Genomic DNA, 57,671 nt, shown 5'->3' on the forward strand with positions numbered 1-57,671 from the left:
CATTCCGCTGGTCAGACTGGTCGACTGGTGGATTTCCCGAGTCGCTACCGGGATTTTGCGGAGTCATTCAACCGCGCGGCGCGCCGCCGGGATCTTCCTCAATAACGCCGGCGTGCTGACGGTCATTCTTGCCACGGGCATCTGGACTCCCCTTGCGGCCGCCGGCACCTTCCTCCTGGGCACGCACCTTGGGATTGGATTTCAGATCATCGGAAAACGCGTTTCCCAGCGCGAGGATAGTCAAACCCCGCCTGATCGCGGGAATGGCTTGCGGCTGACACTCGGCATGGTCTTGAACATGCTGGAACCTCCGGCGATCGTATTAACGCTGGCATTGGCGTTGGCTTGGCGAAACTTGCCGCTCAGCGCAGCGGATGTCTGGGTGCTCTACGCAACCCTGTCGCTTCCCGGGTTGCTGCTGGCCGCCATCGGTGAGGGTCTCTGGACGGGTGTCGTTCCTGTGCAAATTCAGGAGAGCGGGCCCTCGGACGAAGCGCAACATTCAAGTGGGGACGACGAACATTGACCGTCGCGCTCGCTGGCGAACAGCGCACCGAGAAAAAAAGTGGCCCGGTGGGGTGGCCCGGGCCTTGGGGAACCGCCCAATGGGGGATTGGACGGCGAGTGAACAGAATCGGCCTCCGCCAAAATCGCGCGGAGGCGGTAACTCAGGATTGTAGCAAATCTCACCGGCGCGTTAAAGAGACAACAGTACAGAATCCCCATTCCGACCGAATTCGAGCGCTTGTCGTACTATCGGACGTTCGCATGCCGTTAGTACTTTGCTGGACACCTATCCTCTTTGCCAACGGCGTCCGCGCGACTGATCTCTGGCGTGGGAATTGTCATCGATCAGGCTTGGAAAAGCGGCGTCCCCGGAAATCCGTGGAGCGATCAGCTCACCGAGCGCAGCGGCCGCCGCCTTCAGCGGTCGAGACGTGAGCGCTGCCTTTCAGCCCAGTCGGCGCGACAACCGCTGTTGGTTTGACACGTCTTGACTGCCTTCTATACTGCGACCCGCAATGCGATCGGGCGCTCTCACGGCGCGGTTGACAGCGCCCGACGCCGAGTATTTTCCCTCTTCCCGCGGGGCGGTTGCTGCATGCCTCGAAGGCGCGAGCTTTTCGGCACTCTCTGGCTTCTGCTTATCGCGCCCCTGGCCGTCGCCCAATCTCCAGTCCCACTGGATGGCGGGACGGACGAACCTCTGCTCCCCGCCTCCATCGCCCATCTGCCTGTGCTGATTGATGGGAAGATCGCGTACCTGGCCGAAGATGAGGACGGCACGAGCATCGCCCACGTCATCGGCAATGCGTTTCTGCGGATTGGTGAGCCTGGACGGGGACAGGAGCTTCGGGCGGAAGAAGCCCTGATCTGGCTGAACACCGAAACGGCCGACGGTACGCCGTATGTGCGACTGGAGATCGCCCTCTGGAAGGACGCGGAGGTCCGCGAGTGGGCGGGCACGGTGACATTCGGCCCGGTTCTCATGGTCACCGCCGCAACGACCGGCCCGATTCGGATCGAGATCGACGAGGTCAGCTTCGATCGTCCGACGTTCAGCCCGCTTTATGAGCGTGGGCGCGTACTACGCGAAGAGATGCACCGGGACGATACGCCACATGCCATGCGCGTGCAGAGCGTTACCCAAGCCGGTGGGGAAGAGGGTGTCCCGGCCGGCCCGCCTCCGGTCATCCAGTTTCGCGCACAGGGGGAATTGCACGGCCCGTTTGCCACCCATGGGCGGCGCGTCCTCACCGTCACCGGCGGGACGTTTCTGTCGCGCGGGGAACCCGGCTCGGGAACGCTGCTGGAGATCCGAGCTGACAACGTCGTGGTCTTCCTTCCGCCGAGTGCTTCCGCCCCTTCGGGGGATCAGGGCCCGGCCGATGCGCTCGGCGGCGTACCCGTGGCCACGAGGGAAGGCGAGATGCCAGCAGCGGAAGGCGGCGAATCGCCCGGCGACATGGGAACATCTCCGGAGAGTCGCACGACCGGGTGGGCCGACGCGCCGCAGCTCGCCACGGGGTTCGGCGATATCGACGTGGAGGCGGTCTACCTGGAAGGCGACGTGGTGATGTCCCAGGGCCCGAACCTGATCCGCGCTTCCCGGCTGTATTACGATTTCGTTCGCGACCGGGCGATGATTCTTGACGCTGTCGTGCGTTCCCCGATTCCCGAACGCGGTGTGCCTATTTACGTGCGGGCGGAGGAGATCCGCCAGCTTTCCTTCAACCGGTTTTCCGCGACACATGCCGTTCTAACTACCGACGAGTTTCATACGCCGCATTACTCGATTGGCGCCGGTTATCTGGAGTTGGTAAGCCGGCCCGGTTTCGAGTCCGTCGGCGCCCCCGGGGCGCCGGGCACCGGCGAGTATCGGATTCGGGATGCCACCTTCAACGTCGGGGGGCTGACCGTGGGGTACTGGCCCGCCCTCCGGGGACGCGTGGACACCAGCGAAACCGCCCTCCGCAGCGTTCGAACGGGCAACAGCGACGAATTCGGGGTCGAGCTCGAAACCGACTGGAATCTCTTCCAGTTGCTCGATCTGGAAACACCAAGAGGATTCGATGCGGAGTTCTCGCTCGATTTCTATTCGGAACGCGGACCCGCCGCCGGCATCGACGGCACCTACGAACGCGACAAGTACATGGGGCTGTTCCGCAGCTACGTGATGACCGACAACCAGCGGGATTTCCTCGGTCGCGAGCGCGAGGAGCAGCCGGTGCGCAGCACCCGCGGGCGGATCCTGTTGCGCCACCGCCAATACCTGGAAGATGACTGGCAATTGACGCTGGAAGCGTCCTACATTTCCGACAAGGGATTCCTGGAAGAATTCTTCGAAGATGAGTTCGACAACGAGAAGGACCAGGAGACCCTGCTGTACTTGAAGAAGCAGCGCGACAACTGGGCGTTTACCATCCTCCTCCAGGCGCGCCTGCTGGACTTCTACACGCAGACCGAGAGGCTCCCCGAATTCGGCTACTTCCGTATCGGACAGCCTCTCGGGGACAGCGTGGTCTGGCACAGCGCCAACCGGCTGGGATTCGTCCGCTACCGCCCAATGGACCAGTCGTTCCAGGAATTGCTGCGGGACGGCCGGCTTGTGGGATCGGGTTCGGTGGTGCGAACGGACAGTCGTCAGGAACTGGAAGCCCCCCTGGACATCGGACCACTGCGATTAGTGCCGTTCGGCTCCATCCGGCAGACCTCGTGGGACGACACCCCCGACGACGGCGGTGTGCAGCGCATCTTCGGTACGTACGGCGTTCGCGGCAGCATGTATGCCTGGAAGACGTACCCCCAGTTGACCTCCGCGCTGTGGGACATCGACGGACTGCGGCACGTGATCAAAACGGACATCACCGCGTGGGCCGCCCACACCAACCGTGATTCGCACGAACTCTATGCGTTTGATGAGAACGTGGAGGGTATTGACGAAATTGACGGTGTGCAGGTCGGCGTGCGGCAGCGCTGGCAAACCTATCGCGGCCGGGGCGAGACGCGCAGGAAAGTTGATGTGCTCACGCTGGACCTGGAAACGGGCTTCTTCAACGACGCGACGGGCGAATACAAGACCAACGGTTTTACGTCGTATTCCCGTCCTGAGGAGAGCATCGCCCGCAACTACGTGAACTCGAATACGATCTGGAGGCTCAACGATCGCACGGCCCTGCTCAGCGAAATGAACTACGACGTCAATGATGCCGAATTGGACATTCTCAACGTTTCCGTGGCCGTGGAGCGTTCGCCGCGGTTGCGGTACGTCATCGGCTACCGATTCATCGATGAAAGCCATTCCGACCTCCTGGGGATGGACCTGAGTTACGCCCTGACGGACAAGCACAGCCTGGCCGTCCGGGAGCGTTTCGATCTTCGCCGCGGACGAACACTGGATTTCACCGTGGCCCTGATCCGCCGATTCCCGCGCTGGTTCAGCGCGTTGAGCTTTGCGCTGGACGAGCCCGAAGACGACTTCGGCGTGAATCTGAGCATCTGGCCGGAGGGGCTGCCCGATGCCATCATCGGGTCGCGGAGACTGACGGGCCTGGTTCGGCCTGCGTGGGTGGCGGAGCCCTGAACCGCCCGGCCGGCCGGGAGATGAGCGATTACCTTCCTTCGGTAGCCGTTACTTTGATTTCTTGCGTCGCGCAGTGGACTTGGCTGCGGATTTCTTGGGCGTCACCTTCCTGGACGCCGTCTTCTTCTTGACGGTCTTCTTCGGCTTGGCGCTTTTGGTTGCCGCGCTGGAAGCGGTTTTCGTGGTCTTGCGGCGCGAGGCCGTCTTCTTCCTGGCCGGGGGCGGGGCTTCCTCCGCCTTGGGCTTCTCCGGTGCGCTTTTCATGGGCGGCGGCTCTTTCGGCTTGGGAGGCTGCTCGGTCTTGAATTCCGCCTCGACAATGCGGAGGTCGGTATAGTAACCCTCGCGGAGAGCCCGCTCGTGCTGGGCTTCCACGTCCTCACGCTCGACGGCCTTGAAGAGGGTCACTACGGCATCCCCGCTGCGGCCGATGACCTTCCAGCGAAACGGGATGACTTCCTTGACACCCAGAGACTTTCGGCCGGTTGGCGCAGCGGGTGCTTCCGGCTCGGTTTCACCCGAATCCTCGGACGCAACTTCCTCCTCAGCCTCTTCGACCTCTTCGACTTCTTCCTCGACTTCGGTCTCGGCGGATTCCGCTACGTTGTCCTTAACAGGTTCGACCTTCGCAGACTTCTTCTTCCTGGCCACGAATCGCTATTCCTGAGGGGTTCGCCTCGGCAACCTTCTCGCCGCTTGTCCAGTATGCTCCGCAAGCCGCTTCCGGGAAAGACTCGCTCGCGGTTTGAACGGGCTGGGCAACTTATCCGACCACGGCACGTCTGGCAAGCGCATGCCGGCGTATGGCCGGGCCGACACCGGCGCGTATAATGGCGGCCGCCGTATGGCTGGAAGACCGCCGTAAGGTCGGCCCGCCGCAGCGCCCGTAGCTCAATCGGATAGAGTGGCTGGCTTCGAACCAGTAGGTTGGAGGTTCGAGTCCTCCCGGGCGCATGTTGATATTGCTGTCCGCCTTCTCTTTCACCCGCCAATCCCCCGCGCGGCGTGGTTGTCCTCTAACTCCGCCACACCGGGAACCGGATGAGAATCTCTGCCCAACGGTGAGGCGGCCTGGCGCATCAGCGGCGTCAGCCCACCCAGTTCGGGCAATGCCAGGACCGAGGCGATTTCCGCCAGGAGCGAGGACGCACCGGACTCGTCCAGGCACGCCCGGCGGTAGGTCAGGGAGAGTTCAACGCGATTGCCTCGGATCGTCGGGGCCAGCACCAGCGGCAGCGCCGGGCCCGTAGGACAGGATCGCACGACTCGGAGAACGCGGTCGGTGACGCCGCCGTACCAGCGGTCATCCACCACCACCGTGCTCACGCCCGCGCACAGAGGATAATACTTGCGGTAGCCGGCGCGATCATCCCGTATGCGCAGCATCGGCCAGATCCTTCGAACGGCAAACGCCTCGAACGATGAACAGGCCTTGCGCCGGGCCTTGAGCTTGCTGGTGCACTGCATGACCTCGTTGAGCACAGCCCTCGGCTCGGCGTCGGGGCGACGAATGAGCACGGTTGCATTGGAGAGAAGACAGGTAAAGTCTACGGTGGCGCCGGGTTGAATGCGCTCCCGCAAGCTGATGATCGTTCCCAGGCCCAGCGCCCGTCGCTGGCGATGCGTACGACGCTGAGGCGTAAGTCGTGCGAGGGCTACGGCCGTGGCGGCGAGGAACAGATCGTTCCAGCCCGGCACACCCCGGTGGTTTCTCCCGCCAATGAATCCGGCGCGATCGGCAGACAGCGAATGGGTAACCACGCCCGTGTCCAGGCCACCGCTTCGTGCTTCGTGCATGCGGTGTGCGTACCGCAGACTCAGGTAGCCTCGCATCGTCCTGGCACCGGCGCGGATTATCGAAATCGGCCCATTGTCTGAGCGCGCCACATGCCCTCTCTGATCGGGCACGTGCGTAGTCAGCGCCGAAGCGGACGAAGCGCCTTCCACACCCACGTACTTCTGAAGCACCCCGGCGACCAGCGCCTGCACGGCAAACGCATCGGCCACGACATGATCGTAGCAGAGAATGAGCAGGTGCTGATCCCGGTCGAGGGACTCGCAAACCGTCCAGCGTAACGGATGCCCGCCGGTAGCGGCAAAGGCGCGATTCAGTTCGTCCGCAAGAATGCCCCTTAGCGCGGCGAGTGGGTCCAGGCACTTCGCGCGAATCTGGATCGGCGGATCGTCATCCAGCCGATCCCAGGCGATGCGCTGCTGCGAGGGATCGAGGTGGAATAGACCAATGCCCGCTTGCCGGCAGACGGCGCTCACCGCGACGCGCAATCGATTGACGTCCGCGGGGCCGCGCAGGAGCAGGGAATGCGCCGCGTTGTACGGGTGATTCGAGCGCCACAGCAGCATGAGCCGCTGAAACGGTTCGAGCGGCGTCCACTCCGGACCACGGTTTGGTTCGTCGGTGATCATTCCCCTGCATTCCCCGACGCGCGAGCGTTATGGATCGCGCGCGGGCTCGAGACGCTGAACCATGCGGAATCGCGGCACGAATCGCCCGGTTCGCCTGCGGTAATTCTCATACAAATCGCCGTGCAAGGCCAGCAGGAACCGCTCTTCGACTCGGACCTTGAGATGAATGAGCGTGAAATGGGCCACGGCCACCGCAAACATGGCCGGCGCCGGGACCGCAACAACGGTGCACACCATCAGGGCCAGACCCAACGAATAAATCGGATGACGCGACCATCGGAAAGGGCCTTCCGTCAGCAGCACTTTCTGCGAAGTATCCACGCCAAGCCGCCACGACCGCCCCATGTATCGCCAGCAGTAAATCGACAAGCTCAGGATGACCACGGCCAGAATGGCCGCCAGCCAGCGCAGCAGCTCCGCCAGCAGGGGCGCCGCCGATAGATCAATCATGGCCAGCCAGAATCGCCGTTCGGTATGCTGGTTGGGAATGACGAAGGGCAAAGCGATCCAGCACAGAATCGTGGGGATCCAGAGGGTCCACAGTCCCTGTTCCAACGATTGCCTGGGAACGAAAACGCGCGCAACCGATTTCCCCTTCCGTGCCGCGCGGAAGATCTTCACGACCACGCATCCCCAATAGCCCAGGACGACGCACCCGACGATGTAAGCGGGCAGGGGACTCACGATCCGCTTCGCTCCTCCACCGGCGCGGCGACATCATCCGGTTTGTGCGGTCCCTGCGTCGCCCGGCTCGACCGCAGAACGCATATCGCCATGATCTCGTGCTCGCAGGCACGATGAATCGCAGGTGCCGCATCGACGTTGAAGTGGCCGACTCCCACGGCATCCGCTCCGAGCGTCTCGCGGGAGATGACCGTATTCAACAGCACGGTACGTTCGTTTCCCGCGGCGAGCACCACGGGATTGCCCGCGAAACAAATGGGACAGGCCGCGCCCAACACTGTTGGCTTGTAATAATGCACGCAGCGAATCACGTTGTCGGGAATCGGCGGCGGAGCGGTGGCGTCAAGCAGCAGGAGCAGATCCACGTCGATCCCCGCCTTTTTCAGCCGCCACGCGAGCCGGACGGCGTTGTCGGCACCATAACTGTGCCCCACCAAGACGATCGGCTCCTCCGGTTCCCCGTTCGCGGCTTCCGCCTCGAGTTCGACGGCCAGTGACCGCCACCGCGAACCACTCATGTCCGCCGCCCGGACTCCCTCTTTACGCAGCTCCCGGGCGAGATCGTTCAATCCCAGAGAGAAAACATCCATCAGGCCCCGCAGGCAATAGACGCGTCCGATGCGCGGCGCGTTCCCCGAGGGCATGTGCGGTCCCGCACAACCTCCCAGGACAAGAAGCAGCATGCCCAGGAGAACGCTTTGAACAGCCGCCCGGCGATCCATCGCTTGACCCGAAACTCCCCGAAATTGCAGACCTGCTCTCGATCCGCTTTCCAAACCGCCCTGCGTGGCCATTTCTCCACGGTCGCGATAGCATACCAACATCGGCGCTGCCACGCATGCGTAACAACACGTTTACCTGGACCGACCCGCGGGGAGCGCGTCGGCGGATCAGCCCCATGCTTCAGCAGGATATTGCCCGCCTATTGTCGGAAACGGCCGATCTCCTCGAGATCGACGGCGCGGAGACTTTTCGCATCAGCTCCTTTCGCCGGGCATCGCGTAGCCTGGATGACTTCACAGGCGACCTGCAGGCCTGGGCGGACGAGGGGAAGCTCACCTCGATTCCGGGAATCGGCAAGGGCATGGCCGCACGCATTCAGGAGTATCTCGACACGGGCCGCCTCGAGGAGCACGATTCGCTCAAATCGAAGTTTCCGCCCGGCCTGCTCACGCTGCTGGACGTTCCCGGCATGGGACCCAAGAAGGTGAGCGTTATCCATCGGAGCCTGGGCGTGGGAAATCTGACCGAACTCCGGCGGGTGATCGAATCGGGGGAACTGGCCGAATTGCCCGGCTTCGGGGCTGCTTCCGTCCGCAAGATCGCCGAAGGAATCACTTTCCTGGAGAGCAGCGCGGCACGGACACCGCTGGGTGTCGCCCTTCCATTGGCCGAGACCGTGCTCGATCGTGTTCGTCTGATCGACGGCGTTGTCCGGGCCGAAATTGCCGGGTCGCTGCGTCGTGGATGCGAGACCATCGGTGACGTGGACATCGTGTGCGAGACGACCGAAGGCCGGGCTCGGGACATTGTGCGGACCTTTACGGAGTTGCAAGGCGTGCAACGTGTCCTGGCCTCGGGTGATACCAAGGGCTCCATCACCATCGAGCTCGAGCAGGGGCGCCCGCTTCAGATTGATCTTCGCGTCGTACCGGGCGAATCCTACGGCGCCGCCCTCCAGTACTTCACCGGCTCCAAGGAACACAACGTGAGGGTGCGGGAATTCGCCGTTCGAAAGGGATGGCGACTCAATGAGTACGGGCTCTTTGATGGCGAATCCAGCATCGCGGGCCGCACGGAAGCGGACATTTATGCCCGGCTCGGCCTGCCCATGGCTCCGCCGGAACAACGCGAGGACCGCGGGGAACTGGAGCTCGACGAGAAGGCGTTGCAACTGGTCGAACTGGCCGACATCCGCGGCGACCTGCACATGCACACCATGGCCAGCGACGGCAGGAACACCATTGAAGAGATGGCCCTCGCGGCCAAGGAGAGGGGCTACGACTATATCGCCATCTGTGACCACTCGAAGAGCTCGGTCATCGCCAACGGATTGTCCATCGAGCGCATGTGGCAGCACATTGAGGATGTCCGCGCTGTGGACAAGAAAATCAAAGGCATCGCCGTGCTCGCCGGGTGCGAATGCGACATCCTGGCTGACGGATCACTCGACTACCCGGACGACATCCTTGCCGCCTGTGACTGGGTCGTCGCCAGTGTCCATTCCGGCATGAGTGCGGCGAAATCCGGGAAGGACGGTCCGACGCAGCGGACGCTGGCGGCCATGGAGAATCCGTTCGTCTGCGCCATCGGCCATCCGACCGGACGGCTGATCAACAGGCGCCCCGCGATGGAACTCGACATGGAGCGCGTCGTGCAGGCGGCGGCCGAGTCGCGCACCATGCTGGAGATCAACGCCAGTTGGCAGCGGTTGGATCTGAAAGATATTCACGTGCGCCAGGCTCGTGCGGCCGGGGTCACCCTGGTCATCAACACCGATGCGCACAGCACGGATCAACTGGACCAGATGCGTTTCGGCGTCATCACCGCCCGCCGCGGCGGAGCAAGAAAGGACGATGTGGCCAACACGGGAACGCTTGCCAACTTGCGAAAACTCATTCAAGAAAAGCGGTGCAAGAAGTAGATCGCCCAAACGGCGGACAACCACAGGCCGGAGGGGGCTAAGTCAATGGACGGTACGATTCTCAGTTTTGCGTTGCTTGCCTTGGGCCTGACCCTGCTCCCGGGGGCCGATACCGCTCTGGTTACGCGCAGCACGCTTCGCGGCGGCAGAACAGCCGGCTGGTACACGACAATGGGCATTGTCCTCGGCTGCTCAATCCATGCGGTGCTCTCGTCGATGGGACTTTCGGCGATTCTGGCTCGATCCGCTGAGGCGTTCCAATTCGTAAAAATAATTGGCGCCGTCTACCTCGTGTGGCTTGGCGCCAAGACATTGTGGCAGGCTTGGAAAGACGGCCGGGTTGGGCCGACCGCAACCGCATCGGAGCATCGACCCCCGATCACGATTCGGAGCGGATTTCTCGAAGGCCTGCTGACAAACCTACTCAATCCGAAGGTCGCCGTCTTCTATTTGATGGTGTTGCCGCAATTCGTCCGCCCCAATGACCCCGTGTTCTTGCGCTCACTACTGCTGGCCAGCATCCATATCGCATTCGGCCTGATCTGGCTCAGCGTCTACGCCAGCCTGTTGGAAGTGCTCCGCTCATTCCTGAGCCGCCCGAAGGTTCGAAGCGCCATCGAGACCGTGACCGGCATCGGGCTGGTGTTGTTTGGATTGCAGCTTGCCCGAAGCCGACACGAGTAGCGCACTTCTTTGTCACCGTGTCGCCAAAAGACGCAGCGGGCCGAAGGGCGAACCCTCGACCCGCTACCGCCCCCCGACAAGAGCAGTCCCCCCCTAGACCGCTCCTGAACGTGTCCCTGATGGCAATCCTGGAGGTACGGATCCGGATTGCACGCTTATTGAGGTCGTTCGGCTTGGCTCAGCGAGCCTTACCGATCGGTTACGGCGGAAGCTCCGAGGCCAGTCCGCCGACCGCGACCCCCATTTTCTAGAGCAGCGACAGAATCTGTGCCGCTTGCTGATTCACGACACCCAGCAGGCTGATGCCCGACTGGATAAGAACCTGCTGCTTGTTCAAGTTCGACGTGGCCACCGCGAAGTCGGCATCGCCGATGACGCTCTCGGCCTCGGAAAGTCCGACTTGAGAAGCCTGCAGTGAATTGATGGCGCTACCGACCTGGAATTTCTGGAATCCGCCGATTCGGCCGCGGATACTGGCCACCTGGCTGACCGCATCGCGGATGGACAGCAGCGCCCCCGCAGCGTCGGTTGCCAACGCCGCGGCGGAACCGGATCGCAGCTCGGAGAGGCGTACGGTCCCGTTTCCACCACCGAGTTGGAAGGTGGACAACGAGTCGATGCCGATCGTCTGGCGCGTGTCCGTCGTCGTACCCAATTGGAAGGTCGCGCCGCCGGACGCCTGGACCGTGAAGCTCGTCGTCGTGTTGGCCGTGTTGCCCTTGCCGAAGTCATCACCGAGCGTAAACGACAGGCTCAGGCCGTTGGCACTGTATACAACGTCCAGACCATCCGTGCCGGCCGTCTGTCCGTTGATTTGAATGTTCGCGTCTGTTCCGGAGGTCTTGGCAACGTTCTGCACGTCATTGGCCGTGCTGCTGTCCGTCGTCGCCGTTCCGTAGCTGCTGTTCACGTACCCCCCGGAAAGCACCTGCACGCTGACGAACGCATCCTCGCCATACGTCGTCGAGTTCAGCCCGATGTTGGCCGCGTTCTGAATCGCAGAAACACCGGTCTGGTCCTTGGCGGCGTTGATGGCGGTGACGACTTCCGCCTGCGTCAGGCTGCTGGCAATGGTCAGCGTCGCGGCGCCGAGCGTTCCCTGGATGGTCACCTGGGTCGTACCCGATGACCGCGTCGTCGACGCTCCACCGAATGTGGCAAAGGTCGACGTGGCAAGCTGGGCCGATGCCACCCGCGTCACCGTGAGCGACGTGTCCGACGTCGACTGGCTTCGCGAATAGACGCGCAGGTTGGAAAGGTTGCTGTTGCCTGCAACGCCCGTGGTCTGAACGCTGAACGTACCGTCCAGCAGCTTCTTCCCGTTGAAGTTCGTGGTGCTCACGATTCGATCGATCGCCGTCAGGGCGTCGTCGATCTGCGACTGGTTCGCGGCGATCTCCGCATCGGTGAGATTGGCCGACGACGTCGACGACGTCACCAGGGTCTCAATCTCGTTCAGCAGGTTGGAGATCTCGCCGAAGGCGGAGTCCGCCACGGAAAGAATCGCGTCCGTCCGCTGGTTGTTGGTCAGCGAGGACTCGACGGCGATGCGTTCCGCCTGAAGGAGCGACAGGGCGATCAGACCGGCCGGGTCGTCCTTTCCGCTGTTGATGCGTTTTCCCGTCGTGAGTTGGGAAATGGTCTTTTCCTGCGCCGCGGTGTTGCGGTTCAGAATACTCAGCAGTTGAATCGTGTTCGTGTTGGTGACGGTCAAGGCCATGTCTGTAACCCCCTTTGGACTCGGAAGCCTCTGCGGACGTTTCGCCCTCCGAGCAGTCAACTGGAGGCTAAGATATAACTAGGGCCTGCAAGGACTTGACTAATCCCCGCGCAGCTTTCCCGCGTTCGCGCCATCGAGAAACGCGAATTTCGTCAACTTTTTTTTCTTACGGATTGGGTCCGCTTTCGTGAGCTCGCTTCGGACGTCATGCGAAGTTGAAGTGAATCGCACCGATTCCCGGGCACGCTCAGGATCTCAGCGACATCGATTGGTGACGAATTCGGACTACGCGCCGCTGCCCGCATCATCCGCCGGCGGGTTGTCCGCGCGATAACGAAGTACCTTTGCCGCTTCGAGCGTGACCAGACCTTCCCGGACCATCTCGTCGATGTGCGGCAGAAACGCCTCGATCCGCTCCCGCTGGTCGATAATCTCGATGACCATGGGCAGATCCTCCGAGAGTCGCAGCACCTTTGTCGTATGCAGGCGCGAATGTGCCCCGAACCCCATGACGCCCCGCAGCACCGTCGCCCCGGCCAGGTGCATCTCTCGCGCTTTTAGCACGATGGCCTCATACAGCGGCCGGCCCTGCCATTTGTCGCTTTCCCCGATGAATATTCGCAGCAGGTGACCCTCTTCGGGAATCTTCACGGACCTACCCTCCGGCAAGCAGAACACTCGTCCGATAGCCCGCCCACGCCGCACCCAGCCCGACAATCGTACTCAACGCCACGTTGGCCAGCGCTCGCCCGAATTGCCCTTCGCCCACGAACGCCAACGTCTCCCACGCATACGTGGAATACGTCGTAAAGCCCCCGAGCACGCCGATGAGCAGCGCCGCGCGATGCTCCTCGCGCACCAGCGACTGCTCGGCCAGCAGGTGCGCGAGCAGCCCGATCAGGAAGCAGCCGCAGACATTGACAACCAGCGTTCCCCAGGGAAACGTCCCTTTCGTCCCCTGCTGCACCCAACCCGAGACCAGATAGCGCAGCACCGAGCCCGTCGCCCCACCGGCCGCGATCCACAACAGCTTCACCATACCTCGCTCCGGCAACGCATCGTCGGCTCCTGGGATGTCAACGGATGGGTTCAGCCTACGCACCGGCAACGTGATCCGCAAGTTGCAGTATGCCGGTGACGCCCGCACGGCCCCACGTTACGATGAGCACCATGTCCGGCCCGCAGCGCATCGTCTGCCTCACCGAAGAAACCACCGAAACGCTCTACAGCCTGGGCGAGCAGGATCGCATCGTCGGCATCAGCGCCTTCACCGTCCGCCCGCCTGAAGCGCGCCGCGACAAGCCCGTCGTGTCGCAGTACATCCGCGCCGACGTGGAAAGAATCCTCGCAGTGAAGCCCGACCTCGTGCTGGCCTTCTCCGACCTCCAGGCCGACATCTGCGCCGATCTCATCCGCCGCGGACTCGCCGTGCACTGCTTCAACCAGCGAAACGTCGAGAGCATTCTGGAGATGATCCGCACGCTGTCGCGTATGGTGGACGCGGCCGACGAGGGCGAGCGCTTGTGCAATGAACTCGAAGGCAACCTGGCGCGCGCTCGCGAGGCCGCCGCCCGACTCCCCTATCACCCGCGCGTCTACTTCGAGGAGTGGCCTGACCCGATCATCACCGGCATCACCTGGGTATCCGAACTGATCGAGATCGCCGGCGGAATCGACTGCTTCGCCGACAATCGCGGCATTGGGTCCGCGAAGGACCGCGTCGTCTCGCCGGAAGAAGTGCTCCGCCGCGAGCCCGATCTCTATCTGGCTTCGTGGTGCGGGAAGAAGTTCAACCTCAACGCCGCCAAGGCTCGGCCCGGATTCGCCGACGCCCCGTTTCTGCGCGAAGGGCGCTTTGCGGAAATCGACTCCTCGATCATACTTCAACCCGGCCCGGCCGCGCTCAGTGACGGCCTCGCTGCGCTGGAGCGCGAGATCGCCCGCGTGGCGGAGATTGTAGGGTGCGTCCCCTGACGCACCACTCTTGAACAACGTAGGGTCCGCCGTGCGGACCATCTTCTGAGACATCGCAGGGACGGCCCTTCACGCACCGGATGCGAACCGTTCGCCTTGTTCTTGACCAGTGTTCTTAGAGGCGAGGACCTTCGATGAACAACCCATCTCACGACTTCACCAGCCAGCGCGCCCCGGAACCCGTCGGCGCCTTCCCCCACGCCAAGCGCGTCGGTTCGCTGCTCTTTCTCTCCGGCATCGGCCCGCGAAAGCGCGGCAGCAAGGAAATTCCCGGCGTGACCCTCGATGACCGGGGCAAGATCACCGCCTACGACATCGAGACACAGTGCCGCGCCGTTTTCGAAAACGTCCGCACCGTCCTGGAAGACGCCGGCTCAAAGTGGGAGGACATCGTCGACGTGACCGTATTTCTCACCGATATGAAGAACGACTTCCCCGTGTTCAACCGGCTCTACGCCGAGCATTTCGCCGGTCCGGGCAAGCCCAATCCCACGCGAACCACCATCGAAATCAACTGCCTGCCCACGCCCATCGCCGTGGAACTGAAGGTCATCGCCGCGGTTACCTGATTGACCAACGTCTACGCCGACTGCAACGGTGCCGGCTCCTGGGCGGGCAAGCTCTCCGAACTGCTTTCGTCCGCCTTCGGCTCCTCCAGCACGCGGCTCAGCCCCCCGCCCTCCCGCTTCCACCAGATCAACCGCAGCGCCCCCGACTCGTCCTCCACCAGCGCCGTGCAGTTCTCCACCCAATCCCCCGTGTTGATGTAGAGCACGCCCTCGACCTCGCGCATGCCCGGCTGGTGGATGTGCCCGCAGATCACCCCTTCCACGTCCTGCCGCTTGCCTTCCTTGGTCAGCAGCTCCTCGAAGCGGGTCATGAACTTCACCGCCTGCTTCACCCGCCGCTTGATCGCCCCCGACAGGCTCCAATACGGCCAGCCGAACCACCGCCGCACCGCATTCACCATCCGGTTGATCACCACGAGGTAGGCGTAGATGGAGCTTCCCAGGTGCGAGAGCCACCCATGGTACTGCACGACCGTATCGAACTCGTCCCCATGGAGCACGAGGAACCGCCGGTTGTCCGCGGTCACGTGCACCGTGTTCTGCACCACCTCCACGTCGCCGAACTGGTATCCGATAAAGTCGCGGAAGAAGTCGTCGTGGTTGCCGGGGATAAAGATGATCTTGGCGCCCTTGCGGGAACGCTTCAGCAGCTTGTGGATGACATCGTTGTACTGCGCGGGCCAGTACCACTTCTTCCGCAGGGCCCAGATATCCACGATATCGCCCACGAGGTAGAGATAGTCGCAGTGCAGCGAGTCCAGGAAATCATACAGCGCCTCCGACTGGCAGTCGCGCGTGCAGAGGTGAACGTCGGAAATCCAGACGCTGCGGTAAAAAGTCTTCATGACGGCGTGTTCCGTACGTCGGCCGGACGGGCGGCGCAAAGCTCACCCGCAAAGCACTCGATCGCCTCCAACGCCTCCAGCTCACCGTCGCGCCGATCCCGCTTCACGTTGCGAAGGAACTTTTCCTCGTCGGCCAGGAACTCGCGAATCACCGTCGCCGATACGTGACGGCGCTTCACCTGTCGGCCGATGCCCAGCTTGTCAATCTGGTGCGCGTTGAGCCGCTGCTCGATGCAGTTGATGGGCATACCCAGAATGGGCTTGCCGAAGTAGAGCACTTCACCCATGAGCTGGTTGCCCGTGGTCGCGAAGACCGCCCGGCAACCGGCCAGGTCCTCGATGAACGGCAGATTGGCCAGTGGCTTGAACTGGATGTTGCCCTGCAATCCGCGCCGCGGCGTGCCGTAAACCTTGACGGGAACATCCAAACCAAGCAGCGCCTTTTCCACCCGCGGCGTGAACTCGGCCGACCCCGTACTCAGGTAGACCAGAAGATAGTCCCCGCGCGTCGGCTCCGTCTGCCGCACTTCCGTACGTATCACCGGACCCACCACGCAGACCCCCGGACGACGCGCCGGCGCCGTGAAGAAACTCGACACGATCACCCGCTCGCTGGTCCCGAAAAGCATGCGATACGCGGCCGCGTTGGTCCGGCAGCGGAGCCGGTCCATCGGCGAAAGATCAAGCCGGCAATGAACCAGCAACCCGAAGTGATCGAAGCTGATGCGCGGAACGCCCATCCGCCGCGCCGCCCAGAGGGTCAGCGCCTCGGAATCCGAAATCACCACGTCGGCGCGGAAGTCGCGGAGGATGTCCTGCACCATGTCCGTCGCCGGTCCGTGGAGCCAGAAATCAAACACCGCCGGCGCGTTGCGCGTCACCGTCAGGTAGGGTGAAAGCTCCCCGCCGACCGTGTAACGATGTTGCAGCGTGGGGATGCGTACCGGTGAAAAATCCGGCCAGAGAGCCTCGTAGGCATTGCCGCCCGCCAGAATGAGCAGCTCATGGCGAGCGGCCAGATGCGGCAGCACCGCCCGAGCCCGCATGGCGTGGCCGCGCCCGTATCCGTGAATCCCGTAGGCGATTCTCATACGCTTCTCGAACTATCGCCCTCGGCCCGAAGAACGTCAAGCAAACACAAACTTCATACAACCCGACCTGCTCTGCCTTGTTTCGCGCCCTGCGATCGCTCCGCTACACTGCCCCCGACCCTGAACCGACTTGAGAGGTTTCCGTGCTTCGCGAATTCATCCGACTTCCCCGCTCCGTGCACATTCTGTGCCTGGGCACGCTGATCAACCGTGCGGGGACCTTCTTGCTGCCCTTCCTCGCGATCTACCTGAAGCAGCACGGATTGAGCGAAATCTTCGCCACGTTCGCCATGGGGCTCTATGGCTTGGGCTGGTTCGTGGCGTCCATGGTTGGCGGACACCTCGCCGACCACGTGGGACGCAAGCGCATCATGATGATCAGCCTGCTGGGATCTGCCTCCGTTCTACTCGTATTCCCGCTTCTGACCGGCCCTGTCACGATCCTTGCCGCCCTTTTCGTCCTCGCATTGCTCGCCGAGATGTACCGGCCGGCCGCCTCCGCCATGATCGCCGACATCACCCCGCCGGAGCATCGCCCCCACGCATTCGGGCTGATGTATGTGGCCATCAACCTGGGATTCACGATCGCCGCCGTCGTCGGCGGGATCGTCAGCCGTATCTCGTTCCCTCTTCTTTTTCTGTGCGACGCGCTCACCGCCGCGGCGTATGCCATGCTGATCCTCTTCACCCTGGGGGAGACCTTGCTCTCGTCGGTGCAAAGCAACACCACCGCCTCAGTCAATCGAACGGACGAAAGCGTCGCCAAGCCCATCACCTTCGTCGCCGCCGTCCGGCACATCCTTACCGACCGCGTCTTCCTCGCCTGCTGGTTCGGGTCGTTCGGCCTCTCGTTGGTATACGTTCAGGCTTTTTCCGCATTCCCGCTCTACCTGAACCGGCTCGACATAGAGTCGGACGTCTACGGCCGGATCATCGCCGTCAACGGAATTCTCATCGTGATCGTTCAGCTCCCCATGACCGGATTCATCACGCGATTCCACCGTGGCCGGGCCGTAACGCTCTCCGCGGTGGTCACGGCCGTCGGCTTTGCGATGTTCGCCGGTGTCGATTCCGCCGCCCTTTTTGCCGTCGCCGTCGCCGTCTGGACCATGGGCGAGATCATGAATGCGCCATTGATGTCGGCCATCGTCAGCGACCTCGCCCCGCCTTCCCTTCGCGCCCGCTACATGGGAGCGTTTGCCAACTGCTTCTCACTCTCCATGATGATCGGCGCTCCCCTCGGGGGATGGGTACTCGAATCCTGGGGCGGGCCAACGCTCTGGATTCTCGTCGCCGGAATGGCCCTGTGCTCCGCCGCAGCCTATGCCCTTGTCCGAAACCGAGTTACGTCGGTGCCGGGAGCCAGACCGCCTGCCGAATCGCGGTCTGAAACCGGTTTCCCCCAGGCCGACCAATCTGTCCGTGACGAGACGCCTGCGTCCTGATACAATGCGCTGTCCTGGGTCGCTGGGGGCTGCCGAGGTCGACGATTCAGGAAATCACGCGAGCCCGTTGACGCACCAATTCACTTGCGGGTTCACTTCAAAACGGCGCCCGGTCAGGCTCGTATCAAAGTAATCTTCGATTTGGCAGGGGGAGCAACCATGTCCGCAAACACGCTCATTCGCGATGTTCTGCCCTTCGGGCGCTCGAGTTACGCGGTAAGATTCCCGGTTCTGATCCTGAACCTCATCCTCCTCTCCACAGGTTCTGCCGCGGCCTTGGCCCAGGGCGTGGCGTATCGCACATCCGACGAAGGCATCGGCCCCCGCATGGACCTTGCCGGGGCGGGTCGGCACTGGGCTGACGACCTTCGCCTCGATCTCGCACCAGGCGACCGCTGCGAACTGGTCTCGTTGAAGGTCGTGTTCAACGCCCTTCCCGGCGCCACCGACATGATCGCCCTGATCGACCTGCGCAACTACCGATCAGCCTCGTCCATCCCCGGCACGAAATTCCTGCTTAACCTTGCCAGCGATGAGCCCGACGCCATCGTCGAGAGGACCATCTACTTCGCTCCAGGGATCGTCTTGCCCAACCCGGTCTACCTGACGTGGGAGCAGCGCGGGGATGACTTCAGCCCGGCCTTCTCCGAGAGTGTCGATGTCGGTGCCAACTCCGCCGAGTTTTACCAAGTAGACGACTCGGGGTGGACGCCGGTTGATCCCGCCGTTCACGGGCCGATGTTTGTCGTGGCAGAACTCACCTGCCGCACCGCCGCCGGTCCCGAGATGTGCGCGTCCGTCGTCGCCTCCGAACCCGGCGGTTGCGCCATCGACGCGCGCCGTCCGCACCCCATCGACAACCCATCGCTCCACGAGGGCTGGGACCATACGGACATCCGCATCGAGGGCGCCTGTTCGATGAGCGCTCTGGCCGCCCAGGGGCTTTATGCCTTCAGCATCCCCGATCCGGCGGCCGCGCCGACCATCGCCAAGGCGGACATGTCCTCCGGGGATCAAATCGGAGCGACGTTCGACCGGCCGATCACACCCGGCCAGTGGACCTGCGTGCGAAACCTGATGATTGGCGAAGTGGCCTGCCTCGGATTTCTTCCGGGCGATGTCAACGGCAATCGAATCAGCGACGCCGCAGACATCGGCACTTTCGTCGAATTCCTCGACGGCGCAGTCTCGCTGCCGGATTATGCTTCCGACTTGAACCGATCCGGAAGGACGACCCTCGCCGACTTGATCGAACTCGTCGACCTGCTCAACGGGGCCGGAGCTTTCGAGGCGTGGGGGCTGATCGGATCGCTTCCGGCGTGTCCCGGACGCTGACCCTTGTCCAGCCCCGGCGAAATGAACTCGCTCACGGCGGGGGTGCACACGCGCCGATGCCGATCCAGTAAATGGCCAACGCGACGCCGATGATCCCCGCGCCCACCAGCAAGACGGCGCCGATCCGGCGGACTCGGTGCGAGTGGTGAAATCGCCGTCGGCGAGGAGGATGGACGACTGCACTCAGCATGATCGGCTTGCCCGATTCCTCCGGCGTCATGTGCCGGCAATCGAGGGCGGCATTCCGGCATCAACTCCAATCGCTTCAATGGGCTGACCCGGAATCGGTCGCCGTCAAGCTACCTGGCCGCTATCGGTTCTATCGGCGGAACGCGCGGGACTTGGTAACGCTCGCCGCAAATCCACTGCACGGCGCCGTGAATCCGCCGAATGGCCGTCTGCGGCAGTCCAGCGGCGGTACGTTCCGTGGTTTTCGGACGACGCGGCATGATGCAGATCGTCGCGCGACGTTATCGCACAATCGCAGCAGAGAACACGCGCGAGATTCTCAATCCGCTTGCGCCAATTCGTGCTCGGCAAACGCTTCCGGCAGATAGTCGATGATGTCCGTAGCGATCATGGATCGCCGCCCCATTTCCTCCGCGGCGAAGTCCCCGGCAAGTCCGTGAAGGTATACGCCCAGGATCGCCCCTTCGAGCGGGTCCATCCCTTGAGCAATCAGCCCGGCGATAATCCCCGTCAGCACGTCTCCCGCGCCGCCCGTCGCCATGCCCGGATTGCCCGTCGCGTTCACGTACATGCGCAAGCCGTTTGTCACGATCGTCCCTGCGCCTTTGAGCACCATCACGCCGCCGTACGCCTCGACCAGCGCGATCGCCTGTTCGCGACGTTGCTCCGCGCTTCGATCAAACTCCCGGTCGGTGCCCCGACCTTGCAGCAGCCGCCTCGCTTCACCGGGGTGCGGCGTGAGCACGACACGCGTGGAAAGTGGCTTCTTGCCGCCCGCGCGGGCCAGCAGATTCAGCCCGTCGGCATCGAGGACAACAGGACGCTCCCAGCTCGAAAGAATCGCCACGATCGCTTCCGGCGTCAGTGTCTTTCCCAGCCCCGGCCCCAGGGCGAGGACATCCGCATCGAACTCCGCCAGAGCTTCGAGAGCTTTGCCCGAATCCGTCGGCAACGTGCGAAAGGTCGCACAGGGAATGAGCGACGCGAGCGGCCCGCGAAGCGCTTCGGGAACGATCGCCTGCACGAGCCCGCACCCGGCACGCAATGCCGCATTCCCCACCAGCGCCACGGCACCGACCATCATCTGCTCGTCGCAGCACCCCCCCACGATCGCCACGCGCCCCGCGTTACCCTTGTGGGCATCCTGCGACCGCTTCGGAAGCGGCGCAATCTCGCGCGTCAGGATGACTTCTCGAGCCATGAAATCAGCGTTCCTTCCAGCGCCCGGCGCCGGCCCTCCGAAAAGCGCTCAAGTCAACGCGGCGGGTTCCTTCGGCGCGGCAGGCCGCTGACTGCGATGGATCAGCGCCGCCGCGTAACCTGCACCGAACCCGTTATCGATATTGACCACCGTGACCCCGGCCGCGCAACTGTTGAGCATCGTCAACAGCGCCGCAACGCCGTGAAAACTCGCCCCGTACCCGACGCTCGTCGGCACGGCGATGACCGGGCTGCGCACCAGTCCGCCCACGACGCTGGGCAGCGCACCATCCATCCCCGCCACGACCACGATCACGTCCGCTTGTTGCAGCGCCGCCGAGTGAGCCAGCAGGCGGTGCAGCCCCGCGACGCCTACGTCATAAAACGTCCGCGTCGGACGGTCCATCAGCTCCAGTGTCACGCGGACTTCCTCGGCCACCGGAATATCGCTCGTTCCCGCGCAGACCACGGAAACGAACCCTTCCGCCGGCTCAGGTTCCTGTTGCCGCAGGGAGAGGCATCGCGCGGCGGGGTGATGCTCGGCCTTCGGAAAAACCGCACGGAGCTTGAGCGCAAAGTCGGGTTCGAGCCGCGTCACGAGCACATTGGCGCCGGAGTCGGCACAGCGCCGGAACACTCCTTCAATTTGTTCGAGCGTCTTGCCCGGTGCGTAGATCACCTCGCAGAAGCCGCATCGCAAACCGCGATGATGATCCACCTTGGCGAAACCGAGGTCTTCGAAGGGAAGCGACCGAAGGCGGGTGAGCGCCTCGTCCACCGACTGGTCACCCAATCGAACCGATTCCAGCAACGCCCGCAACGATCGCTCGGTCATGATGCAGGAGTGTAAGGGGGTGTCACAGACCCGGCAAATGAGATGGAACACCGGATTTTGCACGATGTCCAGGGTGAGCCGCGGGCTTGAAGCGCGCGCGGACGCGCAAGTGCATCGCTCGCACAGACATCTTTTTCGAGCCGCGCAGCCGGTTGGACATGCGATTCGCGTGGCGCCAGACACGCGGTTCGCCTGCCATCACCATGTTTCCTGACCCAACTCTCTCTTCGCGCCTTCTTCGCGATTGCTTCTTGCCTCTCTTCCCCTCCGTGCCTGTGTGCCTTCGTGCCTTCTTCCCGCCGCCACTCTTCCCCTTCGTGCCTTTGTGCCTTCGAGCCTTCTTCCTGTTGCCTCTCTCCCCCTTCGTCGCCTCGTGGCTTCGTGGCTGAGTGGCTTCTTCCTCCCCTCAGAGCACCTCACTCGACGCGTACGCCTCCAGATCAAGTCCGGCAGTCATTCCCGCCATCAGTCGATGATGGCCCAGTGCCGCGATCATGCCCGCATTGTCCGTGCAGTACGCCCACGGTGCCGCATGAAAGCGCAACCGCCGAGCATTGCACTCCTCCTCCAGCGCCGTTCGCAGCACGCGATTGGCCGCCACACCACCGCCGAGCACCACCGTGTTGATTCCCGTCTGGGCCACGGCCAGCATGGTCTTACGAACCAGCACATCCACAACCGCCTGCTGGAAGCTCGCGGCGATGTCGGCAATATCCTTGGGCGTGAGCTTCTCCAGTCCGCCGCTCGTCTTGGCATGACCGTGAACGTGGTAAAGCACGGCCGTCTTGATCCCCGAGAAGGAAAAATCCAGCGAGTTCGGGGCGAGCATCGTTCGGGGAAAGTCCACCGCCTTCGCGTTACCCTCGCGTGCCGTCTTCTCGATCACCGGCCCGCCCGGATACGGCAATCCCAGGATCGTCGCCACTTTGTCAAAAGCCTCGCCGGCGGCATCATCCGTCGTTGCGCCAAGTTTCGAGATCTCCCGCGGACCGTCGACGCGAAACAGCGACGTGTGCCCGCCCGACACGACCAGCGCCACCGCGGGCCACGGCGGCTCATCCATGCCGATGGCCGCGCTGTAGGCGTGCGCCTGGATGTGATCGACCGCGACCAGCGGGATCCCCCACGACCAACTCAACGTCTTTGCCGCCGTCACCCCGATGAGCAGCGCCGGAGCGAGACCCGGACGATTCGTAACCGCGATCGCGTCGATGTCTTCAGGGCGTATCCCGGCCGTTGCCATCGCCTCCTCGACGATCGCATCCAGCCGTTCGATGTGCGCCCGCGAGGCGATCTCCGGCACGACTCCGCCGTACTTGGCGTGCAGATCGACCTGCGACGCGACGACGTTGCTGCGAACGTCCGTACCGTCGACCACCACGGCCGCGGACGTCTCGTCGCAGGAAGTTTCAATGCCCAGAATGACAGTCATGCGAACTTCGACAAGGCACTGGGTAACGATGCGTCGCCGGACCGATGCCGCCTGAGAAGGTCCGTGCTACAATGACGCGGAGAGTGTATCACCCGGCAACGATCCGACCAGTTTGGTCGCAGACGTTAGCGAGCAAACGCAGGAAACGGCAGCAGATGACCGGACCCGCGGACCGACGGACATCGGCCGTTATCTTCGACCTCGACGGCACACTCACCCGGCCCATCCTCGACTTCGACCTCATCCGCGCCGAACTCGGCGTCACCGGACCGATCCTCGAAGCCCTCGAACATTTGGACACAGATGCCCGCAGGCACGCGGAATTGGTGCTCGATCGCCACGAACGCGATGCCGCGGAGCGCGCCGAACTGTACGAACATGCTTTGGAAATCGTCGCCGAATGTCGCGCCGCCGGGCATCCCGTGGCCATCCTGACCCGCAACACCCGCGCCTGCGCCGAACTGGTTCTGCGACGATTTGAAATCGAAATCGATGCCCTCCGCACGCGCGAAGATGGAGCCGTCAAGCCATCGCCCGAACCGGTGCTCAGTCTCTGCCGACAGCTCTCCGCCGATCCGCATCAGAGCTGGTTGATCGGCGACTTCCACTTCGACATCCTCTCGGGTAAGTCGGCCGGCACGCGCACCGTGCTCATGATCGGCGATGCCCCGCCACCCGCTTTCGCCGAGGAAGCCGACTTCGTCATTCGCTGCCTGAGCGAACTCCGCGCGATTCTTCACTTGCCGGAATCATGAGCGTCACGCGTTCGGCGGCAGGTCTTTCGGCGAGGAATATCGGCGAAGCCACTCGGCAAATTCCTCCAGCGAATACGTCCGGCTCGCAAGTCCTCGAACCATGACGACCACCTCATGTTCGGGCGCATTCAGCGCGAGTCCATTCAGCGCAAGAAACGTGAACGCAGTGAGAAACGCGGTCCGCTTATTGCCGTCCACGAAGGGATGGTTTCGCGTGATCGCATGCGCATACACGGCGGCGAGTTCGCAAGTTTCGGGCTTGCCATATCGAAAATGATGCTGCGGCGCTGCGAGTGCCGACTCCAGTGCAGCCTGGTCGCGAATCCCCGCAGCTCCGCCGTGCTCCGCGAGAAGCATCTCGTGCATCGCCAGCACGGCGGCAATGCTCAGCCAGGTGGGCTCATTCACCGCGCCAGCTCACGAAGTGCGTTGCGATACTGACGCATGCCCACCTGCGCGGCTTCGATCTGTTCTTCAAACGATGGGTCGAAAGGCGTGATGCGGAAACCGTCGGGGCTCTCGGTCAGAAAAACGACGTCCCCTTCGCCGATGTTCAGCGCCGACCGGGCCTCGGCCGGCAGTATGACACCGAGCGAGTTCCCCACGCGACGAACCGTGATCTTCAGCATCGCTCGTCCTCCTGGAGGGATTATAACAAACGTTATAACCCCGGACAAGCTTACGCTTCCGACCCGTGTCCCACCGCCGCTACGGCACCCTCCGGAGCCCGTTCCGCCCTGCGTTGCCGAACGGCCGCCGCCACCCAGCCCTTGGCGTCCATGAACAACGAGAACATCGACGGCACCACCACGAGCGTGAACACCGTCGAAACGAGCAGTCCGCCGAGCACGACGCTGCCCAGGCCGCGATACAGTTCACTGCCCGCGCCCGGCAGCACCACCAGCGGCGCCATGCCGAAAACCGAGGTCATCGCGGTCATGAAGATCGGCCGTGTTCGCGTCTGCACCGACCGCACCACCGCTTCGTGGGCGGTGAGCTGCTCCTCGCGCATGAAGTTGAGCGACTGGTGCACGATCAGGATGGCGTTATTCACCACGATGCCGATCAGGATCACGAACCCCAGCATCGTCACCACGTCCATCTGCTGCACCGGCAGCGTGACGTCGTACAGCGAAATCTGGTGGACAATCTGCAATGCCGCGAACCCGCCGACCGCCGCCAGGGGCACGCTGAACAGAATCACGAACGGATACGCGAACGACTCGAACAGCGCGGCCATGAGCAGATACGTGATCAGCAGCGCCAGCACCATGCGCGACTGTATGGCCATGAACACGAACTCGGGATTCAGCGCCCCGAATCCGACGGCCAGCACGGTCACCACGAGCGCCAGCAGATTCGCCCCGACCCGCGCCCCGAACAGCAATCCCCCCACCAGGACGACCACCGCTCCCGCCAGCGCCAGTGCCGCCATGCTCAGTCCGACCGAAAGCCCGAAGATGTGCGGCCGCGTGACCGTCCCGCGGAAATCTCCAACGAACGATCGCATGGTCTGCGTGAGCTTGTCGGCCGTCCCCGCCAGCACGGTAATCACGTCCGAAGGGATCTTGCCGCTGGCCCGCAGCGGCGCAATCACGTCGTTTTGCAGATTCTCCATCATGGTCTGAAGCGGCACGGCCGCCTTCGGGCGCACGGAAAGCGTCACCGAGTTCATTTCCTCGATGTGGTTGATCTGCTGCGGCGCCGTGGTCCGCACGAGATTCACCGCCGAGGCAATGGGCACGACGTGGCCGCTCGGTGTGTAGATGGGAATCTGACCGATCTGTTCAACGGTGGCGTTCTCCGTTCCGCCAACCTTGATGGCCAGGTCGATCTTGTCTCCCCGATCGTTGTATTCTCCGACGAACGCACCATCGACGCTCGCTTCCACGATGAAGCCGACATCGCTGACGTCCAGGCCCAGATCGGCCGCTTTCGCCCGATCCGGAACGATCTGGATCTCGGGCCTGCCCAGGTTGTAATTCCCCGGATCAGGTTGCGGGAAGCCGTAATCCTGGGCCATGATCTCCTGCTGCAAGGCCTGCGCGGCTTTGACCACGGACTCCTGGTCGTCCGCCCGAATCTCCACGTCAATGTTGTTCCCGCCCGAGCGACCGGAACGGAACAGCGAGCTTTGCTGGAAGAACGAGAACACGCCGGGAATGCGCCCCGCGGCATTCGCCAGCACCTGCTCCAGCGGCTTGACCACGGTCTCGATCTTGGACGTGGCGCCCATGAATGCGCCGCCCGAGAAGGACACGAAGAAGAAGTTCTCGATCGGCGGCGGATCGACCGTCACCACCTGGTCGCCCTTGGCGCCGATCTTCATCTGCACCTCGGGCAGGCGCTTGGCCAACTCCGAATCCACGTCCGCTTCCCAGGCGGGACGGGCGCCGTCGTACGGATTGTCCGGATCACCTTCCTCGACGACGGTCGCCATCCGCCGGAACTCCTCGATGGAGTAACCCGGCGGCGAAATGAGCATTCCAAAAACGAGATTGCGGTTACCTGCCGGCAGATATTCCGCGCCGGGCATCATCCACCAGCTACCCAGGATCGCCGCCGCGGAAAGACCGAGGACGATCGCCACGCGCCGCCCGATGCCGCCGTGCAGACGCCGCACCAGCCCCGCGACCCGCTCCGCGAACCACCAGGGGCGCTCGCTTCCGATGGCCATGGCCCGGGATGCTGAAAAGAAGCGCGATGCCAGCGGCGGAATCACCAGCACCGAAACCAGGAGCGAGAGCCCCACGGCCGAGCTGATCGCAATCGCAATATCCTTGAAGAGCTGCCCCGCCTCTTCCTCGATGGTGATGACCGGCAGGAACACGGCCATGGTCGTCAGCGTGCTCGCCAGAACGGCACCCCACACTTCCTTGGCGCCGTCAAACGCCGCCTGGACCTTGCTCTTGCCCATCGTACGGTGACGGTAGATGTTCTCCAGCACGACGATGGCGTTGTCCACGACCATGCCCACCGCAAACGCCATGCCCGCGAGCATGACCACGTTGAGCGACCGTCCCACGAGCGTGATGGCCAGGAACGTCCCCACCACCGAGATAGGGATGGCGACGGCAATGATGCCCGTGGCGCTCCCGCTGCGCAGGAACAGCCAAAGAACGCCAATCGCCAGCAGTCCGCCCGTGAAGATGTTGGTCACCACCAGGCGGATGGAGCTCCAGATGTACTCCGTTTCGTCGTAGACCTGCGTAAGCTCCAGTCCCAATCCGCGCGGGGTGAGAATCTCGCGGTTTACGACCTCGACCTGCTTCTTGAGGTTCTCCATCGCGGTGATGACATTCGCCCCGGTTTCCTTTCGGGCGGGAAGCGCCAGCACCGGCCGGCCCTTGCTGCGCACGAAAGACAGCGCTTTCTTGTAGCCGTCCACCACGTTGGCGACGTCGCCGACCAGAATCGGCCCGCCTTCGCGGTAGGCGACGACCGTGTCCTGGATTTCATCGAGGGAGCGAAATTCGCCGAGGGTCCGGTAGGTGTAGTCGCGCTTCCCCTGGGCGATGGTTCCTGCGGAGATGTTCGTATTCTGACGGCGCAGGGCGCGCTCCACGTCACGAAAGGTCAGGCTCCGCGCGGCGAGCTTGTAGGGATCAACGATGACCTGCACCTCGCGCGTGAGTCCGCCGTACACGGGAACCTCGCTGATGCCCTCGGCGCGCTCCAGCAGCGGCTTGACGTTGTCCTCGATGTACGTCTTGAGGTGGGCGATGTCGCTGTGGTCTTTCGAGTAGAGCACCATCCACGCGATCGTGTTGGCCATGTCGTCGTCGGTGGCGCTCATGACCGGCTCGTCCACCTCTTCCGGGTAGTTCGAGACCTGGCGCAGCTTGTCGGAGACGTCCCGATAGGCGATATCCTTGTCCACGCCCACGGGAAACTCGAGCACGATTTTGCCCTCGTTTTCCTGAGACGAGGAGGTCATCTTCTTCAGGTTGGTGACGCTCTTGAGCTTGTCTTCCTGGCGATCGATGATCTCGCTTTCAATTTCCTGCGGGCTGGCGCCCTCCCATCGCGTGGTGACGGTGATGACCGGCTTGTCCACGTCGGGCGTAAGCTGCACGGGAATCTGGAAGATGCTCAGGAAGCCGAAGAGCATCACCAGGATCACGCCGACGGCGACCTTGACCGGGTTCTCGATGGCAAAACGAATGATGTCCAACTACCGTCCCCCTTTTTCAGCCACGGGCGTACCCCGCTCGTCCACGATGATGACACCCTGCGGGAAGGGCAGCAGTGTCTCGTTGCCTCGAACCACGACGCGCATCCCCGGCTGGATGTTCCCCGATGTAATCGTGATCCATTCGTCCACGTCCAGCCCCACCGTCACCGGCATCGTGACCGCCACGAGCGCCGGCTGACCCTCCTGACTCGCTTGCGGATTGGGCATAACCACCGCGACGGAGGCGACGCCGTTACGAATCACGACGGCGTCCTTGGGCACGGCGACGACATCCCTTGGCGCCCCGGCCGGCAACGTCGCACGCACGAACATGCCCGAAGCCAGCACGCCCTCGGAATTGTCGATTTCGATCTCCACCGGGAACGTACGTGCCGCGAGGTCGGCCTGCCGAACGATATAACGAGTCTGGCCGTCGAAATTCTTCCCGACCGCTTCAACGAGGACCTTGGCATCGCCCCCGACATGCTGATAAGGCAGCGCGGACTCGGGCACATCGACCCGCGCCAGCACGCGACCCAGTTCGATAAGCTCGACGACGGGATCGCCCGTATCCACCCATTGGCCGATTTCGACGAATCGCTTCGAGATGGAACCGGCGAAGGGGGCGCGAATCGTCAGCTTGGCCAAGTCGTTCTTGAGGCGCTTGACCACGGCTTCCTGCTCGGCCACGTCATAGGCCGCCTGGGCAAGCACCTCCTTGCGGGGGCCCTCGACACCCAGCTCGTAGTCGGCCTTGGCCGCTTCCGCCATGGCTTCCGCCCCGGCCAGATTCGCCTGCGTATCGTAGACCTCTTTCTCGTTGGACGACTGTCCGGAGTAGAGCCGGTTAACCCTTTCCATCTCCTTGCGCCAGCGCTCCAGATCAGCTTCGGCCTGCTTCCAAAGGGCCTCCAGGCGACGGAGTTCCTGCGGGCGCGTTCCGGCGAGCAGCTCCTCGTGCCGGGCCCGACGGGCGTCAAGGGCCGCTTCGGCCTCGCGAAGCGACTGCGTCAGCGTTTCATCATCCAAGTGACACAGGATCTGCCCGGCGTCGACCGAGTCGCCCTGACGAACCGGCACCTCGAGTGCCTTGGCCGCGCCCTTCGAAGCCACTTGGCTGGTGCGGAAGGGGGTAATCGAGCCGACCAGCGTGATCGTGGCGGGCGAAGTGACCTCCTTGGCCTCCTTCACCACGACCTTGGCCACGGGCTGCGCCGGTGCGGCTGCAACCAAAGTGAGCACGGCACCGCAAAAAACGGAAACCACGCGAACAAACCGTCGTGTCATAGCAGTCTGCCTGGTACGATCTGGGATTGCAGATTCCGGGTGCAAACAGAATTCGTTCCAACGTGCGTATTATAGACAATCGTCTACTATTGGGAACGTGCTGGAATTGTCGTGATTCGTCGAATCAGGGTTCCGTTCACGTGGTTCGGCCGGCTTGCCAATGCTGGAGCGGACCTGCTCTATCCGCCGCAATGCCTGTTTTGTGGAACCGGTCCGGCACCGGGCTCTCCCCTATCCACGTTTTATGCCGTCCATATCTGCCGCACGTGCCGTGCCGCGATCGACGCGGCCGTTGCGGAATCGGCCTGCCCTACTTGTGGCGGCGAGGCTGACAAAATTGAAGTGAAAAACGGTCGATGCCCGCAGTGCCGTGCACGAGGGACGCGCCTGGCCGGGACCGTCCGGCTCGGGGCCTACGGTTCGTTCCTGGGGCCGCACCTGCGGGCGCTGAAGTACCTCGGCCGAGAGGAGCTGGCGGTGCCGCTGGCTAGGCGTCTCGGGGACTCCCTGCGTTGCGCAGCGTGGTTCGAGCGGGTGGAAGCGATCGCGGCCGTGCCGTCGCACTGGATGCGGCGGATCGCCCGGCCGGTGCGAACCGTCGATCTGATTGCCCGCGAGTTGGCGGATGCGGTCGATCTGCCCCTTCTGCCGTTGCTGCGGCGGGTACGCGGCGGACCGCACCAGATCGGCCTGAGCTACACCCAGCGGCTCCACAACGTGCGGGGTGCGTTCGGGCTCGGCCGAGGTGTACAGTTGGAGGGCGCCCGAATCCTGATCGTCGACGACGTGATGACCACGGGCGCGACGATAGAGGAATGCGCCCGCGTGTTGCTGCGCGGTGGCGCGGCCGAGGTGTTTGCCGCGGTGCTCGTGCGCGTGGACTTCGAACCTGGCACGGTGCAGTACCTCGACGGCGTGTAGGTGATGTCCGGCGGCCGGGTCACGCGGGGAGAGTGGCTCGGCAAGCGAATTCGGGAAGGAGCCGTCATGCCCGATCGGCGGAAGCACCGCGGGCCGCATCCCGACGACGCTCGACTGTTTGCGCCGGAGAGGCTCCCCGCGCTCCGGCAGGCGGGAACGGACCTGTACTGGCTGCTGAGTCGAGGCTACGCGGACAAGTCGGCGCTCAAACTGGTGGGCGATCGCTACGAACTCGAGGCGCGGCAACGGCTGGCGATCTGGCGGTCGGCGTGCTCGGACCAGGCGCTGGCCGGCCGCAAGGCGCGCGAAGTCCCGCCGGAAACCTGCGCGGGCCTGGCACTGGGGATCGACGGTTATAACGTCCTTGTCACGGTGGAAAGTGCCCTTGCCGGCGGCGCCGTGCTGGTGGGCCGCGACGGATGCTTTCGCGACCTGGCCAGCGTGCACGGAACGTACCGCAGGGTCGCGGAGACGATCGCGGCCGTGGAGCGGATTGCGGAGTACGCCATCGAGTTGGGTGTGTCGCATGTGGACTGGTACCTGGACCGGCCGGTGTCCAACAGTGCGCGGCTGAAGGCGCTCATGGCCGAGTTGCTGGAATCGCGCGGCCGGGCCGACCGGTTCAATATTGAACTCGCGGACAGCCCTGACTGGGTACTGAGCGAGTACAGCGGCATCGTGGCGACGGCCGACGGACCGGTGCTGGATCGTTGCGGGCGATGGGTGAATCTCGCCCGAGACGTCGTGGCGGGGGTGCCCGGGGCCTGGGTGGTGAAGTTGTAGTCATACATTTCTCCGCGAAGCGGTTCACGTCACTGACCTCTCATAGGTAATAACGCGCATGGGCGCTCAGTCGAATGCGCGCGCCGAGTGAGCGCGCGGGAAGAAGGCACGAAGCGACGAAGCCACGGTGCCACGAAGGGGAGGAGAGGGGAAGTCGGCGCCACATAGCGGGACAATGCAATTTGATAGCAAAATGAAATCAAAATGATATTGCCGAGCTATCATTGGCTGGTGGGTGTATCGATTTCACGCGCTTGAAATCGGGTCGGGGCGCGGTGCGCGGATGGCTGGGGATTCTGCAAGGATGAACAGGTCAGGCATGCGAACCGGGTGCCGTACATGCTAAGTGAGCGGGTCCGGCACGAAGCGGACGAGGTCATCGTCAATGCGGCCTTCGGCTTCGGCGCGTTGCCAGATCCTGGTAGCAATCTTGTGCTGCGACTCGATCACATCCACCAAGTATCCGGGCAGGTACATGAGCAAGACGCCGGATCCAAACATGCCCACCATGCCGGGAATCAACGTGCAGGCGGCCGCGCTTCCCCCCAAGAAGTGCAGCACGAGCACCGAGGGCACACACACGAGCCAAGAGACAAGATAGCCTTTTCGATACAGGCGGGCCCGGTTGATGATGAACTTGGATGAGGTCGTGCGTATCGGGTCGTTTGCGTGGTCGCCGTCCTCGGCACCGGAATGAAACGATCCGCTCAACCGATACGAACGATGGCAGAGGTGTTCCACATAGCGAGACATGGCCATCAGACCAACGAGCCCGACTACACCGGCGGGCCCGAGCAGCGACTGGAGAAGGATGACGGCGGAAGTGCCGAGCCATTGCCACACGACCGGGTTGACCGCCAGGACTACGCCTGCGACGACCAGTGCAGTGCGAGCAATGTGACGCGGATCGGACCAGCGCCCGCCGGTGGTGAACTCCGCAGGCGGTGGTGCGAGGATCAGCCAGATGCCACGCAGAATGACGAAGAGCAGCAGCGCAAGCACCATCGTGGCCAGAAGGGTATACACACCCGGCGGCAATACGGCCTTGAAGCGACTGAAGACAAGCGAGAGGAACAGGTAACTCCAGGTTCCTCGCCCAAAGAGGCGCTGACCACAAGCCAGCGTGTCCAACCAGCGGGGATCAGCGAAGGCGAGGATATCCGGCTGGAGGGCGACGATGACGGGGGCGGCGCACTCGGGGCATCGGCCGGCGGGACTGAGGCCGCGAAGGTTGTAGCCGCACCGACGACAGGGAACGTCGCGGGCGACGGTGAGGTTTGGATCGATTTCGCCGGAATTCCCCGTTACATCTGGCATACGTCAGCAGGATACCGCAGCGTGGATGCCATGTGGAAGAGGCAAGGGCGAGCGGCAAGGTCAAGGACACGCCCACGGCGCGTGGGCATGGCACACGAAGAACAGGTGCGTCGGGGGACGCACCCTACGCGCTCAAAGCGTTGCGCGGAGGGTTGGTGATACTGCAAGGACAAATAGTTAAGGCATGCGAACCGCGCGTCCAGAAACGCGCGAAGCGTATGCCCTACGCACTGGATAAGGGAATGTCATCGAACAACGTGGCGTCAGACCGCAGGTTTTCCAGGGTCGGGACAACCGACTCCGAGAGCCTTTTGCATTTGGTAACATTCTTGAATAGACTTGCCGGGTAAGATCCGGGGAACACGGATTCGACGGCTCGCGTTACGATTTCTACAACCTTAGCGGTGAATTCTTTGGCGGAGGCGCCCAACTTGGACAACTCCTGTCGATCTATTGGACCGTTCTTGATCATGCACAAACGGAAGACATGGTGCAAAATAAACCGATTTCCGTGAACAGCAATGAGTCGATTGCGACCGCTGGCTGCGAATTCCAGGCCGCGAATGACCTTATCGACTTCTCGCATCACTTCTACCCGGCGCCATACTTGGTCTCCTGTCAGTTCGTCGTTGAATAGAAGACGATACGGTTGGCGATCAATGTCTTCCCATAGTTTCCCGAGTTCTCGCTTTGCCTGCACGGCAAGACTGAGATCAGGGTGGGCGCACGCTAGCGCGATCGTGGCGTGCGTCAGTGTGCAGCCCTTATCAGGATCGGGATCGCGTTCTCCTCGTTTCACGACATAGATTCTGCCGTCTAATTGCATCTCGATCCGAATACGCTCCTGTTCCTTATCGAGAGCCGCGAAATCCTGTCGTTCAATTCGGTTTTGTGTGTTGGTGGCCCTCGCGACACGAGTAGCGAAACCATCCGGGCATTGTTCGAGTGAAATGAACCTGATGAACACTCTTGCTCTTTGAAAAGTATCCGTGTTCACTCTTGATGCCTGGGTGATCGCCGCAACCGTTTGGGCACCATTCACGATGCTGACGCCCTGGCACACAAAATATCCACTCTGCCTATTCTCTCCACCTAGCGGCTTCTTCTGAATCGAATCGGCAAGGGCGGTAACTCCATTGTTGAAGTACCAGAAATTCTCCGGCTCTTGAAGCAGTGTCTCTGTGATCGCAGCATTGACAGCTGACCGATCAAGCACCTTCCTCAGGTTGAGGTCGAGAAGCCGCGGGCCATATTCTTCATACCACCTCGCGACTTCGCTCGCATCAATCTGCCCGTAGTACGCCTGCAGCGGGTCATCGATTCTGCCCCATTGGTGGAGCCCGACTTCCAGAGTAATGGGTTCACGTCTTCCTTCGTTTGCGACAAACCTATGGACTTCGGCTTGCCGGATTACACGATAACTAGCCAGCTCGCTAGTGTCGTTAACTTGCTCAAGGAAGTTATCGATCGTTTCAATTTGGCGCCTATCGGGGGGCTGCACCGACGTGGAAATGAAAATCAATCGGAACCGAGTCTTCGGATCGTCGAGAGCTTTCAGAAGAGCGTCCTGGTGCTGGTTGACTCTGGGATTGAATCGATCGAACTTGGCGTTAAGCAGGTCATCGAACCCGCGAAGGACCTTGTTGACCTGGTCGGACGTCAATCCTGTTCGACCGCTGTCAGACCATTTTGATTGAACGATGCTGACGGTAGAGTCGATCGGATCGACGTACAACGCGTCAATCCCATTGTCGTCGCCTCCGTCGACAACGTAGCTGGCAGAAGTCTTCGCGTCAATCGGCGAGAACATCATGAGCCCGTACGCAGCTAGGGCACGCGACAAAAATGCTGCATGCCGGTCGGTCTCAGCATGGTCGGCGTAGTCGTCAAGGGCGATCAGTCCGTCGAACTTGTTCTGCAGTGCTACTCTGATATGTCGAATGTGAAGTTCGGACATATCCTCTTACCCCATGTGCTTGACCACCGCGTCGCCGAATTCGCTGCACTTGAGCAGCTTGGCCGGGGTGCCCTCGGCGCGCATGAGGCGTTCGAAGTCGTAGGTGACCTCGCGGGCGGCGATGGCCCCTTCCACGCCCTTGATGATGAGGTCGGCGGCCTCGGTCCAGCCCATGTAACGGAACATCATCTCGCCGGAGAGGATGACGCTGCCGGGGTTGACCTTGTCCTGGTCGGCGTACTTGGGGGCGGTGCCGTGGGTGGCCTCGAAGATGGCGTGGCCGGTGTCGTAGTTGATGTTGCCGCCGGGGGCGATGCCGATGCCGCCGACCTGGGCGGCGAGGGCGTCGGAGAGGTAGTCGCCGTTGAGGTTGGGGGTGGCGATGATGTCGAACTCGGCCGCGCGGGTGAGGACCTGCTGGAGGGCGATGTCAGCGATGGCGTCCTTCACCAGAATCTTACCCGCGGCGAGGGCTTTCTCCTGCTCGGCGTTGGCGGCTGCCTCGCCCTTGTCCTTCTTGGTGCGCTCCCACTGGGTCCAGGTGTAGGTCTTGTCGGCGAACTCCTTCTCGGCGAGCTCGTAGCCCCAGTCGCGGAAGGCACCCTCGGTGAACTTCATGATGTTGCCCTTGTGGACGAGGGTGAGGCTCTTGCGGTTGTACTGGATGGCGTAGTTGAGGGCGGCGCGGACGAGCCGGCTGGTGCCCTCGGAGCTGATGGGCTTGATGCCGATGCCGCTGGTCTTGGGGAAGCGGATCTTGGCGACGTCCATGGCATCCTGGAGGAAGGCGATGACCTTCTTGACCTCGGGCGTGCCGGACTGCCACTCGATGCCCGCGTAAATGTCCTCGGTGTTCTCACGGAAGATGACCATGTTGACCAGCTCCGGGCGCTTCACGGGGGAAGGCACGCCGGTGAAGTAACGCACGGGGCGGAGGCAGACGTAGAGATCGAGCTTCTGCCGCAGGGCAACGTTAAGCGAGCGGATGCCACCGCCGACGGGCGTGGTGAGCGGGCCCTTGATGCCCACGAGGAACTTCTGGAAGGCGGCGACGGTGTCGTCGGGAAGCCAGGTGCCGTACTTCTGGTAGGACTTTTCGCCGGCGTAGACCTCGAACCAGAAGATGTGCCGCTTGCCGCCGTAGGCCTTCTGGACGGCGGCGTCGAAGACGCGCTGGGAGGCGCGCCAGATGTCGCGGCCGGTGCCGTCACCCTCGACAAAGGGAAGGATGGGGTCGTTGGGAACGTTGAGTCCCCCGGTGGTCATGGTGATCGGCGTACCCTTGGTCGGCGGGGTGAGATCCTTGAACATCGCTTGAGGCTCCGGTTGGCAGCGGCCGCGGTCGTTTCGTCGGCCAGGAAATCGAAACAAGGAAACACGGGCGGGCGCAGCGGCCCGGCGAATGGTAACGCGCGGCCGGTCGTCCGTCTTGAGCGTGTGAAATGTACGACGAATGGGGGGTGAAGGCAACGAATGGCGGGTCCTCCAACGGGTGCATCGGAAGGCGGTTTGCGTTCGCTGTGGCGCGCGGCGCCGTTCCGCCGCGGACGAGGACTGGATTCCGGCTTTCGCTGGAATGACGGGAGGTGCCGCGTCGGAAACGAGAAGATCAGTCGGACTGATGGATGGCGAGCAGGAGTCGAACCAGGGCGATGGTCTCGCGGACGTCGTGCACGCGGAGCATCGAGGCTCCGCCCAGCGCGGCGACGGCGGCGCAGGCGAGGGAGCCGCAGAGGCGCGCCGTGGGATCGGCCGCTTCGGGGGGTTCTGATGCAGAGAGTAACGAGGCGATGAAGCGCTTACGTGAGGCGCCGATTAACACAGGGTAGCCGAGGGAGGTGAAGCGGTCGGTGTTGCGGAGGATGGCGAGGTTGTGCTCCGTGCGCTTGCCGAAGCCAATGCCGGGGTCGAGCACGATGCGCGAACGGTCGATGCCGTGGGATTCGGCGAAGCGGGCGCGCTCGAGAAGAAACTGCGTGATCTCGCCGACGACATCGTCGTACTGCGGACCGCCGCCGGCCTGCATCGTGGCGGGTGTTCCGCGGCGGTGCATGAGCACGACATGGCAGCCGCGGCGGGCGATGAGTGACACGAGTCTGTCATCGTCGCGGAGGGCGGCGGTGTCATTGACCATGTCAGCGCCGGCATCGAGGGCGGCTTCGGCGACGGCGGCCAGACGTACGTCGATGGAGAGCGGGAAGCGCGGGTACCGTTCGCGGATGGCACGGATTACGGGAACGGCGCGGGCGATCTGCTCATCGGCGGGAACATCGGCCGCACCGGGACGGGTGGATTCGGGTCCGACGTCGATAATGTCGGCCCCTTCGTCGATCATCTCCTCGGCACGGGCAAGGGCATCGCCGGTCGAGGCGAACCGGCCGCCGTCGCTGAAGGAATCGGGCGTGACGTTGAGGATGCCCATGATCCAGGGGCGGCGGTTGGAATCGACGGAGCGATTGGGAAGATCGGGCATCACGCGCGGCTCACCATGCGACCGCCGGGTTGACAGGGAATGTGGAAGGCTCGTTCGTGGCGGGGAGAGACGCCGGCGTAGCTTTCGGATCGGCTAGCGTTGCTTGGTTCCGCGGTAGACGATACGACCGCGGGTGAGATCGTAGGGCGAGATTTCGACGATGACCGTGTCACCGGGGAGAATTCGAATATAGAACTTGCGCATCTTTCCGGAGATCGTTGCGAGGACATGGTGCTTCTCGCCGCCGACTTCGATCTCCACGCGGAACATCGCGTTGGGCAACGCGGCGACCACCGTACCTTCGCATTCAATGGCTTCGACCTTCGCCATGCAGACGACAATACCCCCTGAACGTCGCGGTGCCGCGCTTGACAGTCGGCACCGACACCTCCTGAAAACCGGCGATCTCGGCCGTGACCACCGGAAACATTTACGGTGACAAGCGTGCGGGTAGTATACGCCTGTACAGGCACCGGGCAAGGGTGTCCTGTGAGAAACACGCGTCCGGCTCGAATTGCGACGCTCGAAACCAAGGCAGGTGATTCGCGATGAAACAAGCAAGTAAAGGCAATCCGGGCGGTCAGGGGCTTCGCCATCCGACCATGATTGCCACGGTTGCCGTGCTGTTGGCCGGTGTAACGGGCTGCATGGGACCCGCTCCGGTGGTGCGCATGGAGGCCCAGCGTTACCGCCTGGAGGCGGCCCTGGAACCGTCCGGGCATCGCTTGGAGGCACGCTCAACCGTGGATCTGACGCTGGCGGATGCGGGCATCCCGCCGAAAGGTCCGGTGACCGTCGAACTGGAGCTGAATCCCGCGCTCCGTGTTTCGGGGGTCAGCGCCGCGGGGGCGGACGTGCGGCGGTGGCGGTCCGTGCGATCGAAAGCGGCCAAGCCAGACGAGAAGGATACGCAGACGCTTCGGATCGTACTGGATCGGCCGGTTAAGGCAGTTACCCTTTTCGTGGATTACCAGGGGGTCCTTCAGGAGGATCTCCAGGCCGGCGAGAAGCCGGGGCAGATTCACAATTTCGACGTCGATGCCCACATCGGACCTGAAGGCATCTACCTGGGCGACGGATCGTGGTATCCGCGGCCGGTGGAGGCGGAGAGCGCGCGACCGGAACTCGCGGATTTCGAGTTGCTGGTGAATCCGGTTGCGGGCATGGAACTGGTCGCGGGGGCGGAACGGGATACGGCACTGGCGGCGCGGTCGGGGATGCTGGCGTGGCAGACGCCGTATCCAGTGAGTCACCTCGTGCTGGTGGGTGGTCCGCACGAGGTATTGGAACGCAAGATCGGCCGGGTTCTTGTACGCCTCCATCTCAAACCCGACCAGACGCAGTATGCGGAAACGCTCTTTGAGGCCACGGCGCGCAATCTCGAACGCTATGAACCGCTCATCGGTCCGTTTCCCGGCCGGGAGTACGCCATCGTGGACAACTTCTTCAGCAGCGGGTTTGCGTTTCCCATGTTCACCCTGCTCAGTTCCGCGGTGATCAACATGAGCCCGCGAATGGCAACCGCCCATGGGTACCTCGATCACGAGTTTCTCCATAGCTGGTGGGGGAACGGGATTGACGTCGATCCGACGGACGGCAACTGGTGCGAGGCGCTGGCCAGCTACGGGGCGAACTACTACGGGTACGTTCTTGATGGAAACGAGTCGGAGGCGCGGCGTATTCGCCGCAATTACTGCCACTTCCAGAGTCGGCTCAAGCCCGATGAGGACAAGCCACTGGGCACGTTCGGGCAGGAAGGCGGCTGCGGTCGGGGCATCGCCTACCAGAAGGGCGCCATGGTTTTTCATATGCTGGCTCGCAAGATCGGCCAGGACCATTTCTGGGCGGCCATGCGGCGCCTCACGGACGAATACCTGGGACGGTACGCCGCATGGGGAGACATCCGCCGGCTGTGCGAAGAAGCGGGGAACGTCTCGCTGGAGACATTCATCGAGCAATGGGTTCGGGGAAGCGGAGCGCCGCTGCTGCGCCTGCGTTCCGCGAAGTACGACTCGGCCGAGAGCATGCTGCTGCTCGAACTGTACCAGGGCGACCCACCGTTTGAACTGGACGTTCCGGTGCGGATCACGCACGCCGACGGGCAGAAGGACATCATCGTGCCGCTATCCGCACCTTCGGCGGTGGTTCCCGTGAAAGTGGATGTCATCCCGCTTCGCGTGGAGGTCGATCCCGACTTTGACGTTTTTCGCAAGGTTCCGCCCGACGAGATCATTCCCACGACGGCGACGACGCGATCCGGAGGCGCGCTGGTGACGATACGGCCGGCCGGGGAAGTGCCCAAGGAGCTGGCGTCGCTCCAGAAGACGTTTGAATCGAGTTTCAAAAAGGACGGCGTGACGGCGTCGCTCGTGGCCGGCGACATCCGCGAAGGCGCCCTGGCCGGGAACAACGTGCTTATCCTCGGGGACGCGGTTCACGATGGCTACGTCAGCGGGTTCCTGTCGGCGATCGAGTTTCCAGTGAAATGGACCGACGAGGGATTCGAGTTTGAGGGCGTGGCCTATACCGACCCGGGTGATGCCCTGCTTTGCACCGTGCGTCACCCGGATGTCGTCGGCGGGGGCATTACGGTGGTCTACGCCAACTCGGAAGAAGCACTTCCTCGAGCGGGATTGGTGCCCTTCTACGACAACAGCCTGGTCATTTTCCAGAACGGGACGCCGCAGGTACGGCGGGACTTCGAGCACCACGACGTCGTGGAGGTCGAGAAGCTGTAACTCCGCTCGCATCCGCCTGAACAGGTCTCATGGGGTCGCCGAGGATGGGTCGCGTCGATCGCATCAGCGTTTCTCTGGACGCCGAACTGCTGGCCGCGTTCGATCGATACATTCTTCAACTTGGATACGTGAACCGGTCGGAGGCGATTCGCGATCTGATCCGCCGACAACTCGGCGAGGCAAGGGAGAGTCCCGGAGCGGCAGACGCAGCCGGGGTGCTCACCTTCTTCTGCAATCGAGAGTCTCACGAAGCGTGGAACCTGATCCGGGGGGAGTTTGGATCCACTTCCTCGCCGGCTGAAGTACTGACGGTTCGCCCGATCGAGGGATACACGGATTGGATCGTCGTGCCACTTCGAGGCCCGGCGGAACGTATCCGGTCTCTGTCCGAGCGGGTCGGCGCGATTCGCGGGGTAACGCATGCTCGTTTCGTGTCGCTGCCCATCATCCCGGACGAGCGTCTGCCCGATGGCAAGGGCGGGTTGGCCAGCCCGGGGGGTGCAGTTGACTTCCGGTCCGGTTGACAGGAACGCCGCGGAAGATAGATTGGGCGGTTTGCGACGCGGAGACGAGAAATCGGGTGGATTGCGCCCGGGCTCGAGGATCCGATGCGCGGATGTGGCGGAATTGGCAGACGCGCAGGTTTCAGGTACCTGTGGGCTAACGCTCGTGGAGGTTCGACTCCTCTCATCCGCATGGCCACTTCACTCCGTTCCAGGGCCGCAAGGACAAGCTGCTCTCGATGATGTGGTCGCTTCCTGAACGCCGGGCGTCGGCGTCGGGCATTCAGAGACGCGGGTGGTCGTGCCGGTCCGTCGCGCGGCCCGACCGATCGTTCAATGCCAGCAGCAGCTCAAGGACCATGCCGCAGCGCACTCCCCTCAAGGTGCTCATCGCCGACAAGTTCGAGGAATCCGGCCTCAACGAACTGAAGGAACTCGGTTACGAGGTGACCTACAACGCCGCGCTGAATGGCGCGGAGTTGAAGGAAGCGATCTCCGAATCCGCGTGCGACGTCCTCGTCGTTCGAAGTACCAAGGTCACGGCCACGATGCTGGATGCGGGAACCCGGTTGGGGCTGGTGGTCCGGGCGGGTGCGGGCTACGACACGATCGATGTCGACGCCGCGTCGAAACACAGCATTTTCGTGGCCAACTGCCCCGGGAAGAACGCGGTCGCGGTCGCGGAGCTGACCTTCGCACTGATCCTTGCCCTCGATCGACTGCTCGTGGAAAACGTCACTGATCTGCGCGAGGGCGTGTGGAATAAGACGAGATACGGCCAGGCGCGGGGACTGATGGGCCGCACCCTGGGCGTGCTCGGCGTCGGGCAGATCGGAAGCATGGTCATCGAGCGCGCTCAGGCGTTCGGTATGAACGTGGTTGCGTGGAGCCGATCGCTGACCATCGAGCAGGCGGAAATGCTGCAGGTCATCCGCTGTTCGAGTCCCGGGGAGGTGGCCTCGGCCTGCGACATCCTGACGATCCATCTGCCCGCGGCGCCGGAGACCAAGCACATCGTCAACGAAGAAGTGCTCAACCGGCTTTCTCCGGGCAGCTACGTTATCAATACCTCGAGGCCGGAATTGCTGGATTACAAGGCCCTGGCCAGCGCCATCAAGAACCTGGAACTCCGCGCCGGGCTGGACGTCTTCCCGCACGAACCTGCGTCGTCCACGGGCAAGTTCAGCGACTCGATTGTTCAGGCATCCGGAATTGTCTACGGAACGCACCACATCGGCGCGTCGACACAGCAGGCCCAGGAAGCGATCGCCTCGGAGGCGGTCCGCGTCATTCGCGTTTTCCATGAATCCGGCCGCGTGATCAACTGCGTGAATCTGCGGGGTCACACCGACGCCAGCTGGTCCTTGCGTGTCCGGCATATGAACAAGCCTGGAGTTCTGGCTTTCGTCCTCCAGTCCCTCAGCGAGGACGGTATCAACGTTGAGGAGATGGAAAACGTCATTTGCGAAGGCGGGAAGTCCGCCTGTGCCCAGATCAAACTGGAACGCAGCCTCTCTGAAAAGCTCTTATCCCGGCTTGAGAAGGGAAATCAGCACATCATCGGGGTCACGCAGTCCAAGCTTCGCTCCGACGGCGTGGAGTGAATTACCGCTGTATCCGAACCGATACCAAGTTTAGGCGCCGGGTGATTCTCCGCTTGGGGGGAGAGTCCCCGGCCGATTCTGCGCATTCCGGGGCGCTGGGCTCGCTGGAGTGCATTCTCCCGACCAGAGGGCCGCCCCTTGCCCATCGATTCGGACACCATCGAAACACAGCGTGCCCTGCTCGCGCTCCTGCGGACCCTGGAGACAGGCCATGGACGTCCGATCGAGAGCCGCGAGAATCAGCGCAGCGAACCGCGCCAGATCCTGCAAGCCCCTTGTGTGCTTTCCCTGTTCGTGGACAACGGACGAGCTTCTCGGACCATACCCGGCATTGTCCGCAACATCGCGTTTTCGGGCGTTTCCGTGGTAGCGAAAACGGGAAGTCCGGTACGGGCGGACCGCCCCGTCGAGATCGAGATTGACACGGCCCCCGGGCAGCGGACCTACGCGGCCGGAACTGTGGCATTCTGCCGCCGCGTGACGGAACAGTGCTTTGAGATCGGCATCGCCGTGCAGGCCGTGGGCGCGAGTCCGATACTCGTGGCTGACATCGCCCTGGCGCGCAGCTTGTACGAATGGTTCGATCGTGCGCTGCAGGTCCGTGAATAGCCACGTCCTCACGGCGTCGCCGGATCCTCGCTTCCGCCCCCCCACAGTCCCCGTCGTTCGAAGTCCCGCGCCCCTTGTTTCAATGGTTTTCGGCGCCTACCGTCGAGTGACAGTGTGATGTCTCTTGGCTTTCGGGCGTAATTCCGCCTGGAAATGGTTGAATGCCGTCCGCCGAATCGGCGGCGCGACTCGAGGGGAAGTCGCAAACGTGCTTCGAGGAAACCGCAACCACCACCGGATAGCATCGCTCCGCATGCGCGCCTTCGCATTTGTGGGCGTGATGTACCTCTTTCTGCTGATCGGAGGTTTCATCACGCTCCGCATTCACCGCAGTCTCCGCGAGCACATCAACGACCTGGTTCCCGATAAGTCTACGCAGAGCCAGGTCACGAGCCGCGATGACCATTCGTCCACGTCCGCAAACGCGGGAGGCCTTCTGCCGAACTTCAAGTTTTCCTTGCCTTGACGTGCATGCCCTGCATAAAGTCAGGTGCCCTGCGGGAATCGGGGTATCGCGGCGACGCACGAGTCATGCCGCAGTCTTCAGCAATCACAAGACTTACATCTCATCAGTCAGTGCCGGCCCGGCGTCACTCGTGGCGCCGGACCGCCGGCACGGCAACAGCGAGGGGGGAGAAATGATGCAATTCGTCCGAGGAGAAGATTCGCATCAGCGGCGCGGCGTGGTATTCGTATTGACGGTGGTCATGCTGGTGGTGCTCTGTGGTTTCGCGGCACTGACCATTGACACGGGGATGCTGTACAACGTGCGCGCCGACCTGCAGCGCACGGCCGACGCCGCCGCACTGGCGGCCGCGGGACGGCTTGCCGACGCCGGAAACGGCAACATTCTCCACGAGGCGCAGCGCGCCGCCGAGGAGGTCGTCGCGCAGAACAGCATCTTCGGAAAGAAGCTCTCGTTCGACGCCAAGACGGACCTGACTTTCGGTGTCGCCCGATACAGCGAGTCGAAAGCGGCGTACGACTTCGTGCCGACCAGCAATCTGCCGGATGCGGTCCGCGTCCGCCTGGTCATGGCGGAAGGGTCCGCGAACGGCCCCGTCCCGCTGCTCTTCGCCCGCATCTTCGGACGACACAGCGCCAATGTATCGGCCGAGGCCATCGCCCTCATGACGCCCCGGGATGTGGCCCTGGTGGCCGATCTCTCCAGCTCCCTCAACGACGACAGTGAGCTTCAGAACTACGACAAGACCCCGATCAACCTCTATGACGTGTGGGCGGCGCTGCCCGATCCGCCCAAGGGCAACAACGGCGTGGGCAACGGCCTCGACGCACCGCCGCCCGGGAACCCGCTAAGCGTCAACGACGGCGAAAGCACGGCACCGGGCAGCCCCGGCAACCAGGGCGGAAACCCGACGCCGGGTGCCGATCCCACCGGCAAGCTCGACGGACCCGCCTGGGGTTACATGATGGGCCTGGGCTTCGGAGATGAGCTCATGCCGGAAGAATACGATCCCACGACCGATCCGGGGCTTGTCTACCTGCCGTATCGAAGCAACTGGAGTGACGCGGGCCTGACACAGTACCTGCGCGATCGCGGTTACGCCGCTTCCGAAGTTTCCGCCATCCTGGCCGGTTCCTATGATGGCAACGGTTCCTACCCCTATCGCACGGCGGTCGCACTCGGCCTCGCCTACTGGAACAGCGGAATCAGCGGCGGTTTGTGGTCGGTTCGAAGCGCTCCCTCGGGGAACGGCGACGCGCGCATTGACGCCGGCGAGTTACAGTGGGCCCAGCCCATCATGAATTACACGATCGACGAGTCGCGCAGTATCTGGCTCGATTGGATCAACCGTTACGTTTCCAGCTCACGGACGGCGATGGCCGGCGCTGACTCGGACTTCCGCTACCGCTATGGATTGAAGACGTTTACGAATTACCTGCTGGAAAGCCGGACGGGACACACGGTCACGCCGGAACTGGCCGACGTGCCCGCCCAGCCCATGCAGGCCATCAAGGATGCTGTGGGCTTCCTCGTGGAGCTGCTCGACGGGCTGGATGCGCCCGATCAACTCTCCCTCGAGGGATTCGGGGAGACCGGAACGCACGAGATCGATCTCACGACGGACTTCTTTGAGGCGTCGGCACGGCTCAACGCCATGCAGCCGGGCGAATACGTGGGATGGACCAACACCGGCGCCGGATTGGAGCGCGCTATCGAGGAACTGACCAGCAACCGCGCTCGACCGACCGCCCGCAAGCTGATCGTGCTTCTCACCGACGGGCTCGCCAACGTCAGTGCGACCGGCCGGACCGGTGACACGGCCGGGGGTGCCGCCTACGCCCGCGAGCAGGCGCGTCGCGCCGCCGAACTGGGGATCCAGATTTTCACTATCAGTGTAGGCTCGGGAGCAGATCAAGTGCTCATGAAAGAAATCGCGGAGATCGGACATGGGCAGCACTTCCACGCCGAAGGCACGATCGAGGATTACAGCCAGGGTCTCGCGGCGATCTTCACGCGGATAGGCGTAACCCGCAGCGTTGACCTGATTCAATAGGGGAGAAGTTGGCCATGCGTGCCGATATTAAGATCATGTTCAATCATCCGCGGCACCGACCCCTGCCGAAGCCCAACGTGCCGGTTCCAGGCAGGGAGCCGGTTCGCGCGAAATCGGCGGAGAAGGCCAAAGAAAGTGAATCGGCCGATACGGCAATGGAGGAGATCCGCCGACTCGTGGAAAGCGCCAAGGAGGGCGGCGAACCCGATCATTACATGGGCAAGCGACAGGACCTCCGGGTTAGCGTCGGCACGATGCTGGAAGCGACGATCGCCCCGAAGCTCGCCATCGCCAAGCGCTGGCCCATTACCATGCACAACGTCTCCGAGGGTGGATTCGGATTCTGGTCGAAGCAGAAATTCGAGATCAACGACGTGCTGTATGTTCGGGAGTTCACACCCAACAACTCCGGCAAATGGCTGACCGCGCGGGTTACGCACTGCACGGTGGGTATCCGGGGCTTCCTCATCGGTGTGGCATTCGAGCCGAATGCAACACCGGTGTAATTGCACCGACCCGCATTACCGGTCCGACATCGCCACAACCGCCCCATCTACGTACCAACCGCATACAACCGCGGCAAGTCGACCAACGCATCTGCCGGGACGACCCCGGTAGATTCGTCCATTCACGTGACCGATCCTTGAAGCACGGCTAAATTACCTGGGAGGGGAACCGAAGATTCCCCCGGAAGGACCGGCGCCGACACCTTTCTTTGCCGGGGAGATTTCGCCGTGGACCGACGCATTGAAGACTACGCCATGATCGGCGACTGCCGGACGGGCGCGTTGATCAGTCGCGACGGAAGTATCGACTGGCTCTGCCTGCCTCGATTTGATTCCGACGCCGTGTTCGCCGCCCTGCTCGGCACGGAGGACAACGGTCGATGGCAAATCGCGCCGGCCTGCGAAGTCCAGCGCATCCGACGGCAGTACGTCGGCGACACGGTGGTTCTTGAAACGGTGTTCGAAACGGAAGAGGGCGATGTCGCGCTGATCGATTTCATGCCGCTGGGATCGGAGAAGCCGCAGCTCGTGCGAATCGTCGAAGGCAGGACAGGCCGCGTCCCCATGAAGACATCGGTGGCCTTTCGATTCGACTATGGTTCGGTCATTCCCTGGGTTCGGCGGGTCGATCACCGCCGCTGTGCTGCGGCAGGATCCAACAGCCTGTACCTTTCCACGGATGCGCCAATTCATGGAAAAGACTGGACCACCGTGGGAGAATTCGCCGTCGGGGAAGGCGAGAGCGTTGAGTTCGTTCTGGCCTGGGCACTCTCGTACGAAGATGCGCCGAAGCCCGTGCGACCCGACAAGGCCCTTAAGGACACGAAGGCCCGCTGGCAGGACTGGGTCTCGAATATTACCTATGACGGCCCGTGGCGATCGGCAGTTGTCCGGTCCTTGCTGACGCTGAAGGGGCTGACCTTCGCGCCATCCGGCGGACTGCTTGCGGCCTTGACCACTTCGCTTCCGGAAAGCCCCGGCGGTTCGCGGAACTGGGACTACCGTTTCTGCTGGCTGCGTGATGCAACGTTCACGCTGTACACATTCCTGGTCAACGGCTGCAAGGAGGAGGCGGCGGCATGGCGGAATTGGCTGCATCGTGCCGTGGCGGGAAATCCTTCGCAGATACAGCCGGTCTACTCGCTGGAAGGCGATCGCCGCCTGAACGAGTACCAATTGCCTTGGCTGCCGGGATTCAACGGGGCGTCCCCGGTCCGGGTGGGCAATGCGGCCGCAGATCAGTTTCAACTGGACGTGTTCGGGGAAATCATGGACGTGTTCCATGTCGCCCGCCGCAGCGGGCTCGAACCCGACGAGAACATGTGGCAGGTCCTTCTCGTGATGCTCGAGCATCTTGAAAACGTGTGGCAGGACCCCGATCAGGGCATCTGGGAACTGCGCGGCGATCTGCGGCATGTCACGCACTCCAAGGTGATGGCCTGGGTTGCATTCGACAGGGCCGTCAAGGCCGTGGAACGGTTCAGCCTCGAGGGTCCGGTGGAGAAATGGCGGGCTCTGCGGGAATACATTCATAAGCAGATCTGTGAACGCGGGTTCGACCCGGCGCTGAACAGCTTCGTCCAGTCCTATGGATCGCGGGAGGTTGATGCGAGCCTGCTCATGCTGCCGATGGTCGGCTTCCTTCCGCCGGATGATCCGCGCATACTGGGTACGATCGAGACGATCCAGCAGGAGTTGAGCCACAGCGGGCTGGTGGCGCGCTACCGGGTTGAATCCGGCGTCGACGGCATGGAGGGTGACGAAGGAGCATTCCTGCTGTGCAGCTTCTGGATGGTGGATGCGCTGGCCCTGGCAGGTCGGCAGAAGGAAGCTGGGGAGCTATTTGAACGGCTGTTGGCGCTGCGCAACGATGTGGGACTTCTGTCCGAAGAATATGACGCCCATCGGGGGTGCATGCTGGGCAATTTCCCGCAGGCTTTTTCGCACGTCGCCATGGTGAACAGTGCGCTCAACCTCGAGGACCGGCGGAGTCCTACCCGGGAACGCTCGGAGAATGAGTCGCCTTCCGGCGGCAAGAGGAAATCACAGAAGAAGTAGAGGGCCCGACCGGGCGGTTGCACTTTGCCGGTCGCGGCGCGCAGTCGGAGAACGTCTCCTTGGTACAGGCTGAGCTCCAGTTTGGTGGCGTTACCGCAGACGGAACCGTGATGTGGCGTTTGCCCGCAAACAACGGGGAGCGGATCCTCGTCCTGACCGATGATGCTCTGTACTCCGCGAAGCTCTCCGAGATGGAGGCGGAACGCCTTGTCCAGGAACTTTTCCTGCAGAATGCCAACGTTGAGACTTGCATGAAGAAGGCCACCAAGATCCCCCACAAGCGGCTGCACGCGGTGCGGGGCGACGGGAAGACGTTCAAGGTGAGCATTGCGTACATGTCGCTTCGCAGAGCGCTGACCAGCAACGCCGTGGCCGTCCAGCAAATCACCGTGCCTGATGCCGCGTTCTTGCAGGAGTTCTTTGAAATCTACAGGACGCGCCTGGGGGAAAAGGCCAAAATCAAGCGCGATGAATTCAGCCCGGCCAAGGCGTTGGTCGCCCCCGGAGTGGCGGCGGGGTGCATTACCTTTGTCACCTGGTTCTTCGCGGGCGGATTGGCTTCGCTCGACGACGGCCCTCCGTCCGGCCACCACCCCGACAGTGCAGACGCGATCCTCCGCATCTCGGATGCCCTGGGTCCGGCTGCGATACTTTCCATCGGTATCATGGCCATCGTCGCCTGCGTCTTCTGGGCTCATTATCGGTGGAAGAACCCGCCGATCGTGATCACGCTCAAGCCGGGCAAGATCAAGCGAAAACGGCGTCCCGAGGACAACCCCTCCCCCCAGATTCAGGCGCCTTAGCGCAATCCTCGGATCAGCGCAGCGGATAGCGCCCCATTGCGAGTTCCCACCTGTAACCGGCGACTCGGCTCCTGTAGGATGGTCGTCGAGTCCGACAGAGGCGGCGCGGCCCCGGGGCTCGGTCCTTCAGAACATCGCCGGCGCATCGAGGTCAGGCAGTGCGCCGGAAGGCGTTCGTTCCGGGACAATAGAATGACGGATGTTCAGGGGCGCCTTCCAGCCTCCATGCCATCGCCGCCCGCAGAGGACCCTGGCGTTCATCCCGCGCCGTCGCTGATGCACCGGCTTCGGTTCTGGGCGGCCGTCGTGGTGCCCATTGCGTTCGTCGTCCTGGCGCTTTGGTTGTTGCACCATCAGTTCCGGCAGTACAAGCTACAGGACATCCTGGCCGGCGTGGGCGAGCTCCCGACCTGGCGGATCGGACTTGCCGCTGTGCTGACCATCGTGGCGTTCACCGTGCTGGCCGGGTATGACTGGCTCGGCTTCCGCTATATCAACCACCCCTTGCCGCTGCGCAAGATCGCCACGGCGGCATTCATCAGCTATGCCCTCAGCTACAACCTGGGATACACGCTGATTACAGGCGGATCACTGCGCTATCGTCTCTATAGCGCCTGGGGGCTTTCGGCATCGGAGATCGCCAAGGTCGTGGGCTTCTGCCTGCTGACGTTCTGGCTGGGACTGGCCGCGATCGCCGGAGTCGGCCTGCTGGCGGAGCCCGAGACCATCGGCAGCGCGCTGCGCCTTCCCCCGACGTTGACCTGGCTGTTGGGCATCGTCCTGCTGGTCGTGGTCGGAGCGTATGTCCTGGCGACCGCGGTATGGAGGCGGTCCATCACGCTGCGATCGTGGACCTTTCACTTGCCGCCGCCGTGGATCTCGCTGTGTCAGATCGTGGTGACGGTCCTCGATCTCGCTCTGGCCGGAACCGTTCTTTACGTGCTGCTTCCGCAGGACCTGGGCTTGTCCTACTTCGCCGTCATCGGCATCTACCTGATATCCGTGGTCGTCGGACTTGCCAGCCAGGTTCCCGGTGGGCTGGGCGTATTCGAGACGACATTCCTTCACCTGCTTCCGGGGTCAACGAGTTCCGCCGCCATCGCAGGATCGCTGCTCGCCTACCGTGGTATCTACTACCTCATGCCCCTCGCGCTGGCATCGCTGATGCTCGCGGCTCATGAAGTCGAGCTGCGTTTCAAGCGCGTTCCGCTTTCGCAGGAGACGGTCCGCTGGCTGACATCAATGGCTCCGCAGGCGTTGGGCGTCATTACGTTTATCAGCGGTGCCATTTTGCTGTTCTCGAGCGCGACGCCCACGACTCCTTCCCGTTTGTACATCCTTGCCCAGTTTCTGCCGCTTCATGTCCTCGAACTCTCGCATCTGGTGGGGAGCATCACCGGGGCGGTTCTCATTATTCTCTCGCGGGGTATCCAGCTTCGCCTCGACGGCGCCTTCTGGTTGGCCGTGATCTTTCTGTTCGTGGGAATCATCGCCTCGCTGGCCAAGGGACTGGACTACGAGGAGTCGATCGTCCTGTCTCTGCTTCTGCTCGCCCTTCTCCCCGCCCGCGGATTCTTCTATCGACGCGCCTCGCTGCTGGACGAGCCGCTCAGCGCCGGCTGGATGGTCGCCTGTGGCGTGGTCCTGGCCTGCTCCGTCTGGCTCGGGCTCTTCTCCTACAAGCACATCGAATATCGCAACGAGCTCTGGTGGCATTTCGCCTTCGCCGCCGACGCCCCGCGCTTCATGCGGGCGAGCGTGGCCGTCGCCGCCGTCCTGCTTCTCGCCGCAGTCGGACGCCTGCTGCGTCCCGCGCGCACACGGATCGAACATTCCTCCAAGGCACTGCTCGACCAGATCCGACCGGTCGTCGCCGCGAGCCGGGAGCCATGCGCCCATCTCGCTCTGCTGGGCGACAAGGAGTTTCTGATCAACGACGTCGGCGATGCATTCATCATGTATGCGGTTCGCGGCCGCACCTGGGTGGCCATGGGCGGTCCCGTTGGTCCGACACGGGAGCACGCCGACCTCATCTGGCGCTACCGCGAACTCGTCGACCGCAGCGGCGGCTGGCCCATCTTCTACCAGGTACGACCCGATAGCCTGCACCTCTACCTCGATCTTGGACTGACGCTGCTCAAGGTGGGCGAGGAGGCTCGGGTCTGCCTCGCCGATTTCTCACTCGATGGGGGCGAGCGCAAGAGTCTCCGCCATACGCATGCCCACGCCGGGCGCGAAGGCTGCTCATTCGAGGTGCTCCCCGCCGATCAGAATCACGAACGGATCGCGGAGTTGAAAGAAATCTCAGACCAATGGCTGGCGGAAAAGAACACACGGGAGAAGCGTTTCTCGCTGGGATACTTCGAGCCCGACTACATCGCCCGCTGCCCGCTGGCGTTGGTCCGCCGGGAAGGCCGCATCATCGCCTTCGCCAATCTCTGGCTCGGTGCAGAAAAAGAAGAACTCTCCCTCGACCTGATGCGCTTTCGCCCCGACGCCGGGCAAGGCGTGATGGACTTCCTCCTCACCAGCCTCATGCTCTGGGGACGTGACGAAGGCTACCGTCACTTCGGCCTGGGCATGGCCCCCCTTTCCGGATTCCACGACCATCCCCTCGCTCCGCTGTGGAACCGTGCTGGCGGATTCGTCTTCCGCCACGGCGAGCACTTCTACAACTTCGAGGGGCTGCGGCAGTACAAGGACAAGTTCCATCCGGAGTGGTCGCCGCGCTACCTGGCCGCCCCGGGCGGACTCGCCCTGCCCGCGATCCTCATCGACCTGGCGGCCCTCATCAGCGGCGGCATTCGCGGCGTGGTGAAGAAGTGAACCCGGCGCGGCCGGCCGGTCACGTCGCGGGTAGTTGCACGTCCAGCGAGCGATATTTCCGCTTCATGAATTGCAGCGCGAGGTACGTGTGGCAGTGCTCGACCTTGGGGTTGAGGTTCGTGGGGCAGTTGCAGCCGAGGAAGACATCGCCCGTCCGGGCCTTTTCGGCCAACTCGTCGAACGGAGTTCGATCCTCCTTGAACCGCACGTCGAGCAGATCGAGGTAGGCCTTCTTGAACGTCGCCCACGCGGCCCGGTCCTTGGTGGATTCAAGGAACTCCCGGGCCATGTCCTCCGTCGGCCGGAGGGGATGCCTCGTCCGCCAGCGGGTGTCCACGCGAACGCCGTCGGGCAGGGGATCGTCCGGCGGACGCTTGCCGCGGAAGATTTTGTAGCGAGAGAGCATGAACGGCGTCCGCGTACCTACTTCTTGTTGACCATCCGCAGGACCGCCAGCAGCACCACGGCGCCGACCGTGGACATGACCAGGGCGCCGAGCAGCCCGACGGCCGTGATGTTCAGGATCCGGAAGAGGAACCCGCCGAGAAGCGCCCCGATCACACCGACGATCAAGTCACCGATGACGCCGAAGCCACCGCCCTTCACCAACTGACCGGCCAGCCAGCCGGCACACACACCGATCAATAGAAACCAGACGATGTCCATGGTCGTCCTCCGATGATTCTTTGTAAGGGTTGTGGACCCCGTTCCTAAATTGCTGGTGGGGAGCTCGCGCCCCGGATCATGTCAAATGATCGCCGAACTCTACCATTATCGCGCACGCAGGGATACATCCGGGGTGAACGCGGATGCTTGTAAGGACTGGCGGCGAAACCAGGTTCCACAAGACGATCACTCTCGGAAGGAATCAGATCGTCGGAAAGCCAATGGTCATGAGATAATCGAACGTTGGATCATAATATTCACTCCTGCGGGTGGGATCATCCCCAGAGCCCTGAGGAACTACAATTACCATTCCCTGCCGCGCTCGTGTCAAGAGTACGCGATACGCGTTCTTTAAGTACATCTGCCGGTCCGTCTTCTTGATTCGGATCCACCGATCACCACGAAAGGACCAGTGCTGCCAACCACTGGGCGCGTAGCGGAAATCGCCGTCCCAGGTCACGCAGGCCCAATCGAGCTCGAGACCCTGCACTTGGAACTCTGTGGCCACGTCTTCCAAGTAATAGGAAGAGCGCACGTCGGCCTTTCCGTTTAGAAACCAAAGCCGTGGGTCGATCGGCGTACGCACGTCAATCGCGTGCGGCTTGAGTCGCTGCGCCTCCGACGAGGCAACGAGGCCGAAGCGTTCCGAGCCACGGGCTTGGCTCCTAATCCAACACTTGGCCTCCTGCAAACTTCGAGTGATTACGATCGGGTACTGTGGAGTAATCTGCCGGAGGGTCGCGCGGGCGGCATCAGTTTCGATGTCGAGTAGTTGTTTGACTAATAGTGACACGTTCTCGGCCCGGAATGACCTCATCGACACTGCCAGATGAAGCTCGTCGTGCGTTATGACATTTGAGCGCAGCGCGAGATCGTGCAGGACTTCGCCGGCGCCGTACTCGCTGTCGGTCAGACGTGACGATAAGTAGATGCGCCAGTGCGGGAACTGCCGGTTAAGAGCAAGGATCCACTCGCGGATACCCGCCTCCCCCGTATTGATCTCCTGCCCCCCGCCGACCAAACAGATGATGACCCCCCAGTCAGGATGCCGATCCAGGCATGAGATCAGAAACTCTGGCTCCGACTGATTGAAATCCGCACGCTTCTTTCGCTGAAGCATGAAACTTCGGGTGCGATCGAGAGTCCAGGCACGTTGCGCCTCGTCGAAAATCGCAACGTGCTCAATCGGTGGGCCGGGATCGATGAGGCACTCGTCGCGGAAGTGATGGACGTTTTGAATGAACGTCTTTACTTCGCTCAATGTGCTATTCTTCTTGACCTTCCGACCCTGCTCGCTCTCGCGACGCACTCTATCCCGCGCCAGCGCCTCGCGCAGAACGGCGACCAGTGGGCCGTTTCCAGACAAAAACACGCTATAGAGCTCGCTTTCCCTTTCGATGTTCTCGGTTGCTACATTCAGTCCGACCAAAGTCTTGCCTGCTCCCGGTACGCCGGTAATGAAGCAGATCGATTTGGCTTTTTGATCCCGCGAGGAACGAATGACCTCGCCAATCGCTTGCGACGTCTTGGTCAGATTGATCGCGCTCGCATCGCTTCGAGAGATTTCGGCCACCGCATGACCGTTGTAAAGGGCCATCGCAGCCTCGACAATTGTTGGTGTAGGATGGTAGTGACCTCGCTCCCAGGTGCTTACATCGGTTCGGCCCCCATCAACAAAATCTATCACTCGCGAAAAAATCCTGCCCAGTGATTCTGAATTGCATCTAATTGGGAGCAGCACTCGATCGCCTTGGGGGGTGTAGGACATGGTCGCGGGAGCGCACTTGGCGCGCGTAGCTACAAGGACGGGTGCGATCGGCAGATTGTGGCTGGTTTCGTGGAAATTCTTCAGATCAAGAGCGTAGTCCCAAACTTGATCCTCCGCCGAACTGGTGAACCTCTCTTCACCAACCTTGAACTCTATGACGAAGAGCACTGAGCCAATCAGCGCCAATACGTCAATTCGCTTGCCGAGTCGCGGAATTGAGTACTCAAAGTAGAGTGAACCCAGTCCGCGAAATGGCGTCAACGCGCTCTTCAGAATTCCAATCTCTTCGAGCCAGGCGTTGGTCTGAGTAGTTTCGAGAAAGGTACCGGTTGCGCTGGAACTGCGAGCAAGGTGCCCGAGGATCTCTTCGGGTACCTTGTCCAGGAACTCGTCGATCGGGTCGGAGTAATATGCGCGATTCATGCCTTAGACGAATCTCGTAGGGCATGCCCTGCACACGTTCTCGCCGGAATGACGATTTGTAGCAACCACGTCTGATGTTTACTCCACCGTCACGCTTTTCGCCAGATTCCGCGGCTTGTCCACATTGCACCCGCGCAGTACGGCTGCGTGGTAGGCGATGAGTTGCAGCGGAATCGCGGTGAGCAGCGGCTGGAGCGGCTCGGCCGTGTCGGGGACGTAGAGCACGTGCTCGGCCACCTGGCGGATGTGGCGGTCGCCCGCCGTGGCGATGGCGATGATGCTGCCGCCGCGGGCGCGGACCTCGGAGATGTTGTTCAGGATCTTTTCGTACTGGCTGCCGGCCGTGGCGATGCAGACCACGGGCATGCCGTCGGTGATGAGGGCGATGGGACCGTGCTTCATCTCCGCCGCGGGCATGCCCTCGGCGTGGATGTAGCTCACTTCCTTGATCTTCAGGGCCCCTTCCAGCGCCACGGGGTAGTTGTATCCGCGACCCAGGTAGAGCCAGTTGTTGCAATCCACGAAGCGCTCGGCCACGGCGCGAGTCTCATCCACCGATTCCAGCACGCGGCGCATTTGCGCGGGGATCTGCGCCAAGGCGGTGTTGAACGCCGCCGACGCCGACGGCGAAAGGTGCTTGCGCCGGCCGAGGTAGCAGGCCATGAGCGCCAGCACGGCCACCTGCCCGGTGAAGGCCTTGGTGCTGGCCACGCCGATCTCAGGTCCGACGTGCAGGTAGACGCCGGCGTCGGTCTCGCGGGCGATGCTGGAGCCGACCACGTTGACCACGCCGAGAACGGTCGCCCCGCGCTGCTTGGCTTCGAGCATGGCCGCCTGAGTGTCGGCGGTCTCACCGCTCTGAGAGACGGCGATGACCACCGTACCGTCGTCGATGATGGGGTTGCGGTAGCGGAACTCGCTGGCGTATTCCGTCTCGGTGGGAACGCGGATCAGCTCCTCGAAAAGGTACTCGCCGACCAGTGCCGCGTGCCAGGCCGTACCGCAACCGGTGATGATGAAACGCTTGGCCCGGGTGAGTTCGCGGGTCATGTCCCGCAGACCGCCGAGGTGTACGCTGCCGTCGGCCAGGTCAATGCGCCCGCGCAGGCAGTTCTCGATGGCCTCGGGCTGCTCGCAGATTTCCTTGAGCATGTAGTGCTCGTAGCCGGCGAGCTCGATCTGATCGAGGTTCCACTCGATCTCCTCGACGGACTTGGCCACAGGTATGGCGTCGAGCGTGGTGAGGCGGAGTTCGTCGGCGCGGATTTCGGCGATCTCGCCGTCGCCCATGTACACGACGTGCGTCGTGTGGGAGAGGATCGCGGCCGCGTCCGAGGCGAGGATGTGCTCGTCCGTACCCACGCCGACCAGCAGCGGACTTCCCTTCCGCGCCGCGACGATCACGTCGGGCTCGTCGGCACAGACCACGGCGATGCCGTAGGTGCCGGCCACTTCATGGAGCGCGAGCCGCACGGCCTTGACGATGCTGCCGTCGTAGAAATGGCGGATGAGATGAGCGAGGACTTCGGTGTCGGTCTCGCTCTTGAAACTTACCCCCTGCTGCTTGAGGAACTTGCGCAGGGCGCGCTCATTCTCGATGATTCCGTTGTGGATGACGGCGATGCGTCCGGTGGAGTCGGTATGCGGGTGGGCGTTGAGGTCCGTGGGCGCGCCGTGGGTTGCCCAGCGGGTGTGGCCCAGGCCGCGATTCTGCGGGAGGCTGAAGTCGAGCTGCTGCTCGAGCACGGAAAGGCGACCGGCCGACTTTGAGACAGTGAGTCCGCCCCGGTCGACCAGGGCGACGCCGGCGGAGTCGTAGCCGCGGTATTCCAGCCGCCGAAGCCCTTCGACCAGAATCGGCAGCGCCGGCCTGTCCCCGATGTACCCGATAATTCCGCACATGGCATCGCCCTCGCACTCGGTTGCTGTAACTGGCCACGCCGCCCCGGCGCCCGAAGCCGGCCAGGTCGCATTGCGTTATCATACGTCCCTATAGCGTGCCAACGCCACTCGGCCGGCCCCGTCCAGTTTCCCCAGATTATCGGCACGCGATTCCCGGCTCGGACAGCCGACCCGGCGATATCCCGCTGACGGCCTATAATATGGGTGCCCCAATGGACCTGTTCGCCAAACAGCGCGATGAGAACCGGCGGCAAGTGGAGCCGCTCGCGGTCCGCATGCGCCCGCGAACGCTCGATGAATTCGTCGGCCAGGAGGCGTTCATCGGGCCCGGGAAGCTCCTGCGACGGATGCTGGAGGCTGACCGGATTTCGAGCGCGCTTTTCTACGGCCCACCCGGAACCGGCAAAACAACGCTGGCAGCGATCATCGCCAACACGACGAAGTCGCACTTTGAGCCGGTCAACGCGGCCGCCGTAGGGGTAAAGGAAGTGCGGGAGATTCTGTTGCGGGCGCGGGACAACCTGGCCAACGGCGGGCGGCGGACGATCCTCTTCGTCGACGAGCTGCACCGCTTCAATCGGGCTCAGCAGGACGTGCTTCTCGACGACGTTGAAAACGGCACGATCATCATGATCGGCGCGACGACGGAGAACCCGTTCTTCTCCGTGAACTCGCCCCTGATATCCCGCAGCCAGATATACCAGTTTCAGCCGCTGAGCAACGATCAGATCAAGTCGCTTCTGTATCGGGCAGCGAGCGACACGGAGCGCGGATTGGGAAGGTACAAGGTCGATCTTCGCCCGGATGCGGCGGATCACCTCGCGACCACCAGCGACGGCGACGCGCGACGGTCGTTAACAGCACTGGAAATCGCGGTCCTTTCCCAGACGAACGCGATGCCCGAGCCGGCCAGCGTTGTCGTCGACCTCGCGACGGCTGAGGAGTCGATCCAGAAAAAGGCCTTGCAATACGATCGCGACGGCGACGCCCACTACGACGCGATCAGCGCCATGATCAAGTCCATTCGCGGGAGCGACCCGGACGCGGCCGTGTACTGGCTGGCGCGGATGCTGGAAGCGGGGGAAGATCCGCGGTTCATCGCCCGGAGGCTGGTAATCGCCGCGGCCGAGGACATCGGCAACGCTGACCCGCGGGGGCTGATTCTCGCCCAGGCGGCGGCCGATGCGACCCAATTCGTGGGCATGCCCGAGTGTCAGCTTCCTCTCGCGCAGGCGGCGATCTACCTGGCGCGGGCGCCAAAGTCGAATGCGTCGGCGATGGCGATTTGGGCGGCCTGCGAGGACGTGCGTACGGGGCGAACGATTCCGGTTCCCAAGGCGCTCAAGGCCACGGGTTACGCCGGGGCCAAGCGGCTGGGTTCGGGCGAGGGCTACAAGTATCCGCACGATCATCCTGGGGGCGTTGTGGAACAGGATTACCTCGGCGTCGATAAGGTGTATTATGTGCCGGACAAGGAAGCGACGGGGCGACGAAGCGACGAAGCGACGAAGGGGAAAGACGAGAGCCGTCGTTAGGATCCGCCGCGCGGACCGCCCCTTTGTTATGAAGTAGCGTTTGCCGCTATTCGATTGGCCCGGACGACGTCGGAAGCAGGCTTGCCCATCAAGAAAGATCTTCGCCAGCGACTGAGAAGCGTGCTCGCGGCGATTTCGCCGGAGGACATGGCCGCCAAGTCGCTGCGCGCCTGCCAATTGCTCTTTCAGCAGCCTGAATTCACGAAGAGCGAAGTGCTGATGGTCTTCCTGGCGCTGTCGGCGGAGATCGATACGTCACCCATCGTGCTGCGGGCGTGGCAAGATCGGAAGCGCGTGCTGGCTCCGAAAGTAAGCTGGAACCAGCGGCGCATGCTGCCCATCGAGATCCGCTCCATGACCGACGACCTGACCGTCTCGACGATGGGCAT

At 62.8% G+C, this 57,671-nt stretch carries 49 protein-coding genes and 2 tRNA genes (2 of these 51 running past the window's edge); 25 read left to right on the top strand and 26 right to left on the bottom strand.

Translation table 11 applies throughout. The features are described 5' to 3' along the window. Both J5J06_01765 and lptD read left to right on the top strand, forming a co-directional pair. Positions 1 to 526: the 3' portion of a hypothetical protein gene (locus tag J5J06_01765; protein ID MCO6435797.1), read on the top strand. Its footprint begins 86 nt before the window's first position; the window shows 526 of its 612 coding nt (coding positions 87-612); its start codon lies beyond the left edge, outside the window; the stop codon is at positions 524 to 526. Positions 527 to 1,102: 576 nt separating this feature from the next. Further along, positions 1,103 to 4,084, top strand: coding sequence for an LPS assembly protein LptD (gene lptD, locus J5J06_01770; protein MCO6435798.1), 2,982 nt, complete (start codon positions 1,103 to 1,105; stop codon positions 4,082 to 4,084). Between the two features lie 48 nt (positions 4,085 to 4,132). Here the strand turns inward: lptD and J5J06_01775 are convergent, their stop codons facing one another. Beyond that, positions 4,133 to 4,735, bottom strand: coding sequence for a hypothetical protein (locus J5J06_01775; protein ID MCO6435799.1), 603 nt, complete (start codon positions 4,733 to 4,735; stop codon positions 4,133 to 4,135). Between the two features lie 229 nt (positions 4,736 to 4,964). Here J5J06_01775 and J5J06_01780 point away from each other — a divergent pair. Continuing rightward, positions 4,965 to 5,038, top strand: a tRNA-Arg gene (locus J5J06_01780). Positions 5,039 to 5,065: 27 nt separating this feature from the next. Here the strand turns inward: J5J06_01780 and J5J06_01785 are convergent. Genes J5J06_01785 through J5J06_01795 form a run of 3 tightly spaced genes read right to left on the bottom strand, consistent with a single transcriptional unit; the run spans position 5,066 to position 7,986 of the window. Beyond that, the gene (locus J5J06_01785; GenBank protein ID MCO6435800.1) at positions 5,066 to 6,508 is read right to left on the bottom strand and encodes a hypothetical protein; all 1,443 of its coding nucleotides are present in this window, start codon (positions 6,506 to 6,508) and stop codon (positions 5,066 to 5,068) included. Positions 6,509 to 6,535: 27 nt separating this feature from the next. Continuing rightward, positions 6,536 to 7,192, bottom strand: a complete 657-nt coding sequence (locus tag J5J06_01790) for an isoprenylcysteine carboxylmethyltransferase family protein (protein MCO6435801.1) — start codon at positions 7,190 to 7,192, stop codon at positions 6,536 to 6,538. Continuing rightward, the gene (locus tag J5J06_01795) at positions 7,189 to 7,986 is read right to left on the bottom strand and encodes a hypothetical protein (protein ID MCO6435802.1); all 798 of its coding nucleotides are present in this window, start codon (positions 7,984 to 7,986) and stop codon (positions 7,189 to 7,191) included. The genes J5J06_01790 and J5J06_01795 overlap by 4 nt, the downstream gene beginning before the upstream one ends. A 44-nt stretch (positions 7,987 to 8,030) precedes the next feature. On the opposite strand from J5J06_01795, the gene polX reads away from it, so the two are divergent. After that, on the top strand, positions 8,031 to 9,836 hold the full coding sequence (gene polX / locus J5J06_01800) for a DNA polymerase/3'-5' exonuclease PolX (GenBank protein ID MCO6435803.1): 1,806 nt from the start codon (positions 8,031 to 8,033) through the stop codon (positions 9,834 to 9,836). 45 nt (positions 9,837 to 9,881) lie between these two features. Continuing rightward, on the top strand, positions 9,882 to 10,520 hold the full coding sequence (locus J5J06_01805; protein MCO6435804.1) for a LysE family translocator: 639 nt from the start codon (positions 9,882 to 9,884) through the stop codon (positions 10,518 to 10,520). A gap of 247 nt (positions 10,521 to 10,767) precedes the next feature. On the opposite strand, the gene J5J06_01810 is transcribed toward J5J06_01805, so the two are convergent. The 3 genes from J5J06_01810 to crcB all read right to left on the bottom strand — a co-directional run bounded on the left by J5J06_01810 (position 10,768) and on the right by crcB (position 13,279). Next, the gene (locus J5J06_01810) at positions 10,768 to 12,240 is read right to left on the bottom strand and encodes a hypothetical protein (GenBank protein ID MCO6435805.1); all 1,473 of its coding nucleotides are present in this window, start codon (positions 12,238 to 12,240) and stop codon (positions 10,768 to 10,770) included. 285 nt (positions 12,241 to 12,525) lie between these two features. Continuing rightward, on the bottom strand, positions 12,526 to 12,891 hold the full coding sequence (locus J5J06_01815) for a DUF190 domain-containing protein (GenBank protein MCO6435806.1): 366 nt from the start codon (positions 12,889 to 12,891) through the stop codon (positions 12,526 to 12,528). 4 nt (positions 12,892 to 12,895) lie between these two features. Next, positions 12,896 to 13,279: a fluoride efflux transporter CrcB gene (gene crcB / locus J5J06_01820; GenBank protein ID MCO6435807.1), complete on the bottom strand. Its 384-nt coding sequence runs from the start codon at positions 13,277 to 13,279 to the stop codon at positions 12,896 to 12,898. 122 nt (positions 13,280 to 13,401) lie between these two features. Here crcB and J5J06_01825 point away from each other — a divergent pair, with 122 nt between their 5' ends. Together J5J06_01825 and J5J06_01830 are read left to right on the top strand one after the other, a co-directional pair. Further along, positions 13,402 to 14,214, top strand: a complete 813-nt coding sequence (locus J5J06_01825; GenBank protein MCO6435808.1) for a cobalamin-binding protein — start codon at positions 13,402 to 13,404, stop codon at positions 14,212 to 14,214. 134 nt (positions 14,215 to 14,348) lie between these two features. Next, positions 14,349 to 14,783, top strand: a complete 435-nt coding sequence (locus tag J5J06_01830) for a RidA family protein (GenBank protein ID MCO6435809.1) — start codon at positions 14,349 to 14,351, stop codon at positions 14,781 to 14,783. A gap of 11 nt (positions 14,784 to 14,794) precedes the next feature. Here J5J06_01830 and J5J06_01835 read toward each other — a convergent pair whose 3' ends face one another. After that, positions 14,795 to 15,628, bottom strand: coding sequence for a UDP-2,3-diacylglucosamine diphosphatase (locus tag J5J06_01835; protein ID MCO6435810.1), 834 nt, complete (start codon positions 15,626 to 15,628; stop codon positions 14,795 to 14,797). Beyond that, a complete protein-coding gene (locus J5J06_01840; protein ID MCO6435811.1) occupies positions 15,625 to 16,719 on the bottom strand; it encodes a hypothetical protein in 1,095 nt (364 codons plus the stop codon). Before J5J06_01840 ends, J5J06_01835 begins: the two co-directional genes overlap by 4 nt. 143 nt (positions 16,720 to 16,862) lie before the next feature. Between J5J06_01840 and J5J06_01845 the strand changes: the two genes are divergently transcribed. Together J5J06_01845 and J5J06_01850 are read left to right on the top strand one after the other, a co-directional pair. Further along, entirely contained in the window at positions 16,863 to 18,164 is a 1,302-nt protein-coding gene (locus J5J06_01845) for an MFS transporter (protein ID MCO6435812.1), read from the top strand. A 159-nt stretch (positions 18,165 to 18,323) separates the two neighbouring features. After that, positions 18,324 to 19,499 (top strand): hypothetical protein, encoded by a 1,176-nt coding sequence (locus J5J06_01850; protein MCO6435813.1) that lies wholly within the window; start codon positions 18,324 to 18,326, stop codon positions 19,497 to 19,499. 31 nt (positions 19,500 to 19,530) lie between these two features. Here the strand turns inward: J5J06_01850 and J5J06_01855 are convergent, their stop codons facing one another. The 4 genes from J5J06_01855 to tsaD all read right to left on the bottom strand — a co-directional run bounded on the left by J5J06_01855 (position 19,531) and on the right by tsaD (position 23,155). Next, positions 19,531 to 19,719, bottom strand: coding sequence for a hypothetical protein (locus tag J5J06_01855; protein MCO6435814.1), 189 nt, complete (start codon positions 19,717 to 19,719; stop codon positions 19,531 to 19,533). A 288-nt stretch (positions 19,720 to 20,007) separates the two neighbouring features. After that, positions 20,008 to 20,889, bottom strand: a complete 882-nt coding sequence (locus tag J5J06_01860) for an NAD(P)H-hydrate dehydratase (GenBank protein ID MCO6435815.1) — start codon at positions 20,887 to 20,889, stop codon at positions 20,008 to 20,010. A gap of 48 nt (positions 20,890 to 20,937) precedes the next feature. Next, a complete protein-coding gene (gene larB, locus J5J06_01865; GenBank protein ID MCO6435816.1) occupies positions 20,938 to 21,723 on the bottom strand; it encodes a nickel pincer cofactor biosynthesis protein LarB in 786 nt (261 codons plus the stop codon). Between the two features lie 406 nt (positions 21,724 to 22,129). Then, on the bottom strand, positions 22,130 to 23,155 hold the full coding sequence (gene tsaD / locus J5J06_01870) for a tRNA (adenosine(37)-N6)-threonylcarbamoyltransferase complex transferase subunit TsaD (GenBank protein MCO6435817.1): 1,026 nt from the start codon (positions 23,153 to 23,155) through the stop codon (positions 22,130 to 22,132). Positions 23,156 to 23,310: 155 nt separating this feature from the next. Here tsaD and J5J06_01875 point away from each other — a divergent pair, with 155 nt between their 5' ends. Then, a complete protein-coding gene (locus J5J06_01875) occupies positions 23,311 to 23,910 on the top strand; it encodes an HAD-IA family hydrolase (protein MCO6435818.1) in 600 nt (199 codons plus the stop codon). Positions 23,911 to 23,913: 3 nt separating this feature from the next. Here J5J06_01875 and J5J06_01880 read toward each other — a convergent pair whose 3' ends face one another. From J5J06_01880 to J5J06_01895, 4 genes are read right to left on the bottom strand one after another with little or no spacing between them, the layout of a single operon-like run. After that, positions 23,914 to 24,276, bottom strand: a complete 363-nt coding sequence (locus tag J5J06_01880) for a type II toxin-antitoxin system death-on-curing family toxin (protein MCO6435819.1) — start codon at positions 24,274 to 24,276, stop codon at positions 23,914 to 23,916. A 38-nt stretch (positions 24,277 to 24,314) separates the two neighbouring features. Then, complete coding sequence (locus J5J06_01885) at positions 24,315 to 24,539, bottom strand: AbrB/MazE/SpoVT family DNA-binding domain-containing protein (GenBank protein MCO6435820.1); 225 nt, start codon at positions 24,537 to 24,539, stop codon at positions 24,315 to 24,317. A 50-nt stretch (positions 24,540 to 24,589) separates the two neighbouring features. Continuing rightward, the gene (locus tag J5J06_01890) at positions 24,590 to 28,084 is read right to left on the bottom strand and encodes an efflux RND transporter permease subunit (protein ID MCO6435821.1); all 3,495 of its coding nucleotides are present in this window, start codon (positions 28,082 to 28,084) and stop codon (positions 24,590 to 24,592) included. Next, positions 28,085 to 29,371 (bottom strand): efflux RND transporter periplasmic adaptor subunit, encoded by a 1,287-nt coding sequence (locus J5J06_01895; protein ID MCO6435822.1) that lies wholly within the window; start codon positions 29,369 to 29,371, stop codon positions 28,085 to 28,087. Between the two features lie 111 nt (positions 29,372 to 29,482). On the opposite strand from J5J06_01895, the gene J5J06_01900 reads away from it, so the two are divergent. Further along, entirely contained in the window at positions 29,483 to 30,292 is an 810-nt protein-coding gene (locus tag J5J06_01900) for a ComF family protein (protein ID MCO6435823.1), read from the top strand. A 66-nt stretch (positions 30,293 to 30,358) separates the two neighbouring features. Then, positions 30,359 to 31,075: a DUF434 domain-containing protein gene (locus tag J5J06_01905; protein MCO6435824.1), complete on the top strand. Its 717-nt coding sequence runs from the start codon at positions 30,359 to 30,361 to the stop codon at positions 31,073 to 31,075. Positions 31,076 to 31,417: 342 nt separating this feature from the next. On the opposite strand, the gene J5J06_01910 is transcribed toward J5J06_01905, so the two are convergent. From J5J06_01910 to infA, 5 genes are all read right to left on the bottom strand, one after another. Further along, positions 31,418 to 32,392: a hypothetical protein gene (locus J5J06_01910; protein MCO6435825.1), complete on the bottom strand. Its 975-nt coding sequence runs from the start codon at positions 32,390 to 32,392 to the stop codon at positions 31,418 to 31,420. A 223-nt stretch (positions 32,393 to 32,615) separates the two neighbouring features. Beyond that, positions 32,616 to 34,349: an AIPR family protein gene (locus J5J06_01915; protein ID MCO6435826.1), complete on the bottom strand. Its 1,734-nt coding sequence runs from the start codon at positions 34,347 to 34,349 to the stop codon at positions 32,616 to 32,618. Positions 34,350 to 34,355: 6 nt separating this feature from the next. Then, complete coding sequence (icd, locus tag J5J06_01920) at positions 34,356 to 35,660, bottom strand: NADP-dependent isocitrate dehydrogenase (protein MCO6435827.1); 1,305 nt, start codon at positions 35,658 to 35,660, stop codon at positions 34,356 to 34,358. A gap of 298 nt (positions 35,661 to 35,958) precedes the next feature. Continuing rightward, on the bottom strand, positions 35,959 to 36,822 hold the full coding sequence (gene folP / locus J5J06_01925; GenBank protein ID MCO6435828.1) for a dihydropteroate synthase: 864 nt from the start codon (positions 36,820 to 36,822) through the stop codon (positions 35,959 to 35,961). Positions 36,823 to 36,915: 93 nt separating this feature from the next. Beyond that, the gene (infA, locus tag J5J06_01930) at positions 36,916 to 37,152 is read right to left on the bottom strand and encodes a translation initiation factor IF-1 (protein MCO6435829.1); all 237 of its coding nucleotides are present in this window, start codon (positions 37,150 to 37,152) and stop codon (positions 36,916 to 36,918) included. Between the two features lie 218 nt (positions 37,153 to 37,370). On the opposite strand from infA, the gene J5J06_01935 reads away from it, so the two are divergent. From J5J06_01935 to mprF, 11 genes are all read left to right on the top strand, one after another. After that, entirely contained in the window at positions 37,371 to 39,560 is a 2,190-nt protein-coding gene (locus tag J5J06_01935) for a hypothetical protein (protein MCO6435830.1), read from the top strand. 44 nt (positions 39,561 to 39,604) lie between these two features. Beyond that, positions 39,605 to 40,084, top strand: coding sequence for a ribbon-helix-helix protein, CopG family (locus J5J06_01940; protein MCO6435831.1), 480 nt, complete (start codon positions 39,605 to 39,607; stop codon positions 40,082 to 40,084). Between the two features lie 88 nt (positions 40,085 to 40,172). Beyond that, a tRNA-Leu gene (locus tag J5J06_01945) sits at positions 40,173 to 40,256 on the top strand. A 166-nt stretch (positions 40,257 to 40,422) separates the two neighbouring features. After that, positions 40,423 to 41,667: a hydroxyacid dehydrogenase gene (locus J5J06_01950; GenBank protein MCO6435832.1), complete on the top strand. Its 1,245-nt coding sequence runs from the start codon at positions 40,423 to 40,425 to the stop codon at positions 41,665 to 41,667. A 138-nt stretch (positions 41,668 to 41,805) separates the two neighbouring features. Next, complete coding sequence (locus J5J06_01955; protein MCO6435833.1) at positions 41,806 to 42,276, top strand: hypothetical protein; 471 nt, start codon at positions 41,806 to 41,808, stop codon at positions 42,274 to 42,276. Positions 42,277 to 42,484: 208 nt separating this feature from the next. Further along, the gene (locus J5J06_01960; protein MCO6435834.1) at positions 42,485 to 42,742 is read left to right on the top strand and encodes a hypothetical protein; all 258 of its coding nucleotides are present in this window, start codon (positions 42,485 to 42,487) and stop codon (positions 42,740 to 42,742) included. Between the two features lie 172 nt (positions 42,743 to 42,914). Beyond that, positions 42,915 to 44,795, top strand: coding sequence for a VWA domain-containing protein (locus J5J06_01965; protein ID MCO6435835.1), 1,881 nt, complete (start codon positions 42,915 to 42,917; stop codon positions 44,793 to 44,795). Positions 44,796 to 44,809: 14 nt separating this feature from the next. Continuing rightward, a complete protein-coding gene (locus J5J06_01970; GenBank protein ID MCO6435836.1) occupies positions 44,810 to 45,301 on the top strand; it encodes a PilZ domain-containing protein in 492 nt (163 codons plus the stop codon). A 228-nt stretch (positions 45,302 to 45,529) separates the two neighbouring features. Continuing rightward, a complete protein-coding gene (locus tag J5J06_01975) occupies positions 45,530 to 47,359 on the top strand; it encodes a glycoside hydrolase family 15 protein (GenBank protein MCO6435837.1) in 1,830 nt (609 codons plus the stop codon). 59 nt (positions 47,360 to 47,418) lie between these two features. Beyond that, positions 47,419 to 48,162, top strand: a complete 744-nt coding sequence (locus J5J06_01980; GenBank protein ID MCO6435838.1) for a hypothetical protein — start codon at positions 47,419 to 47,421, stop codon at positions 48,160 to 48,162. A 192-nt stretch (positions 48,163 to 48,354) separates the two neighbouring features. Then, positions 48,355 to 50,988, top strand: a complete 2,634-nt coding sequence (gene mprF, locus J5J06_01985; protein ID MCO6435839.1) for a bifunctional lysylphosphatidylglycerol flippase/synthetase MprF — start codon at positions 48,355 to 48,357, stop codon at positions 50,986 to 50,988. 19 nt (positions 50,989 to 51,007) lie between these two features. Here the strand turns inward: mprF and J5J06_01990 are convergent, their stop codons facing one another. The 4 genes from J5J06_01990 to glmS form a co-directional block, all read right to left on the bottom strand. Next, a complete protein-coding gene (locus J5J06_01990; protein ID MCO6435840.1) occupies positions 51,008 to 51,394 on the bottom strand; it encodes a hypothetical protein in 387 nt (128 codons plus the stop codon). Between the two features lie 17 nt (positions 51,395 to 51,411). Continuing rightward, positions 51,412 to 51,654 (bottom strand): GlsB/YeaQ/YmgE family stress response membrane protein, encoded by a 243-nt coding sequence (locus tag J5J06_01995; GenBank protein ID MCO6435841.1) that lies wholly within the window; start codon positions 51,652 to 51,654, stop codon positions 51,412 to 51,414. A 202-nt stretch (positions 51,655 to 51,856) separates the two neighbouring features. Further along, on the bottom strand, positions 51,857 to 53,845 hold the full coding sequence (locus J5J06_02000; protein MCO6435842.1) for a DUF2075 domain-containing protein: 1,989 nt from the start codon (positions 53,843 to 53,845) through the stop codon (positions 51,857 to 51,859). A 78-nt stretch (positions 53,846 to 53,923) separates the two neighbouring features. Further along, entirely contained in the window at positions 53,924 to 55,747 is a 1,824-nt protein-coding gene (glmS, locus tag J5J06_02005) for a glutamine--fructose-6-phosphate transaminase (isomerizing) (protein ID MCO6435843.1), read from the bottom strand. 212 nt (positions 55,748 to 55,959) lie between these two features. Here glmS and J5J06_02010 point away from each other — a divergent pair, with 212 nt between their 5' ends. Then, positions 55,960 to 57,282: a replication-associated recombination protein A gene (locus J5J06_02010; protein ID MCO6435844.1), complete on the top strand. Its 1,323-nt coding sequence runs from the start codon at positions 55,960 to 55,962 to the stop codon at positions 57,280 to 57,282. 81 nt (positions 57,283 to 57,363) lie between these two features. Beyond that, on the top strand, positions 57,364 to 57,671 hold the 5' portion of the coding sequence (locus tag J5J06_02015) for a 5-formyltetrahydrofolate cyclo-ligase (GenBank protein MCO6435845.1). Its footprint extends 268 nt past the window's final position; 308 of the gene's 576 nt are visible here — the first part of the coding sequence; it begins with the start codon at positions 57,364 to 57,366; its stop codon lies beyond the right edge, outside the window.

The organism is Phycisphaerae bacterium (assembly GCA_024102815.1).
Lineage (GTDB): Bacteria > Planctomycetota > Phycisphaerae > UBA1845 > UBA1845 > JAGFJJ01.

Coding starts and splice junctions, on each gene's coding strand:
- lptD (MCO6435798.1), top strand. CDS start 1,103: ATGCCTCGAAGGCGCGAGCTTTTCGGCACTCTCTGGCTTCTGCTTATC.
- J5J06_01785 (MCO6435800.1), bottom strand. CDS start 6,508: ATGATCACCGACGAACCAAACCGTGGTCCGGAGTGGACGCCGCTCGAA.
- J5J06_01795 (MCO6435802.1), bottom strand. CDS start 7,986: ATGGCCACGCAGGGCGGTTTGGAAAGCGGATCGAGAGCAGGTCTGCAA.
- polX (MCO6435803.1), top strand. CDS start 8,031: ATGCGTAACAACACGTTTACCTGGACCGACCCGCGGGGAGCGCGTCGG.
- J5J06_01805 (MCO6435804.1), top strand. CDS start 9,882: ATGGACGGTACGATTCTCAGTTTTGCGTTGCTTGCCTTGGGCCTGACC.
- J5J06_01810 (MCO6435805.1), bottom strand. CDS start 12,240: ATGGCCTTGACCGTCACCAACACGAACACGATTCAACTGCTGAGTATT.
- crcB (MCO6435807.1), bottom strand. CDS start 13,279: ATGGTGAAGCTGTTGTGGATCGCGGCCGGTGGGGCGACGGGCTCGGTG.
- J5J06_01825 (MCO6435808.1), top strand. CDS start 13,402: ATGAGCACCATGTCCGGCCCGCAGCGCATCGTCTGCCTCACCGAAGAA.
- J5J06_01830 (MCO6435809.1), top strand. CDS start 14,349: ATGAACAACCCATCTCACGACTTCACCAGCCAGCGCGCCCCGGAACCC.
- J5J06_01835 (MCO6435810.1), bottom strand. CDS start 15,628: ATGAAGACTTTTTACCGCAGCGTCTGGATTTCCGACGTTCACCTCTGC.
- J5J06_01840 (MCO6435811.1), bottom strand. CDS start 16,719: ATGAGAATCGCCTACGGGATTCACGGATACGGGCGCGGCCACGCCATG.
- J5J06_01850 (MCO6435813.1), top strand. CDS start 18,324: ATGTCCGCAAACACGCTCATTCGCGATGTTCTGCCCTTCGGGCGCTCG.
- J5J06_01855 (MCO6435814.1), bottom strand. CDS start 19,719: ATGACGCCGGAGGAATCGGGCAAGCCGATCATGCTGAGTGCAGTCGTC.
- J5J06_01860 (MCO6435815.1), bottom strand. CDS start 20,889: ATGGCTCGAGAAGTCATCCTGACGCGCGAGATTGCGCCGCTTCCGAAG.
- larB (MCO6435816.1), bottom strand. CDS start 21,723: ATGACCGAGCGATCGTTGCGGGCGTTGCTGGAATCGGTTCGATTGGGT.
- tsaD (MCO6435817.1), bottom strand. CDS start 23,155: ATGACTGTCATTCTGGGCATTGAAACTTCCTGCGACGAGACGTCCGCG.
- J5J06_01875 (MCO6435818.1), top strand. CDS start 23,311: ATGACCGGACCCGCGGACCGACGGACATCGGCCGTTATCTTCGACCTC.
- J5J06_01880 (MCO6435819.1), bottom strand. CDS start 24,276: ATGCACGAGATGCTTCTCGCGGAGCACGGCGGAGCTGCGGGGATTCGC.
- J5J06_01885 (MCO6435820.1), bottom strand. CDS start 24,539: ATGCTGAAGATCACGGTTCGTCGCGTGGGGAACTCGCTCGGTGTCATA.
- J5J06_01895 (MCO6435822.1), bottom strand. CDS start 29,371: ATGACACGACGGTTTGTTCGCGTGGTTTCCGTTTTTTGCGGTGCCGTG.
- J5J06_01905 (MCO6435824.1), top strand. CDS start 30,359: ATGCCCGATCGGCGGAAGCACCGCGGGCCGCATCCCGACGACGCTCGA.
- J5J06_01910 (MCO6435825.1), bottom strand. CDS start 32,392: ATGCCAGATGTAACGGGGAATTCCGGCGAAATCGATCCAAACCTCACC.
- J5J06_01915 (MCO6435826.1), bottom strand. CDS start 34,349: ATGTCCGAACTTCACATTCGACATATCAGAGTAGCACTGCAGAACAAG.
- icd (MCO6435827.1), bottom strand. CDS start 35,660: ATGTTCAAGGATCTCACCCCGCCGACCAAGGGTACGCCGATCACCATG.
- folP (MCO6435828.1), bottom strand. CDS start 36,822: ATGCCCGATCTTCCCAATCGCTCCGTCGATTCCAACCGCCGCCCCTGG.
- infA (MCO6435829.1), bottom strand. CDS start 37,152: ATGGCGAAGGTCGAAGCCATTGAATGCGAAGGTACGGTGGTCGCCGCG.
- J5J06_01935 (MCO6435830.1), top strand. CDS start 37,371: ATGAAACAAGCAAGTAAAGGCAATCCGGGCGGTCAGGGGCTTCGCCAT.
- J5J06_01940 (MCO6435831.1), top strand. CDS start 39,605: ATGGGTCGCGTCGATCGCATCAGCGTTTCTCTGGACGCCGAACTGCTG.
- J5J06_01950 (MCO6435832.1), top strand. CDS start 40,423: ATGCCGCAGCGCACTCCCCTCAAGGTGCTCATCGCCGACAAGTTCGAG.
- J5J06_01965 (MCO6435835.1), top strand. CDS start 42,915: ATGATGCAATTCGTCCGAGGAGAAGATTCGCATCAGCGGCGCGGCGTG.
- J5J06_01970 (MCO6435836.1), top strand. CDS start 44,810: ATGCGTGCCGATATTAAGATCATGTTCAATCATCCGCGGCACCGACCC.
- mprF (MCO6435839.1), top strand. CDS start 48,355: ATGACGGATGTTCAGGGGCGCCTTCCAGCCTCCATGCCATCGCCGCCC.
- J5J06_01990 (MCO6435840.1), bottom strand. CDS start 51,394: ATGCTCTCTCGCTACAAAATCTTCCGCGGCAAGCGTCCGCCGGACGAT.
- J5J06_01995 (MCO6435841.1), bottom strand. CDS start 51,654: ATGGACATCGTCTGGTTTCTATTGATCGGTGTGTGTGCCGGCTGGCTG.
- J5J06_02000 (MCO6435842.1), bottom strand. CDS start 53,845: ATGAATCGCGCATATTACTCCGACCCGATCGACGAGTTCCTGGACAAG.
- glmS (MCO6435843.1), bottom strand. CDS start 55,747: ATGTGCGGAATTATCGGGTACATCGGGGACAGGCCGGCGCTGCCGATT.
- J5J06_02010 (MCO6435844.1), top strand. CDS start 55,960: ATGGACCTGTTCGCCAAACAGCGCGATGAGAACCGGCGGCAAGTGGAG.